Here is a 57,671-nt window from a genome sequence, read left to right on the forward strand (position 1 = left end):
CGCACGCCTCGATGCGCACCAGCAGCTCGTCCGGCCCGACGGTCGGTTTCTCGACCTCGCACACGGCGAGGCCGCCCACTCGCTCCAACCGAACTGCCTTCATGGCCGCCGGGCCTTCCTCAGTTGAAACTCGGTGGTTGCGACAAATCGATTGCCGGCGCCGCCGGCTTCGCGGGCGGTTTTTCGTCGAAGCTCGGCGGCTGCGACAAATCCGGTGTGGAAGGTGAGGCCGGGGCAGTGCCGCCGTTGGCCGGCGGCGCGCCGAGCGGCGACAAGCCGATGCCAGGCGTCTCCGGCACCTGATAGTTGATGGTGCCCGGATCGACGACGGTGCCTTTGTAGTGCATCACCATCTGCGGGAAGGCGATGGTCAGGCCGATCATGATCACCTGGATACAGACGAAGGGCACCGCGCCCCAATAGATCTGCCCTGTGGTGACCGGCGCGATCTGCTTGCCGCTGAGCCGGTCGAGATAGGGCACGCGCGCGGCGACCGAGCGCAGATAAAACAGCGCGAAGCCGAAGGGCGGATGCATGAAGGAGGTCTGCATGTTGACGCCTAAAAGCACGCCGAACCAGATCAGGTCGATGCCGAGCTTATCGGCCGCCGGTGCCAAAAGCGGCACGATGATGAAGGCAAGCTCGAAAAAGTCGAGGAAGAAGGCGAGCACGAAGACGAGGATGTTGACGCCAATCAGGAAACCGACTTCACCGCCCGGCAGCGACGTCAACAGGTGCTCGACCCAGATGTGGCCATTGACCCCGTAGAAGGTCAGCGAGAACACCCGCGCGCCGATCAGGATGAACAGGACGAAGGACGACAGCCTGGTCGTCGAGGCCAGCGCCTGCTTGACCACGTCGAGCGACAGCCGCCCCTTCATCGCCGCCATTGCGAGCGCGCCGACGGCGCCCATGGCGCCGCCTTCGGTCGGCGTGGCGATGCCGAGGAAGATGGTGCCCAGCACCAGGAAGATCAGCGCCAGCGGCGGGATCAGCACGATGATCACCTGCTGTGCCAGTCTGGACATCAGGTTGATCTTCAGGCGCTGGTCGACGATCGCCACGACATAGATGAAGATGACGCCAATACTGGCGCCGAGAATATCGGCGTTGCCGCCATGGTTCGGCGCAAGATAGCGATACGCCGCATAGGAAACCACCACCGCCGCCAGCAGCGCCGCCAGCAGCGACAGCACGCCGTGACCCAGCGTGCGGGCCTCAAGCGGCAGGGCCGGCATCGACTTCGGCCGGAAGATCGACATGAGGAGAATGTAGAGCATGTAGATGCCGGTCAAAATGAGCCCGGGGATCAGCGCCCCCTTGTACATATCGCCGACCGAGCGGCCGAGCTGGTCGGCCAGCACGATCAGCACCAGCGACGGCGGGATGATCTGCGCGAGCGTCCCGGACGCGGCAATGACGCCGGATGCCAGCCGGCGGTCGTAGCCGTAGCGCAGCATGATCGGCAGCGAAATCAGACCCATGGCGATGACGGAAGCTGCCACCACGCCGGTCGTCGCGGCAAGCAGCGCGCCGACGAAAATCACGGCGTAGGCCAAGCCACCACGGACGGGTCCGAACAACTGGCCGATCGTGTCGAGCAGGTCTTCGGCCATGCCGGATCGTTCGAGCACGATGCCCATGAAGGTGAAGAACGGGATCGCCAGCAGCGTATCGTTCGACATCACCCGGCTGCCATAGAAATTATCCGGCAACGCGTGCAGCAACGGCCAGGCGAGATTGATCGAGCCGCCCGAATAGGGCGACAGAAGCACGCCGATGAAGAAGAACATCAGACCGTTGGCGGCGAGCGAGAAGGCGACGGGGTAGCCGATCAGCAGAAAGACGATCAGCGAGGCGAACATGATCGGCGCCATGTTCTGGGCGATGAACTCGATCACGAGCGCACCTCTTCGACGAGCGCCTTGGCTTCGAGTTCGGCCTGCTCATGCACCGATATGAACGGAGTGGGATCGTCCATCCGACCGCGCATGATGGCGATCTTCTTGATGATCTCGGAAATGCCCTGCAGCGCGAGCAGGAAAAAGCCGACCAGCAGGATCGCCTTCGCCGGCCAGATGATCAGCCCGCCGGAATTGTTCGACATCTCCCCGCTGCGATACGACAGCGACACATAGGGAACGAAATAGACCACCATCAACGTCACGAACGGCATCAGGAAGAAGACGTGACCGAAAAGGTCGATCCAGTGCTGCACGCGGCGCGAGAACATGCCGTAGACGATATCGATGCGGATATGGTCGTTCTGCTTCAGAGTGTAGGCGGCGGCCAGCATGAAGGCGGCGCCGAACAGATACCATTGCAATTCCAGCCAGGCGTTCGAGGACATGTCGAACACCTTGCGGATGACGGCGTTGGCGGCGCTTACCAGGATTGCCAGCAGGATCAGCCACGATACCCATTTGCCGATGAATTCGTTCAAACGGTCAATGGCTCTGGAAAGAGCGAGAAGCCCTGCCATGCATTCCTCCCTTGTGTCAGAGCACGCCGGTTCCCTGTCCGTCGCGTCGCTGTGGACCAACGGTATGCAGTGCGTGGTTCGGCGGGTCAACATGGGACAGCCCGCATAAACACGGTTGTGAGGTGACGCCCGGCAAAAATGCTACCGCGTCGTTTGCATGTCCAAGGACATGCGGCTCGTTCATCCAACCAAAGTCGGATGCGGCTCAGGCGATCTTCTGTTGGTCGCGGCCGGAGCCGATCAGCACAAGCATGGCGACGAGGAACAGGTACATCCAGCCGTCCCGCCATTCGAGCGGGAAATAGCCGGCCCATAGCGATTCGGCCATGCCGAAGGCGGCTGCGCCCAGTGCCGCCCGCAAAGGCGAGAGATAGCCGCCCACTGCGGTCACGAACAGGATTTTCAACCCGTAGACCAAACCTGTGCCGAAGCTGATGTTGCCGTAGTAGAAGGCGGCGAGCACGCCAGCCAGTGCTGCGCAAAGGCCGCCGAAAAGCACCGCACGCCGAAACACCGCGCGGACATCGACACCGCACATCGCAGCGGCCTTGGGATCGTCGGATACGGCACGCCAGCTTCGGCCGAAGCTGGAATGTGTGAACCCCCACGCAGCCAGCGCAATAGCCGCCAGCACGGCGGCGCAATCGAGCAACTGGATCAGCGTCAACGTCGCCTTGAAGCTGGCATTCTGCGCGAAGACGATGGTCTGGGCCAGCATTGGCGGCAACCATAGGTCATGGGTATCGGCGGCGATGCGGCTGGCTTCCGACAAGACCAGCAATATGCCGAGCGTCGTCACCACGATGGCGTTGGGCGAGCGGTCGGCCAGCGGTTCGAAGATGCTTCGCGACAGGACATGGCTGAGCAGCGCCGCATAAAGGAATGCCGCAGCTACGCCGAGCGCGACCGATGCAAACAGCGTCAGCCACAGCGCCTGATAGCCGAACGCCGCGGTGAGGATCATCGTATGCCCGCAAAAGGCGAACAGCGCGCCATAGGCAAGATTGGTACGGTGCAGGATGCCGTTGGTCAGCACGTAGCCGAAGGCAAGCAATGCGTAGAGCGCGCCCGAATGCAGCCCGTTCAGAACCTGCTGGAAGAAATAGAGCATGCAAGACCCTCGATGCATGCCCCGCAATCGGGGCGGGGGTTTGGGGCGAACGACATTCTCAATACGGCGATCGCCTCACTGACGAGCGTTGCACCCGGAATCTAACTTGTCAAACGCGATTTATCGGTTAGATTCTCCATATGATAGTATCCTGGACTCCGCATCGCTTCACCGGTGGCATGCTGGCGCTCGACACGGCGAACACCGTCGTTTTGCGGAACGATCCAAAGGAAACCTTCGACCGTTTCGACGATCCGGCCGAGATCGCCCGCTTTGCCGAAGCCGCGAGCGGCTTTCGCGCCGCCGAGCTCGGCGGCAGGCGGCTCGTAGCGCCGGCGCCTGAAAAGATCGCACCGGTGGTGCTGTCGATTCGCGAGACGACCGATCGGCTGTTTCGCGGCGCGGTATCGAAAGGTGCGATCGACACCGCCGACATGCCTGAATTCCTGCAAGCCTGCGCCGATGGCCTCGCCCATGGCCACACCGAAATCGGCACGCCCGGGAAACCGTTCGGCGACCCGGCAAATCCGATCGCCTTCGAGGCGGCGCTTGCGGTCTCGGCGCTGTCTCTGCTGCGCAGCGACACCATCGCCAGGCTGAGGATATGTCCGAACTGCAGCTGGCTGTTTGTCGACCGAAGCCGCAATTCCAGCCGCCTCTGGTGCGACATGGCGGTGTGCGGCAACCGCCAGAAGGCAAACCGATACTATCGCCGCCGGACCGCGGCCAGGGAGGTCACCAATGTCTAAGAAATGTTCGCGCGCGATGATTGTCGTCGCGGCGTTGTTTGCGGCGGCCGCGCTCGGCGCCTGCCGTGATTCCGGCAAGGACCAGCTGTTCGCCATTTCCGGGAAGCTGTTCGAGTTCAACTACCGGCTGGGTATCGCCACCTATGTCATCACCCTCAATCCGCTGCGGCCGGTGGGTGAGGGACAGGTCGCCGTGGTCTCCTTCCAGAACCCGGCCGGTGGTGATCCGATCATCGTCACCCAGAAAATATGGCCGAAGCTGCCGCATGTGACGCTCACCAGCCCGCCGCTCACCTGCGTTGTCAAGGACAAGCCCTATGCGGTGTCGATCCGCATCGAGGATTCCGGCGGCAAGTTGCTGCAGAGTTTCGAGACCACTCTGACGTCCTCGCTCGACCAGTCGGTCCTGCCCGACCGGCCTCTGGTGGTCGGGCCAGTCTACGAGCTCAACAAGGACTTGGCCGGCCATGTCGACGGCAAGCTGCCCGGTGAACCGAAGCCCAGTTGCCCAAAGGCTGCATGATGCGTCACCAGCGGCACCGACCGCCGCCGGAGTTTTCGTGCTCGGCCATCCTCCCCGACAGGCGTTTCGTGGCGCCACACGGCCGCGGACGGATCGTTTGTTGCGGACCGCCTGGCACCTTCGATTTTGTTTGACCTCCCCGGCAAGGGAAGAAAGACTGTGGGCACTCGACTCCGACGTTGGCCGCGCACCTCCAGACGCGACCTCCGCACAGGAAATGCCTGATGACGCTGCACAATGTCGCGCTCGACGACAAGTTCGACCTGGCAAAGGAGCGCATCTTCCTGTCGGGTGCCCAGGCAGTCATCCGCATGCTTCTGATGCAGCGCGAGCGCGACCGCCGGGCTGGCTTGAACACCGCCGGTTTCGTCTCCGGCTATCGCGGCTCGCCGCTCGGCGGCCTCGACATGCAGCTGTGGAAGGCCAGGAACCAGCTCGCTCAGTCGGACATCGTCTTCCAGCCCGGTCTCAACGAAGAGCTCGCCGCCACCGCCTGCTGGGGCTCGCAGCAGGCCGAATTGCTGGGCGAGGGTACCCATGACGGCGTTTTTTCAGTCTGGTACGGCAAGGGTCCGGGCGTCGACCGCTCCGGCGACGTGTTCCGCCACGCCAATCTCGCCGGGTCGTCAAAACATGGCGGCGTGCTGGCCCTGATGGGTGACGACCACATGGCCGAATCCTCGACCAACGCGCATGCCACCGAGTTCCTGTTCGTCGACACCATGGTGCCGATCCTTAATCCGGCCGGCGTCCAGGAGATCATCGACTACGGCCTCTGCGGCTTTGCCATGTCGCGTTTTGCCGGCACCTGGGCGGCGATCAAATGCGTCAAGGACAACATCGAATCGACGGCCTCGGTCGATGCCGCGCTCGACCGGCTAGATATCGTCATCCCGGACTTCGACATGCCGCCCGGCGGCCTCAACATCCGTAACGAGATCGACATGCTCGGCCAGGAGGAGCGGTTGCATGAATACAAGCGCGCCGCCGCTTCGGCCTTCATCCACGCCAATGGGCTGAACCGGATCGTCTATTCGGGCGGCAGCAGCGCCAAGCTTGGCATCGTCACCATCGGCAAGAGTTATCTCGACGTTCGCCAGGCGCTGGAGGATATCGGCGTCGACGAAGCGGCCGCCAGTCGTATCGGTATCAGGCTGTTCAAGGTCGGCTGCCCGTGGCCGCTCGACCTGCAGCACATCGCCGACTTTGCTCGCGGCCTCGATACCATCGTCGTCGTCGAGGAGAAACGCTCGCTGATCGAGGTGCAACTGCGCGAGAACCTTTACGGCACAGCGACGCAGCCGGTCATCGTCGGCAAGAAGGACGAGCGCGGCGACTGGCTGTTCCCGGCCAAGGGCGCGCTCGACCCCAACGACATTGCCATTGCGCTCGGCGAGAGGATTTTGCGAACGATCGGCCCGTCGGAAGAAATCGCTGCGCGGGTGGCGAAGTTGCGCCAGTTCCAGGCGATGCTGGCCGACACGTCAGACATCGCCTCGCGCACGCCCTTCTTCTGCTCCGGCTGCCCGCATAATTCCTCGACCAAAGTGCCGGACGGCTCGCTCGCCGCCGCCGGAATCGGCTGCCATTTCATGGCGTTATGGATGGACCGCAACACCGTCGGCTTCACCGCCATGGGCGGCGAGGGCGCGCAGTGGGTCGGCCAGGCGCCGTTCTCGAAGCGCGAGCACATCTTCCAGAATCTGGGCGATGGCACCTACAACCATTCGGGTGTGCTGGCGATCCGCTTTGCGCTCTCGACCGACGCCAACATCACCTACAAGATCCTCTACAATGACGCCGTCGCGATGACCGGCGGGCAGCCGCACGAGGGCGGCCTGACGGTGGACATGATCGCAAGGCAGGTGCGCGCCGAGGGCGTCGAGCGCATCGCTATCGTCACCGACGAACCGGACAAATATACCGGCAAGGTGGAATTTCCCGGCGGCGCCACCATCCATCACCGCGACGACCTCGATCTCGTCCAGCGCGAGTTGCGTTCGGTCAAAGGCGTCTCGGTGCTGCTCTACGACCAGACCTGCGCCGCCGAGAAGCGTCGCCGCCGCAAGCGCGGCACCTTCCCCGATCCCGACAAGCGTATCTTCATCAACGAGCTGGTCTGCGAAGGCTGCGGCGATTGCGGCGTGCAGTCGAATTGCGTCTCGATCCAGCCGGTCGAGACCGAATTCGGCCGCAAGCGCAAGATCGACCAGTCGAGTTGCAACAAGGACTTCTCTTGCGTCAACGGTTTCTGCCCGTCCTTCGTCACAGTTCACGGCGCCAAAATCAGGAAAGCCGAAGGCATTGCCGGCGCGGCCGACCCGCTCGCGGGGGTGCCGGCGCCGGCGCAATTTGCGCTCGGTGAACAAGGCTGGGCGGCGATCATCGACGGTGTCGGCGGCACCGGCGTCGTCACCATAGGCGCGGTGCTCGGCATGGCCGCGCACCTGGAAGGCAAGGGCTGCGGCATGATCGACATGGCCGGCCTCGCCCAGAAGGGCGGCTCTGTGTTCACCCATGTCCGCATCGCCCGCACGCCGGACGACATCCACGCCATTCGGGTATCGGCCGGCAAGGCCGATCTCGTGCTCGGCTGCGATCTCGTCGTTTCGGGTGCCAAGAAGGTGTTGGCCGCGGTGCGCGAAGGCCATACCATCTTCCTCGCCAACACCGCCGAGATCATGCCGGGCGAGTTCGCCCGTTCGGCCGATTTCTCGCTGCCCGTCGAGCGGCTGAAGAAAGCGATAAGAACTGCCGCGGGCGACGACAGGACGCATTTCTTCGACGCTACCCGCACCGCCACCGCGCTGTTCGGCAGCTCGCTTGGCGCCAACATGTTCATGCTCGGCTTCGCCTTCCAGCACGGCGGCTTGCCGCTGTCGGCGGAGGCGGTCGAGAAGGCGATCGAGCTCAACGGCGAGGCGGTAGCGATGAATATCGCGGCATTTCGCTGGGGCCGCCGCGCCGCCCACCAGCCGGATTTCGTCCGCAGCCTTCTCGCCCAGCCGGGCAAGGCCACGCAGCCTGCCGCAATTGCCGAGACGCTGGACGATATGATTGCTCGCCGCGTCGCCTTCCTGACCGCCTATCAGAACGCCGCCTATGGCAAGCGCTATGCCGACAGACTGGCGGCGCTGCGCAAGGCCGAAACCAATGCTGTGCCTGGTTCGACCGTGGTGACCGAGGCTGCCGCAAAGAACCTGTTCAAGCTGATGGCGATCAAGGACGAATACGAGGTGGCGCGGCTTTATACGGACGGCTCCTTTGCCGCAGAGCTCGCAAAGCAGTTCCAGAGCTACGACAAGCTCGAATTCCATCTCGCACCGCCGATCATGGGCAGGCGCGGCAGTGACGGCAAGCCGAAGAAATCGAGCTTTGGCCCGTGGATGATGAACGGGTTCCGCCTGCTGGCGGCGATGAAGGGCCTGCGCGGCACCGCTTTCGACCTGTTCGGCTACAGCGCCGAGAGGCGTATGGAGCGGCAGCTTCTTGCCCTCTATGAAGCCGACCTGGAGCTTGTCGCCGGCGCGCTGGCACCGGGCAAGATCGAGGCTGCTGCCGCGCTTGTTTCCGTACCGGCGCTCATCCGCGGCTTTGGCCACGTCAAGCAGGCCAGTGCCGAAAAAGCCGCCGGCGAACGCCAGCGTCTGCTCGACCGACTCTCGACGGCGCTGCGGCCGCAACTTCAAGCCGCCGAATAATTCAGCGCTGTGATACGCCTTGTTTACCTGAACTGTAGTTTCCCTGTTTCCGCTGCGTCACCAATGAGTGCCAATAGAGCCCGAACCGCTGCTCTAAACCTTTCTTAAGGCCAATGTGACACTGCTGGGTTCCCCAGGGTTGGGATCCAGGCGTGAATCTGAGACGAAAAAACGAGATTCCGGTCGACGTTTACATTCCGTTCGTGGAAACGCTGTTTCGCGACGGGTTCACGCTGTCGATCGGCCTTGTTGCGCAGACACTCCTCGTCATCCTGGTCTATTGGAAGACCATGGACCTGGCATATCTTCTAGTTGCCGCTGGGCTCATCATTGTCGGTACTCTGCGCCTTCGCAACATCCGGAAATACGGGCGACTTCCTTCCCCCACGACGTGGGAAGAAGCCCATGATCGTGAAAACGATTACATAATTTTCGGTTCGATGCATGGTTTCATGCTTGGCGCATTCTGTTTCGTCAGTATCTATCTGGCAAATGACAGCCACGACAACTATGCCGAAATAGCCTCTGTCTGCGTCACGTTGGCATCGGTCACGTCGATTGCCGGCCGCAATTATGGGTCGCCGCGCATGGTCATGATTTTTATCATAACCACGACATGGCCCATATCGCTTGGCTTTATCCTGCGCGGCGATATCTATCACATCATCCTGGGGCTGATGTCGGCCCCTTTTCTGTTTGCGATCAAGCGGTTTGCCGACATCGTCCGCGAAGTGCTGTTTACCGCCCTGTCGGAGGAAAAGAAGGCGAACCGCATCGCGCAGCGTTTCAACCGCGCGCTCAACACCATGTCGCATGGCCTTGTCATGCTTGGACCCGACGGCCGGGTGGCGGTGGCCAATGCTGAAGCCGCGCACCTGATGTCGCTCAAATCGGCCGATGCGCTGCTAGGCCGCTCGATTCACGGTCTGCTGATGCGCGGCGCTGCAGGCGGCATGCTGGCGCCGAAGGATTGCCGTTACATCGAAGCCCAGCTGACGCGTGCGTTGCGCGAGGGCCGCGACCGTAAGGTCCTGGTTTCGCTTACTAACGGCCAGCACTATGAATTTTCGGCGCGCGAAGGCAGCCAGGAACTGGGCGTCGTCACTTTCGAGGATGTGACCGCTCGGGTCGAGGCGGAAGACAAGATCCGCTTCATGGCGCGCTACGACAGTCTCACCGGCCTGCCCAACCGCGCCTACTTCCACGAGTTGGTGGTGGAAGCCATGGCCTCGGGGGATCCCGAGCGTCTCTGCGGGCTGGTGGTGCTCGATCTCGACGATTTCAAGAGCGTCAACGACACGCTCGGCCATCCGGTCGGCGACGGATTGATCTACGCCGTTGCCGAGCGGCTGGCGGCAGTCGCTGGGCCAGGCATCACCGTCAGCCGCTTCGGCGGCGACGAGTTCATGATCTTCTTCGAGCGCGTCGAGGATGAAAGCCACCTGACCGGCCAGATCGACGAGATCTTCGTCGACCTGCAGGGCGAGGTCGATGTTGCCGGCCATGGATTGCGCATCCAGGCCAGCGGCGGCGCGGTGCTGTCGCGGGTCAAGGATACCGACGTTGACGCCATGATCGTCAAAGCCGACCTTGCACTCTACAAGGCCAAGGAGCTTGGCAAGAACGGTTGGCGGCTGTTCGAGGCCTCCATGGATGCTGCCTTCCGCAGCCGTCAGCTGATGAAGGCGGACCTGCGCAGCGCCGTGGAAAACAACGAATTGCGGGTGGTCTATCAGCCGATCGTGGCGATGAGCACGATGCGTATCGCCAGTTGCGAAGCGCTGTGCCGCTGGGATCATCCCGATCTCGGGCCGATTTCCCCCGGTATCTTCATTCCGCTGGCGGAGGAAATGGGGATTATCTCCGACATCAGCACCTTCGTCCTGCATGCGGCCTGCACGGAATGCGCCAAATGGCCGGCCCAGACCAGCGTGTCGGTCAATCTCTCGGCCAAAGATTTCCGCAACCGTGATGTCATCCAGAAGGTTCGCGACGCGCTGGCTGAATCCGGTCTCTCCGCCGGACGTCTGGAGATCGAGGTCACCGAGACGGCGCTGCTCGACGACAAGTCGCTGACACGCCAATATATCGAGGAGTTGAAGCGGCTCGGCGTGCGCATTGCGCTCGACGATTTCGGTACCGGGTATTCGAGCCTCAGCTATCTCCACAAACTGCCGCTCGACAAAATCAAGATCGATCGATCGTTCCTGATCGATGTCACTCAGAACAGCCGGTCGCTCGAATTGCTCAAGGGCATCGTCAACCTGTCACGGCCGCTGGGACTTTCGGTTACCGTCGAAGGTGTCGAGACCTTCGAACAGCTCAAGATCCTGGCATTGCAGGTCAAGCCGGACCTGGTCCAGGGCTTTCTGTTCGGGTCGGCACTCAGCGCGTCCGGCATCGAGACGATGTCGAGCACCGTCTGGCCCTTCGCCAAGGACATCCAGACGGCAAGGAAGGCGCCGCGGCGCTGACTTCGCGCTGAAAAACCGCGTATTTTGGTATAATTTTATTAATTGTTAACCTTAACGGGCGGTAAACGAGCTCCTACTTATTTTCATCTTTACATCTCATGACCCGTCCGTAGTGTCGGCTGGTGGCGGTAATCGCGGGGAATAAGAGTTCATGTGTGCCCAGTTGAGTTCGCTCGGCCATGCGGCGGGCGCTGGTGGGAAAGACGCGTCCGAGACCATGTCCAGCTTCGCGCAGCATGTTTATGCGCTGCTTGACCGGACGGAGTACCGACGCTGTGAAAGCGGCGAGGACTTCGAAAGTATTTACAGGCTGCGCTACAATTCCTATCGGATGAACGATCTGGTGCCCGAGAATGCGTCCCGTCAGGTCCATGACGAGTTTGACGAACTGCCCAATTGCCATACGTTCGGAATCTACATCGAGGGGCGGCTGGTCAGCACAATGCGCCTGCATAACGTGTCTGCTGATAATGCGACATCACCAGCGCTTAGCGTCTACAAGGACTTGTTGATGCCGCGTCTGGCGGCCGGCGAAGTCTTTATCGACCCGAGCCGTTTTGCCGTGGACGCCGAATGGTCACGGCTTTACCCGCAGATCCCCTATGTGACGCTGCGCCTTGCGGGCATGGCTTGCTTCCATTTCGGCGCGCCTTACTGCATATCCATGATCCGCGAGGACCATGCGGCTTTCTACAAGCGCATCTATCGGGCGCGACCGATTGGCGATGCGCGGCCCTATGCCGGCGTGATCAACTGTTTCGCGCTGCTTTATCAAGCTGATGTCCTGGCGATCAAGAATGAAACCTACGCTCGCTTTCCGTTCTTCCGTTCGACGCCAATGGAGCAGCGCATGTTGTTCGATACGCCCGGTGCCGGCGAACTCGCCCCGCTGACCATCCTGCCTACCGCCAAGTATTTTCGCGAAGCCGCCTGAACGAGCCCATGGAGCCTTCCGGTCGCTTCGGCGTTCTGGGCAAGGGTGCTGGTGGTAGGTTGGCATGGCCGACATCCGCCAAGCATCGCTTCGATAGCGATCCGATCAAAGGAACCAATATGACCATTTCGACACTCGCCCTTACCCCGCTTATCTCGCTGATTGCAGGCGTGCTGATCCTGGTGATGCCGCGGCTGCTCAATTATATCGTCGCCCTTTATCTGATCGTTGTCGGCCTGCTCGGTCTGTTCCCACATCTCGCCGGCTAACGCCATCGGCAATAGCGGACCTGCCATCCATTGGGATTGGTATCGCCGTGCTTCGCGCAGCGATTTCAAGTTTTGCTTGAGATTGTTGGCTGCGGCGATGCGGCAATAGCGCCATTGCCCTTAACGCGGCTTTTCGCTATGTGCCTGAAAGATGTCTTCGAAGGGGTATTCCAATGGCTGAACACACGCCGACCGGTCCTGTCGAACTGGGCGCGAAGATGGACTATGCCGAGCATGATCGGACCTATGCGGGCTTCCTCAGGCTCGCGAAATACGGATCGCTGTTTTGCCTCGCCGTGCTTCTGGCAATGGCTTTCGGCTTCTTCGCAGGCGGCTTCTTCTCGGGGTTTATCCTGTTCGTTCTGATCCTCGCCGTCGGCGCCTTCGTTCTCCGGTAAATTCTTCAAAACCCTTGCCCGTGACATCGCCGGAAGTCCGGCCGGCGTCCTGCGCAGACAGGTTCCAGCCGAAAGGATCATGCGGTGGGACAGACGGTTTTCATCCCTCGTGAGCTCGATGCGAACGAGCCGCGCGTTGCTGCCTCGCCGGATACGGTGAAGCGGCTGGCGGGGCTGGGGTTCGACCTAATCGTCGAAAGCGGGGCCGGCACTGCCTCGCGCATTCCCGACGAGGAGTTTGCCAAGGCGGGCGCTGCGATCGGTAAGGCCGGCGATGTCGCCAAGGCCGATGTGGTGCTGAAGGTGCGCCGGCCTGATGAAGCGGAGCTGAAGGCCTATCGCCGGGGCACTGCGGTCATCGCCATCATGGATCCCTACGGCAACGATGCCGGTGTCGCCGCTCTGGCAAGGGCCGGCGTCACCGCCTTCTCGATGGAGTTCATGCCGCGCATCACCCGCGCCCAATCCATGGATGTCCTGTCCAGCCAGGCGAACCTCGCCGGCTATCAGGCAGTGATCGACGCGGCTGCCGAATATGACCGGGCGCTGCCGATGATGATGACGGCCGCCGGCACCGTGCCGGCGGCGAAAGCCTTCATAATGGGCGTCGGCGTCGCCGGCCTGCAGGCCATTGCGACGGCAAGACGGCTTGGCGCCGTCGTCACCGCCACCGACGTGCGTCCCGCCGCCAAGGAACAGGTCGCCTCGCTGGGCGCAAAGTTCCTGGCGGTCGAGGATGAGGAGTTCAAGGCGGCCGAGACCGCTGGCGGCTACGCCAAGGAAATGTCGAAGGAGTATCAGGCCAAGCAGGCGGCACTGACCGCCGAGCACATCGCCAAGCAGGACATCGTCATCACCACGGCGCTGATTCCCGGCCGTCCGGCGCCGAAACTGGTTTCGGCCGCGATGGTCGCCTCGATGAAACCCGGCTCTGTGATCGTCGACCTCGCGGTCGAGCGCGGCGGCAATGTCGAGGGCGCCGTGCCGGGGCAGGTGGTGACCACCGCCAACGGGGTAAAGATCGTCGGCCATCTCAACGTTCCTGGTCGCGTCGCCGCCTCGGCCTCGCTTCTCTATGCCAGGAACCTCTATGCCTTCCTCGAGACGCTGGTCGACAAGGCGACGAAGACACTTGCTATCAACCGCGACGACGAGCTGGTCAAGGCAACCATGCTGACCGATGCTGGCAAGGTCGTGCATCCCGCCTTCGTCTGGGCTGAGCAGGAGCCGCCAAAGGGCCAACATGTCGAACCGCCGGCCATTCCGGCCAGGACAATGGTTGCCGAGGCTTCGGCGAAGCCGGCTGCGAAGAAAACGGTCGCTTCGAGGAAGCCCAAGACCACCGGAGGGATCGCGTGATGGATCAGACCCTGCAGAAAGCCCTCGACCAGCTCGACCAGGCCACAGCTGCCGTGCGGCTCGCCGTGCAGAACGTTGCCGTCGCTCCCGGCACTGAGGCGGCCGGCGACGCCGCGCACGCGCTGTCCGGCGGCGCGATCGATCCTTTCGTCTTCCGCTTCGCCATTTTTGTGCTGGCGATCTTCGTCGGCTACTACGTCGTCTGGTCGGTGACGCCGGCACTGCACACGCCATTAATGGCGGTCACCAACGCCATTTCCTCCGTCATCGTCGTCGGCGCGTTGCTGGCCGTCGGCATCTCGGCCTCCGGCATCGCCACCGGCTTCGGCTTCGTTGCGCTGATGCTGGTATCGGTCAACATCTTCGGCGGCTTCCTCGTCACCCAGCGCATGCTGGCCATGTACAAGAAGAAGGAAAAGTAGGCCGCTATGAACGCCAACTTCGCCTCCTTCCTCTACCTGGTCTCCGGCATCCTGTTCATCCTGGCATTGCGCGGCCTGTCGCACCCGACCAGCAGCCGCCAGGGCAATACGTACGGCATGATCGGCATGGGCATTGCCATCGCCACGACGCTGGCGCTGGCCACCCCTTCCGCCGGACGCTTCGCGCTGATCGTGCTCGGGCTAGCCATCGGCGGCTCGGTCGGTGCGGTCACGGCACGGCGCATTGCCATGACCTCGATGCCGCAGCTGGTCGCCGCCTTCCACTCGCTGGTCGGTCTTGCCGCGGTCATGGTGGCGGCCGCCGCCATCTATGCACCGGAAAGCTTCGGCATCGGCACCGTCGCCGATATCCATGCCCAGGCGCTGATCGAGATGAGCCTCGGCGTTGCCATCGGCGCCATCACCTTCACCGGCTCGGTCATCGCCTTCTTGAAGCTCGACGGCCGCATGTCGGGCAAGCCGATCATGATCGGTGGCCGCCACTTCATCAACGCGGCCCTGGGCATTGCGCTGATCGTGCTGATCGTGCTGCTCGTCACCACCGAGTCCAAGCTGGTCTTCTGGCTGATCGTTGCCGCCTCGCTGGTGCTGGGTGTGCTTCTCATCATCCCGATCGGTGGCGCCGACATGCCGGTGGTCGTGTCGATGCTGAATTCCTATTCGGGCTGGGCCGCCGCCGCACTAGGCTTCACGCTCGGCAATCTGGCGCTGATCATCACCGGCGCGCTGGTCGGTTCGTCCGGCGCCATCCTGTCCTACATCATGTGCAAGGGGATGAACCGGTCGTTCATCTCGGTCATCCTCGGCGGCTTCGGCGGCGAGACATCAGCCATTGCCAACGACGGCATCGAGCGCACGGTCAAGCAGGGCTCGGCCGAGGATGCCGCCTATCTGATGATGAATGCGCAAAAGGTCATCATCGTGCCGGGCTACGGCATGGCCGTCGCCCAGGCACAGCACGCGCTGCGCGAGATGGCCGACAAGCTCAAGGCCAACGGCGTCGATGTCAAATACGCCATCCACCCCGTCGCCGGCCGCATGCCCGGCCACATGAACGTGCTCCTGGCCGAAGCCAATGTGCCTTATGACGAAGTGTTCGAGCTGGAGGACATCAACTCTGAGTTCGCGCAGGCCGACGTCGCCTATGTCATCGGTGCCAACGACGTCACCAATCCCTCGGCTCGTGACGACAAGTCCTCACCGATCTACGGCATGCCGATCCTCGACGTCGACAAGGCCCGCACCTGCCTGTTCGTCAAGCGCTCGCTCGGCTCCGGCTATGCCGGCATCGACAACACGCTGTTCTACAAGGACGGCACCATGATGCTGCTCGGTGACGCCAAGAAGATGACCGAGGAGATCGTCAAGGCGATGGATCACTGAACGGCGTCGTTGCCAACTCACTGCCGATCGTCGAATGCAGCCCGGCTCCGCGCCGGGCTTTTTCTTGGCTGTTACCGGTTCTGAAGCTACGATGCCGACCCGTCGTCTTGCTAACGGCGTCATCGTGGAGGTGCTGGTGCCCGACCCTGGTTCTGCTGCATCGCCGGCCGCCGATCTGACCGCAGCAGAGAAGGCGCCACGCAAGCGCAGCCAGGCGGTGGTGGTCGTGCACGGAATGGGCGAACAGCGGCCCATGGACACGTTGAGGGGATTTGTCCAGGCCGTATGGAGCCACGATCCGGCCCGTGCTCCGTTCTATGCCCATGTCGCCGATCCGGCCGACCCGATGGGCGCGAAAATCAACCAGAGCTGGATCACGCCCGACAGCCGGACCAATTCGCACGAGCTTCGCCGGATCACCACGCCCTATGATGTCGATGGCCGCCGCACCGATTTCTACGAGCTTTACTGGGCCGACATCACCCAGGGCACGACCCGGAGCCGCCTTGCTGCCTGGGTGACCACCCTGCTCTGGCGCAAGCCCGCCGATATTCCGCACGATGTGCGCAGACTCTACGCCGTCACGCTTTTGGCAACCATCGTCGTCCTCGGCGCGGCGCTGGCGCTCGCAACGTCGGCCTGGCAAGGCTACATCTCCTGGACGACCGGCGTGGTTGTCACCGTCGTTGCGTCATTCGTTGTCTGGTCGGTGGACCAGTTTGGCCTACCTTATTTCGGCGATGTCGCCGCCTATGTGCGGGCCGAAGCGGCAACGGTCGAGAAGCGGGCGCTGGTCCGCGAGCGTGGCCTCAAGCTGCTGAAGCGTCTTATGACGGACGACGCCTATGACCGCATCGTGCTGGTCTCGCACAGCCTTGGGTCGATCATCGCCTATGATCTGTTGCAGATATTGTGGGCCGATTTCAGGCCTCGAAGGCTGGAAGCCATTCGTGACAGAGCGCGGCTGAAGGCGATCCACGCCGTCGACAAGGCGACGCTGGCCGCCGATGCCGCCGCCTGGCCCGACAGCCTCGACGACCTCCCCGCATTCCGGCGCAGCCAATGGGAGCTCTACCGGCAGCTTCGCGTCGGCGACGCCGATCATCCGCTGTCGTGGAAGATCAGCGATTTCGTCACGCTCGGCAGTCCGCTGACCCACAGCGAGTTTCTGGTGACCTACAACCTCGCCGAATTCAGGCGCGGCATCGCCGAGCGGCTGTTCTCGGCATGCCCGCCGATCGCCGACAGGGCGGCGGGCGCGACCATGCTCTACCAGGAAGGGCGCAGCCATTCCGGCAAGCCGCAGCGGGCGGTGCATCATGGCGCGGTGTTTGCAGCGACGCGCTGGACCAACATTTTCGACAGGGGCAATGGCTGGCTGACCGGCGACCCGATTTCCGGGCCGATGACGGAAAATTTCGGTCCCGGCGTGGAAAACATCCAGGTCGAGCTGCGCGGCTCGCGCGGCCGCGTCTTCACGCACAGGCTCTACTGGTCGCTGACGGCGAGCGGCGTCGAGGTCAACGCGCCGGCCGGCGCACAGCCGCGCTCGCACCTTGCCGTGCTGCGCGATGCGGTCGATCTTGGCCGCAAGCTGGAGGACTGAGCTATCGGTCGGGCGATGCAGCGCACGACAATGCCGCGCCGGCAGTTGAAAGCAAGGTCCGCTTCGAGGGTAATCTTCCCGAAGCGGACCGAGTTCGCTTAGTCACCGATCAACGATTGGTCAGGAAAATCGCTTCCTCTTCGTCGCGCTGCCTGCCGCCAAGTGCTGCAGCCGCGCTGGCGATAAAAGCCCCGACGACCAGCGACAGCGCGCCAATCAGTGAGATGGTGGCGCCTGCCTTTCTGGCGGTGTCGGCCGCCTGCTGGGCCTTAACCTTGGCCTCCTGCGCTTTGGCGATTACCGCATCGACACGAGCGGTGGCATCGGCTTCGGACAGACCTGTGCGGGCGGCCACCAGCCGCGACAGATAGGTCTTGTCTTCGGCCGATATTTCGCCTGCTGCGGCACTCGCGATCAGAATGCGCGATGCCTGCGCCGTTGCCGCGGCGTCGCTCTCCGGGTTGGCGGCAGCGAGCCTTGCCGGATCGGCCGCGCGGAACAGCGTATCGACGAAATACGATGTGGCGTTGTCGGTCGAGGCGCCACCAGCGTTTGCAGCGGCACCTGCCGAAGCGCCCATTGCCGCGCCGGATGCCACAGTCGAAGCAGCCTGCACACCGGTGCCTATCGCGGCCGAAAGAGCCGTGCCGAGCACCCCGGCGACGAGCAGCGTCGCCAGCGCCCAGGCCAGGAAGCCGTGAGCGGTATCGCGGAAGAAGACTTCATCGGTGTGGATGCCGACCCATTTGGTGCGCAGCCGCCCGGCAAGGTAGCCGCCGACGCCCGACGACAGCCATTGCACGACGATCAGCCAAACGGCGGTGGAAACGGCGAAAGTGGTGACTGACGCACCCGAGCCGGACCATGGCGACACCATGCTCAGCCCAAGCCCGGAGCCGAGCAGCATCAGAATGAACGTAAGTGTCGAGGCAGCAAAGGCCCCGGCGACGATTGGCCCCCAGCTGACGGCGGGGGAAGAGGATTCCGTCGGTGCGGAAACGTCGACAGTCGTTAGGGTTGACGGCATCGAAGTCCCCTACCTTGCGAACAGCATGATCAGAATAATGATCGGAATCGGGACTCCGAGAAGCCAGAGCAAAATGCCACGTCCCATGGATGCCTCCTGCGGCGATTGTGATCGACTACAATGCCTTGAAAGCCTTTCCGTTCCGGCGGTCCTGGTGATCTTTGTTGCGTTGCAGCAGTTGGTATTGGTGCGCCAAGGCGCACCAATGCACTTCATGCCTGCTGGCTGGGTATCTCGGCCTTGGCTCAGATATCCAGATTGGCAACCGACAGCGCGTTTTCCTGGATGAATTCGCGCCTTGGCTCGACCTCGTCGCCCATCAGCCGTGAAAACAATGAGTCCGCATCGGTCGCGTCATTGACCTTGACCTGTAAGAGCGAGCGCACATTCGGGTCAAGCGTCGTTTCCCAGAGCTGCTCGGCGTTCATTTCGCCAAGGCCCTTGTAGCGCTGCATGGTCAGACCCTTGCGGCCGGTGGCAAACACGGCATTAAGCAGTGCCAGCGGCCCCGAGATGGTTTCTGAGACATCCTTGCGGCGCAGCACCGGCGGCTCGCCGTAAACTTCTGCCAGGCGTGGCGCATAGCGGTCGAGCTGGCGTGCGTCGGCGGAATTGATCAGCGCCAGGTCGAGATGTGCGAACTCCTTGACGCTGCGCACTGTTCGCTCGAAGACATAGCCGCCGATGCCCTCGTTCGAGGTCGACATGCGGCCGATCCAGCCGCGTTCGGTATCCTCGGCGATAATATCCAGACGGCGCGCAACACGCTCGGCCGTCTCGTTGGCGCGGCCGAGGTCGGTGAAGATCTCCGGGTTGAGCGCGCCGGCGATCGCTGCCTGCTCGACCACGCCTCTGTTATAGCGCGTATGCAATCCGTTGATGAGCTGGCGGACAGCCAAGGCGTCGTCGATGGCGCTGCGCAGGTCCTGCCCGGCCCGCACCTCGCCCGCGCTGAGCGCAAGCGACGCTTCTTCCAGCCCGGAGCCGATCAGGAATTCCTCGAAGGCGGCTTCGTCCTTGATGTATTGCGAGCTCTTCCCGCGCGTCACCTTATACAGCGGCGGCTGCGCGATGTAGAGATGGCCGCGTTCGATCAGTTCCGGCATCTGGCGGAAGAAGAAGGTCAGCAGCAAGGTGCGGATGTGGGCACCGTCGACATCGGCGTCGGTCATCAGGATGATCTTGTGGTAGCGCAGCTTGTCGGCATTGAACTCGTCCTTGCCGATCGAGGTGCCGAGCGCGGTGATCAGCGTGCCGATCATGTCGGAGCCGAGCATGCGGTCGAAGCGGGCGCGCTCGACATTGAGGATCTTGCCGCGCAGCGGAAGAATGGCCTGGTTCTGGCGCGAACGGCCGCCCTTGGCCGAGCCGCCGGCGCTGTCGCCCTCGACGATGAAGATCTCGGATTTCGCCGGATCGCGCTCCTGGCAATCGGCCAGCTTGCCGGGCAACGAGGTGACGCCGAGCGAACTCTTGCGGGTGATGTCGCGTGCCTTGCGCGCGGCTTCGCGCGCGGCAGCGGCCTGGATGACCTTCTCGATGACCGCCTTGCCCTCGGTCGGGTGCTCCTCGAGCCAGGTGCCGAGCGCTTCGTTGACAAGCCCTTCGACCACCGGGCGAACCTCGGACGACACCAGCTTGTCCTTGGTCTGCGAGGAGAATTTCGGGTCGGGAACCTTGACCGACAGCACCGCGGTCAGCCCTTCGCGGCAATCATCGCCGATTAGCGCCACTTTTTCCTTCTTGGTCAGGCCCGAGGAGTCGCCATAGCCGGTTATCTGGCGCGTCAGCGCACCGCGGAAGCCTGCCAGATGCGTACCGCCGTCGCGTTGCGGGATGTTGTTGGTGAAGGCCAGCACGTTTTCATGGTAGCTGTCGTTCCACCACATGGCGACTTCGACGGTGATGCCGTCGCGCTCGGCGCGGATCGATATCGGCTTGTCGAGCAACGGCTTCTTCGTCCGGTCGAGATATCGGACGAACTCTTCCAGCCCGCCATCGTAGTGCAATTCATGGCGCACGATGTCGGCATGGCGGGCATCGGTCAAAACGATGCGCACGCCGGAGTTCAGGAAGGCGAGTTCGCGCAGCCGGTGCTCCAGCGTACCGTAGTCGAATTCGACCATGGTGAAGGTCTCGGACGACGGCAAAAACGTGATTTCGCTGCCGCTGCGGCCTTCATAGGTGCCGGGGACCTTGTCCTGTTCATAACTGCCGGTGATGCGCAACGGCGCGTCGGCATTGCCATGCGTGAAGCTCATCTCGTAGATTTGGCCGTTACGGCGGATCTTCAGCTTCAGCCAGGCCGACAAGGCGTTGACGACCGACACGCCGACGCCGTGCAGGCCGCCCGACACCTTGTAGGAGTTCTGGTCGAACTTGCCGCCGGCATGCAGCTGCGTCATGATCACTTCGGCCGCCGAAATGCCTTCGCCGGTGTGGATATCGGTCGGAATGCCGCGGCCATTGTCGATGACCGTCACCGATCCGTCCGGATTGAGCGTCACCGTCACCAGGTCGGCATGGCCGGCCAGTGCTTCGTCGATGGCGTTGTCGACGACCTCATAGACCATGTGGTGCAGGCCCGAGCCGTCGTCGGTGTCGCCGATATACATGCCCGGCCGCTTGCGAACGGCATCCAAGCCCTTCAAAACCTTGATGGAATCGGCGCCGTATTCGGCTTCAACGCCGTTGGCGATGTCGGTCTGGTCGCTCATGAAAACCTGTCTGATTGATGCCGTGTGCAGAGCGCGAAAAATCGGCGTCGAATCGCGCATTTCTAATGTCGTAGATATAGGCGCAAAAGGCGGTTTTTCCAAGGTTTGCAGGCATTTCCGAACGGAATGACCGTCGCGTCGGCCGGCTACTGGCGCTTGGCTTCGATCCTGGCCAGCCGCTCACGCAGGAACTGGACCATGAACTTGTATCGCGGCGCCAGCCGACCGGTCCGGTCGAGCTCGAGCGTCATGTCGAGCGCCTTGGAAAGCACGGCCTTCGGGTCCTTTGCGACTTGGGCGTAGTCGATATAGGCGACCACCAGGTCGCGCTGCCAGGTGGCGTTGTCCGGATCGGACCGGGCAAGTTTCTCACGAATGGCCAGGCTGTCCTGAAGGGCTTGCCGCGCCCCCCTGACGTCGCGCTGCCTGAGGCGCAGCGTGGCGATCTCGGACAGCGTTATCGACAAGTCCCGCTGCCAGTCGGAATTGGCGGGATCGAGCTTCGCCAGCCGCTGCGCAATCGCGTAGCTGTCCAGATAGGCTTTCAGCGAGCCTTTGTGGTCGCCCTGTATAGCCAGGACGCCGGCGACTTTCTCGATGCATACGGACAGGTCGCGCTGCCATTCGGTGTTGTTCGGGTCGCCGGCGGCGAGCGCGCTGGCCTGCGAAAGTGCTTCACGATAAGCCGAAAGTGCCGCCTGCCAATTCTGCCGGTCGCTCAGCGCGTTGCCGATCTTGGCATTGCCGACCGACAGGTCGCGTTTCAGCTCGGTGTCGTCCGGATCGCGTTTCGCCAGTTGCTTGACGATCGCCAGGCCCTCCTTGTAGGCAGCTAGCGCCCGCACGGCGTCGCCGCGTTCGCGCAGCAGGTCGCCTATCGTATCGTGGCTGACCGAGACGTCACGCTGCCGGTCGGCGTCTCCCGGTTTGTCCGCGGCCAGCGCCAGCCGCACCTTCAGGCTCTCTTCATAGGCCGCCTGTGCGTTGTCCAGTTGGCCTGCGACATGGGCAAGGTGACCGATCTCATCGTAGGTGATGGTCAGGTCGCGCTGCAGTTCGGCACGGTCGGGCTCTCCGGCGGCGAGCTGTTTCTTGATCGACAGGCTTTCCTGGTAAACCTCGGCGGCGCCGGCCAGATCGCCTTGCGTCGCCAATACGTTGCCGATCTTGTCGTCGGCCATGGCGAGGTCGCCGAACCAGTCCAGATTATCCGGTTCTGCCTCGGTCAGGCCCTGCAGAATGGTTTTGGCCGTCTCATAGTTTTGCAGCGCTGTCGGCAGATTGCCTTGGGCCATCCGCACATTGCCGAGCTTGACGTGGCTGACGGCGAAGTCGCGCTTCACGCTGGGATCGGTTTCATGATGCGACCGCCGCTCGAGATCGGCTTGCAGCGCCTCGAAGGCACGGCCAGCCGCATCGATATTGCCGACCGTGGTATAGAGCTTGCCGAGCTCGTCCAGCGTGCGGATCAAGCGGTCGGCGTCGTCGAGCGACAGCACCACCTGTCCGGCTTCGCCATAAAGCGCGAGCACGGACTCATAGTCCTTGATGGCTGTGGCGTAGTCGAGGTCGGCGCGCGCCGCCCCGCCGGACAGATAGCGCGTCGCGGCCTCGGAGAGCGTGCGGCTGACGAAATTGGCCTTCAAAGCGTTGCGAGAGACACTGTCGATCTCGGCTGCCTCGGCGAGCTTTTTCCGAGCGGCATCGAACGCTCCCAGCGAAAGCTGCTCTTCGGCCTGCCGGCGCAACGCCGACACTCTGAGATCGTCGGATCCGAGCGTCTGCATTTCGCTCCGCACCTTGACGAAGGCGTCGGCTGCCTCACGCAGCCTGGCGTTCAGACTGTCCGCAGAGAGGTGGCCGGCATCGGAACTGATCAACGCGCCATAGAGCGGTGCCAGCGGCATGTCGGCGTCGCTGGCGATCTTCTCCACCTCGCCGCGCATCTCGGGCGTCACCTCGGCCATGGCCAGCAACAAGCGTTCGCGTTCCGGCAATTTCTCCTTGGCCGAGGCGGCAAAGAACAGCTGCGGCAGGCCGCTCTCGACATAGGGCAATTGCCTGCCGCGCGAGAGGTCGTAGACCTCCTGCTGCACGAGCGTCAGCACGGAGCGGATCTCGAGACCTTCGGTGCCGAGGTATTTCGTCAGCGCCGCGGTAAACGGCGAATTCTGGCCCGTCCCATCCGCGGCGGTCTCGCCGGGCGCCGCCGAGAAGGCAAACAGGATGTTTTCTGCCCGCCCGATGCGGCCAAGACCCGGCCGGACCTTGTCGCTGACCTCTTTTACCAGCGCCGTTGCGCCGCGACCTTCGCCGCCCGTAGCCGCGAATGGATCGCTGCGGCACGCATCGAGCACGATCAGTCCGACCTTGCTGGTGGCGGCGACGGTCGCGCGGATCTCCTCCAGCGGCAGGCTGGTCCTTTCCAGCGTAGCGAGCGACGACGCGTCTGCATCGACCGGCAGGAGCCGGTTCTCGCCGGCTATCTCGACGCCGTGGCCGGAGAAGAACACCAGTGCCACGTCGGCGCCTTTGGCATCCTCGCGGAAATCGTCGAGCGCCCGGCGCATGCGCCGCAGGTCGCGGTTGGTTTCGAGGAAGACCTCGAAACCGAGCTTCCTCAGCACCGTTTCCATGACCTCGCCGTCATTGACGGGATTGGCGAGCGGCCGGATCAGCCGGTAGTCGTTCTCGGCGATGACCAGCGCAGCCCGCCGCTCCGCTACGGCGGCAGCGGAGGCCGTCGAGAGGATCAGCAGCAAGGCAAACAGAAAACGCAAATCGAACCGCCCCGGCCCGGTCATTTGACGGAGCATTCCATCTCTTTATGGCATGAGCAAGTTACGGAATCGGCCAGCCGGGTCGTTCGCGTTGTCAGCCGACCCGCATCGGCTTCAGCGCTTCGCTCCAGCGGAACAGCTCGTCCAGCATGGTCCTGGCCCCGCCGAGCACCTGCTCGCTGGGCAGGAAGGCGCCGGTCTCGTCGAGCAGCTTCTGGTACATCGGCAGCGCCACGCCTTCCGGAATCGGCATGACGCCGACGGCGGTCAGCAACGGTTTGACCGCCTGCGCCGCTCGCAAGCCGCCGGAGACACCACCGTAGCTGAGGATGGCGGCCGGCTTGTATCGCCATTCCCTGAGCAGGTAGTCGACCGCGTTGACGATCGCGGGGGCTGCGAAATAGTTGTATTCCGGCGCCACGAAGACGAATGCGTCGGCGGCGTCGATTGCTTTCGACCAGGCTTTCGTGTGGCTGTTTTCGTATTTGGCGAGTCTCGGATGATGCGGCTCGTCCAGCACCGGCAGGTTGAAGGCGGCGATGTCGGTGAGAACCGGCTCGAATTTCCCGTGTTCGCGCGCAAAGCTCTCCAGCCACTTTGCGAAAACGGGTCCGGCGCGGCCCGGCCGCGTGCTGCCGATGATGACGTTCAACTGGTGCTTCAAGGCAGGCTCCCGCCGGTTAGTGGCATCTATGGTGCTGCCACCTAAGATACGCAGCCCGACACAGCAAGCAGGCACTTTCCGGTGCCCCGGTCAAATTCCAGCGAGCGGATGCTTCGCCTTGTCGTCCGGTTACATGGACGCCTGCCTTGCCCGCCACTACATTGAGGTGTCAGCGGAGCAAGCCATGGACAGTCAGCCCGTCCCCTTTGTCCCGCCAGCGCCGAAGCCGCGCACCGCGCCGCCCTCGACGCTGGAGATGATCCGCATCGTCTATCGCAATCCCCTCGAACTGTGGGGCGAGCCGACCTACAACGAGCCCTGGATTTCGGTGACCGGCGTCGGTGGGCCGCTGGTCATCGCCAACGATCCGGGCCTCATCCGGCATGTGCTTGTCGATAATGCCAAGAACTACAAGATGGCGACGGTGCGTCAGAAGATATTGCGGCCAATTCTGCGCGATGGCCTGCTGACCGCCGAAGGCGAGGTGTGGAGGCGTTCGCGCAAGGCGATGGCGCCGGTGTTCACGCCGCGCCACATCTTCGGCTTCGCGGAGCCGATGCTGAAACGCACACTCGAATTCGTCACCCGTTACGAGCAAGGTGGCACCTCGGACATCGCCCACGACATGACGCTGCTCACTTTCGACATCCTGGCCGAGACGCTGTTTTCGGGCGAGATATCGGGCGAGCCCGGCAGCTTCGCCGAGGAGATCGACCGCCTGTTCGAGACGATGGGCCGGGTCGATCCGCTCGACCTTTTGCGTGCGCCCGATTGGCTGCCTCGCCTGACCCGCATCCGCGGCCGCAAGACCATGGCCTACTTCCGCAAGATCGTCACCGACACGGTGCAGATGCGCGAGGCGCGGCTGAGGCGCGCTCCGGACACGGTGCCGCAGGATTTTCTCACGCTGCTGTTGAAGGCGGAGGGACCGGGCGGGCTGACCCGAGCCGAGGTCGAGGACAACATCATCACCTTCATCGGCGCCGGCCATGAGACTACGGCCAGGGCGCTCGGCTGGACGCTCTACTGCCTTGCCGAAGCGCCGTGGGAGCGCGAAAAGATCGAGCACGAGATCGATGCGGTGCTGGCGCGTGAACCCGACCCGACGAAATGGCTCGACGCCATGCCGCTCACCCGGGCCGCCTTCGACGAGGCGCTCAGGCTCTATCCGCCAGCGCCGTCGATCAACCGCGAACCGATCGAGCCCGAAACCTGGAACGGCCTCTACATACCCCGACGTGCCGCGGTGCTGGTGATGCCGTGGGTCGTCCACCGCCATCGGAAATTGTGGGACCGGCCGAACGCTTTCATGCCGGAACGCTTCCATCCGGGAAACCGCGAAAAGATCGATCGTTTCCAGTATTTGCCGTTCGGCGCCGGACCTCGCGTTTGCATCGGCGCCAGCTTCGCCATGCAGGAAGCGATCATCGCGTTGGCGATCATGCTGTCGCGCTACCGTTTTGATACCACTGCTCAAACCCGCCCCTGGCCGGTGCAGAAGCTGACGACGCAGCCGCAAGGCGGCCTGCCGATGCAGGTCACCCGGCGCGCCTCGTAGGCAACCGCACGTCCGTTCGTGTTATGCGGCGGACTTGCGTTGGAACTGGCCGGCGGCGCGGTAGCGCCAGAGATAGCTGGGCAGGATGGTTCCGATCGACCGCGGCTGGATCCCGAGGCCGGCGAGCGTCCTGTTGTCCTTGACGGCGGCTTCCGACACGACATTGTGCTGGCGCAACAGCAGGACTTGGTCCTTGGTCAACAACGGATTGGGCAGCAGCCCGAGAATTGATGCCTGGAGGTTCGCCAGCCACCATGGCACGGGCAGCAAAAGCCGCTTGCGTTCGATGATGACAAGCAGCTCTTGCATACATTCCTTGAAGGTAAGCGCTTGCGGCCCACCGAGTTCATAGATCCGGCCGCCCTGGACCTTGCCGTCGACCGAATGCGCCACCGCCTCGGCGACGTCGCCGACATAGACCGGCTGGAATTTCGTCTGCCCGCCGCCGATCAGCGGCAGCACTGGGGAAAAGCGGGCCATGTTGGCAAAGCGGTTGAAGAAACCGTCCTCCGGCCCGAAATTGATCGATGGCCGCAAGATCACGGCGTCCGGGACCGTCTCCAGAACGGCCTTTTCGCCGAGCGCCTTGGTACGCGCATAGTCCGATTGCGCGTCGAGATCCGCTCCCAGAGCCGAGATGTGGGTGAGGCCGGCGCCGACGGCGCGCGCCGCTTCAGCGACAGCGCGCGCGCCGAACTCGTGGACGGCAGTGAATTTCTGCCGGCCGGCCTCATGCGCGATTGCCACCAGATTGACGACATGGTCTGCGCCCTGCACGGCGCGGTCGACCGACCAGCGCACCCGGACATTGGCCTGCACCGGCTGGATCTGCCCGACATTGCCGAGCGGCTGCAGGTGGCCGGCGAGATCGGGCCGACGGCAGGCGACCCGGATGCGGTAGCCGCGCTTGGCCAGCGCCCGCACGACATGACGACCGACAAAGCCGGAGCCGCCGAACACGACGACGAGCTTTGGGGTCTGCAGGATTTCGGTCATGGCTGGCTCCGGCGGGCTATCCAGATGGCTTGATTGAAGCCGTTTCATAGTCGGTTTCGCGCCAAAGGCAAAGGGCGACCATCGGTCGGCCGGCATTGTTGAAGCATGATTTCCGGTATCCGTTCGAAATGGCAGAAAACGCCGCCGACGTAACTCCATTCGGGACAGGAACCTTTGTTCCGGCCGGCGATTTTAGATGTATGGTTTGATTCCGAATGGAGGATATTGCCGATGACGACAAAACGCGTTGCGATCTTCGCTGTGGCTTTCGCAACAGGCTGCAGCATTGGTGCCTCGGCATTCGCGGCAAACCGGCATCACCACCAAGCTCAACCTGAACGCTACGTTCCGGCCAACGGCGACATCATCGACATTCTGTTCGGCGGCCCGCGCTACTATGACAACCACCTGTTCACGACGGCCGCCGAACCCTGCTCCTACAACAGGGTAGGACCGGACGCGAATGCGGCGAACGTCATCAACGATCATTATTGCGGGAAGTAGGCTCGCCCTGCCGGATAGGCCGGCCTCCTCAACCGCTTACCGGACAAACGAATTTCTTCAGGACGAATAGCGCGCGGCGAATTCGGAAATGCGTTGCACAACGGCTTTCGGCGCGCTTATGCCGCGCGCCGCCGCCTTCTCCGCGGCCTCGGCCCGGGCACGCCCCGGCACATGCACGCCATAGCGCCGCCGCAGCCGGTCGAGCTGATCCTTCATCCGCTTTTCGAAGTCCGGATCGAGCAGCTTTGGCTCGACGGCGAGCACGAACAGGCCGGTCCCCGGACTGTCCGGCCCGCCGCTGAACCACGGCGCATCGAGCGACCAATTGGCACCAGATAGGCCTGCAGCCAGCACCTCGACCATCAGCGCGATGTTGGCGCCGCGCTGGCCGCCGAAGGCAAGCATGGCGCCTTTCATGGCGGCTGCCGGGTCCGTGGTCGGATTGCCGCTGGCATCCAGTGCCCAGCCTTCGGGTATCTTCTTGCCGTCCTCGGCCGCCTTGCGGATGTTGACGAAGGCGGTGGCGCTCGAAGACTGGTCGATGACCAGCGCCGCCCCGTCCGCGGCGGGTGCCGCAAAGGACATCGGGTTGGTGCAGTAGACCGGCTTGACCGAACCCGAGCCGGCAAGCACGGCCGGGCCGTTGGTGGCGGCGAACGACACCAATCCCTGCGCGGCCAGCCGTCCGGTGAAATAGCCGAGCGCGCCGCACGTATAGGCATTCTTCTGCGAAAAGATAGCGACGCCGAACAGCCGCGCCGCCTTGGCGAGGTCATCGATCGTGCGGTCGAAACCGGTATGCGCTAAGCCGCCGCGCGCATCGGAGAGATAGACCGCGAGCGCCGGCCTGGTGATCACCGGATCGGCGTTGCCGTCGATACGGCCGGCCTCCAGCGCTTCGAGATAATCGATGAAGTGCGACAGCCCGACGGTCGACAGTCCTTCCGCCTCGGCCGCGACGATCGAGGCAGCCAGCGACTGCGCCGCCTCTTCGTTGGCGCCAGCGCCAAGTGCGGCCATCCGGCACAGCCCTGTCGCCTGGTCGAGACTGAGTTGCATTGTGCTTGCCATGATATCTGAGGGAATGGTGAGTGGGACTTAGCCGGCACCACTACGGGCTACTCACCACTGACTATTCACCATTCACTATTCACCATTCACCTAACCAATCTTGTTCGGAATCCGCGCCTCGATCTTGCCCAGGGTGAAGACGAGGATGCCGGTGATCGCCATATAGATCAACGCCAGGAGCAGCAAGGGTTCATAGGTGAGGTAGGTATCCTGACGCACCTTTGAAGAGACGGCGAATATGTCGATCACGCTGATGGTCGCCACCAGCGGCGTCGATTTCAGCTGCAGCACGGTTTCGCCCGTCAGTGTCGGCAGTGCACGGTAGAAGGCCTGTGGCAGCCAGATTCGCTGGAAAATCCTCCAGCGGCTCATGCCGAAGGCGCGGGCGGCTTCCAACTGGCCCTTCGGCACGCCGGCAAAAGCGCCTCGCATCACCTCGCCCTCATAACCGGCGAAGGACAGCGTCAGCCCGAAGACGCCATAGGGCCATGCTTGCCTCAGATAGGGCCACATCCAGGACTCGCGAATCCATGGATATTGTGGAAACAGCGAGCCCAGCCCGTAATAGAGCAACCAGAGCTGCAGCAGCAGCGGCGTCCCTCTGATGACGGTGCAGAAGACCTTGGCCGGTGCCGCGAACCAGAACGAGCCCGCGGCCTGCGCCAGCCCGAGCGGCACGGCGAGCAGGAAGCCAAGCGCGCAGGTGACGGCAAGAATCCACAGCGCGCGCCAGATGCCGAGCAATCCCATCCCGTAATATTTCGGCAGCCAGTCCCAGCGCATGAAGACAGCCGCCGCCAAAACCAGTCCCAGCGCGATCAGGATCAGCACGATACGATGCGGCTTCAGCCACAGCGAAGCGCGTGCGGCTATCTCGATGGCCGCCGCTTCGCCAGTCATCGCCGGGTCAGCCATCACCGGGCCTCCTTGAGCGACGGCATGCCGCGGCGGGCCCATGTCTCGATACGGCCGATGATCAGATTCGAAACCAGCGTCAACAGAAGGTAGATCGCGCCGGCGGCGATAAAGAATGTCAGATAGGCTTTGGTTACGCCGGCCGCCTGCCGTGTCGCCAATGTCAGCTCGAAAAAGCCGACGACCGCCAGCAGGGCGGTGTCCTTGGTGGCGATCAGCCAGAGATTGGCAAGGCCGGGTATGGCGAACGGCAGCATCGCCGGCAACGTGATGCGCCGCAGCAGCAGGCCGGGAGACATGCCATAGGCGCGCGCGGCTTCGATCTGGCCCTGCGGAATGGCGAGGATCGCGCCGCGGATCACCTCGGTCGAATAGGCGCCCTGGACGAAGCCGAGCACGGCAATGCCGGCCGCCAGCCCGCTAATGTCCATGCGCTGATAGCCCATTGCCGTCAGCATCTGATTGATCAGGTCGGTGCCGGCGTAATAGAGCAGAAGGATCAGCACCAGCTCCGGCACGGCGCGCACGACTGTCGTATAGACTGCCAGGAGATCGCGCACCACCGGACCACCATACAGCTTGCCGGAGGCGCCGCCGATGCCGATCAAAAGGCCGAGACAGGTGGCGCCGACCGCGATCTCGATCGTATGGAGCAGCCCGACGATGAGCGTTCCACCCCAGCCCGGCGGCACGGGCGAGAGAAGCGCGATGGCAGAGGCGGCCCAAGCCGGAACAAATGCGTCGATCAGCGTCGCCCTCGAATTGCTGGCGCTAAAACCGCCGGCGATTTCCGCCCGCGGCAGCTCGCGTCGATGGATTTCGACCAACCACGCGGGTCTATCGGGGCCGCGTGGTTAATCGCTCATGGATGAGGCCGTCAGTTCGACTGCGTGTCGGAGCCGTAAATATCAAAGTCGAAGTACTTCTTCGAAATCTCGTCATATTTGCCGTTGGCGCGGATGGCCTTGATTCCGGCGTTGATCTTTTCCTTCAACTCGGTGTCTTCCTTGCGGACGCCGGCGCCGACGCCGGGCCCGAGAATCGCCAGATCCGGCGCTACCATGCCTTTCAGATCGCAGCATTGCTTGCCCTGGTCCGATTTCAGGAAGGCATCGAGGGCGATGGAATCGGCCTGCACCGCGTCGACCCGGCCGGCGGCAAGATCCTGGTTGGCCTCGTCCTGGGTCTGGTATTCCTTGATTTCCGCCGCGTCGGCGAAGTGCTTCTTGGCGTAGTCGGCGTGTACGGTCGAGACCTGGACGCCGATGATCTTGCCCTTGAGGTCCTCCGGTGTCGAGCCGAACTTCTGGTCCTTCGGCCCGATGATCGCGGTCGGGGTGTTGTAATATTTGTCGGAGAAGTCGATCGTCTTCTTGCGTTCGTCGGTGATCGACATCGAGCTGGCGATGACGTCGATCTTCTTGGTCGTCAACGCCGGGATGATGCCGTCCCAGGCGACCGGCGTGATGACGCAGTCGAGCTTCTCCTCGGCGCAGACAGCGTCGATGAATTCGATTTCCCAACCGACCCATTTGCCGGACGCATCCGGCGATGTGAACGGCGGGTAGGGCTCGGCAGCGACACCGATCTTGACCGGATCGGCCTTGGCCACGCCCATGGCGGCAACGCCAAGCAGCAGCGCTGCGGCAAAGGTCTCGAGAATAATCTTCATCGTCATGACTCCCAGTTTTGTTGTTGTTCCCGGTTTTCGTCCGCCCACACATTAACCGATGTTGCGGATGAACTGCTTCAGCCTTTCGGATTTTGGTGCGCCGAAGATCTGTTCCGGCGGCCCTTCTTCCTCGACCAGCCCGTTATGGAGGTAGACGACATGCGTCGCGACCTCGCGGGCAAACTTCATCTCATGGGTGACCAGCACCATGGTGCGGCCTTCGCGCGCCAGGTCGCCGATCACCTTCAGCACCTCGCCGACCAGCTCCGGGTCGAGCGCCGAGGTCGGCTCATCGAACAGCATGACGCGCGGATTGATGGCCAGCGCCCTGGCAATCGCGGCGCGCTGCTGTTGGCCGCCCGACAGATAGGCGGGATAGACGTCGCGTTTTTCGGCCAGGCCGACGCGGGCGAGCAATTTCTCCGCCTCGCCGACCGCCACATCGCGCTTGACGCCGAGCACATGCACGGGAACCTCGATGACGTTCTCGATCAACGTCATGTGACTCCACAGATTGAAGTTCTGGAAGACCATGCCGAGTTTGGAGCGGATGCGTTCGATCTGCTTGCGGTCGGCGGGGACGGTGTGGCCGTAGCTGTCGGCCTTCAGCTTTATCTCTTCGCCATTGACCCGGATGATGCCGCTGGTCGGGTTCTCCAGGCAGTTGATGCAGCGCAGCAGCGTCGATTTGCCCGAGCCGCTGCCGCCGATGATGGCGATCACCTCGCCATCGCGCGCCGACAGCGAAACGCCCTTCAATACATGCAGCTTGCCGAAATTCTTGTGCAGGTTCTCGACGTGGATGGCTTCGGCAGCGCCGTTCTGCGCCATATGCTTCAGGGCGGTGGCCGGCGCTGTCATCGTCGCGGCGCCCCGCGGAGCAGCCGAGGCAGTCCTTGCTGGAATTTTTTACCCATTACCCGTCACTGGACAGCGTTCCGATTCTCAAGATGGACCGTTCCGCTTGCCTCCGTCAACCGCAGTTTTTGGACCATTGATCACCGCCTGCCGAGTGGCTATTGGCAGGAGGGACGCGTTTCAGGAGAATTTAGTGGGCAAAGCATACGGGTCGCAGTCGATGGCCGGGACGCTGCAGCGCGTGCTGATGCGCTCCGCCGCCAGCGCCATGCGTCGGGCCGAAGCGCTGGAGTGGCACTATGGCCCCGGCTTCGATCCGCAAAAAGCGGCGGCCCAGCATGAAGCGCTGGCCAGGCTGATTTCCGCATCAGGCGCCGAAATCGAATGGCTGAGCGACGCCGATGACGGGCTTGCCGATTCGGTCTTTACCCACGATCCCTCGCTGATGACCGACCACGGCGCGGTCATCCTTGCCATGGGCAAGGCGCTGCGCCGGCCCGAGCCCGGCCTGCACGAGGCAGCCTATGGGCGCATGGGCATCCCCGTCCTCGACCGAATCGAGGCTCCCGGCCAGGTCGAGGGCGGCGACTGCGTGTGGGTGGATGCAAACACGCTGGCCGTCGGCCGCGGCGTGCGCACCAATCAGCACGGCATCCAGCAGCTCTCCAACCTGCTTTCACCCAAGGGCATCCAGGTCTACGGCTTCGACCTGCCGCTCTGGCAGGGCGAGGAGGCCTGCCTGCACCTGATGTCGGTGATCAGCCCGCTCGCCGACGATCTGGCGCTGATCCATGCGCCGCTCCTGCCGGTCGCCTTCCACCAGATGCTGCGCGAACGCGGCATTCGGCTGGTCGAGGGCGATGCCGACGAATTCTTCGCCTCGAATGGGCTCAGTCTGAACGTGCTGCCGACCGCGCCGCGCCAGGTTATCGCCGTTGCCGGTTTTCCGAAGACGGCGGCTGCCATGCAGGCCGCTGGCTGTACGGTCTCGACATTCGAGGCCGATGCACTGTGCATTGCCTGCGAGGGCGGCCCGACCTGCCTCACACGCCCGGTGTTAAGACAATGACGACCATCGGCGAAGCGCTCATCACCTTGCTCGAAGCGCACGGCGTCGACATCGTCTTCGGCATTCCCGGCGTACATACGGTCGAGCTCTATCGCGGGCTGGCGCGATCGAAGATCCGTCACGTCACGCCGCGCCACGAGCAGGGCGCCGGCTTCATGGCTGACGGCTATGCGCGCGCCAGCGGCAGGCCGGGCGTCGCCTTCGTCATCACCGGGCCGGGGCTGACCAACACCATCACCGCCATGGGCCAGGCGCGCGCCGATTCGGTGCCGATGCTGGTAATCTCGGGCGTCAACGCCACACCGACGCTGGGCAAAGGCCTTGGCCATCTGCATGAACTGCCGGACCAGCGCGGCATGATGGAGAAGGTGGCGCTGTTTTCGCACCGTGTCACCGAGGCCGGCGAACTGCCCGGCGTGCTCGCCCGCGCCTTTGCGCTGTTTTCATCCTCGCGTCCGGGTCCGGTGCATATCGAGATCCCGACCGATGTCATGACCATGCCGGCCAACGGCATCGTGCCGCTGCTGCGGAATTCAGCGCCGCCCGGGCCGGATGTGGCGGCGATTGCAGAGGCGGCAAGGCTGTGCGCGTCTGCCAGCCGGCCGCTTATCCTCGCCGGTGGCGGCGCCAAAGCCGCCGAAGCGCCGTTGCAGCGGCTGGCCGAGAGGCTGGGAGCGCCGGTCGTCCAGACGGCCAATGCGCGCGGCCTGCTCTATCGTCATCCGCTTGGCGTGCCGGCCAGCCCCGGCCTGAAGGCGGTGCGTGCGCTGATCGCCGATGCCGATCTGGTGATCGCAGCCGGCACCGAATTCGGTCCGACCGACTATGACGGCTATGGCGACGGCGGTTTTGTCCTGCCCGCCAATCTGATCCGCATCGACATCGGCGCCGACCAGCTCGCCCGCCGGCCTGCGCGGATTTCGATCCAGGCCGATTGCGGTGCAGCGCTCGAAGCGCTGCATGCCGAACTCGGCACGGGCCAGGCGCAATCAGGCGACGGCGCCGCTCGCGCCGCCGCGACGCGGCAAGCGGCCTTTGCCGAGATCGGCCCGGCTATGCAGGCGCAATTGCGCGCCGTCGAGACGATCCGTGATGCGCTGCCTGGCGCGATCATCGTCGGCGATTCGACCCAGCCGGTCTACGCCGCCAACCTCTACTACGATCACGACCGGCCGGGCGGCTGGTTCAACGCCGCCACCGGCTTCGGCGCGCTCGGCTATGGCCCGCCGGCGGCGATCGGTGCCGCCCTTGCCAGGCCTGAGGCGCCAGTCGTTTGCCTCACCGGCGACGGCGGCTTCCAGTTCACCCTGCCGGAACTGGGCGCCGCGCTCGACGCGGCGGCGCCGGTGATCTTCACCGTGTGGAACAATCGCGGCTACCGTGAGATCGAAACCTCGATGCTCGACGTCGGCGTCGAGCCGGTCGGCGTCTCGCCGGCACCGCCGGATTTCTGCAAATTGGCCGAAGCCTACGGCATTGCCGCCGAGCGGATTTCCGGCACCGGCGGCTTGGCGGACGCGCTACGGCGCGCGCGGGCGACTGGACGACCTTACGTCATCGAGATTTCGGTTGAGTGATCGCGCGAAAGGCGCGACCTTCCGCATCGGCGGCGCGCAATGACGGAGCGGTCGAATATGACGGAAACACTGGACGGCAGACATATCGTGGTGACCGGCGGCACCGGTGCCCTTGGCGGCGCGGTCGTAGGAAAACTGCTGGAGCAGGGCGCCATCTGCCATGTGCCCAACGCCCACGCTGCCGCGCCTGCGCATTTCCCCTTCCCGGCGCATGACCGCGTCAGGCTGGCGCATAATGTCGACCTCGCCGACCCTGCCAAGGTCGACGCCTTCTATGCCAGCGTTCCAGATTTATGGGCATCGGTGCATCTTGCCGGCGGCTTCACCGCCGCGCCGGTCGAGAAGATCGAGCCCGCCTCCTTCGCCGAGATGATGGACACCAACGCCCGCACCACCTTCCTGTGCTGCCGCGCGGCGATACGCTCGATGCTGGAATCTTCCGTGCCGGGCCGCATCGTCAATGTCACCGCGCGAGCCGGGCTCGATCCGCGGCGCGGCTCCGGCAAGGTGGCCTACGCTGCCGCCAAGGCGGCGGTCGCCGCGATGACCGTGGCGATCGCCGAAGAGCTGAAGGGCAACGGCATCCTGGTCAACGCCGTGGCGCCCTCGACGCTCGACACGCCGGCCAACCGGGCTGACATGCCGAACGCAGATTTCAGCAGATGGGTCAGCCTTGAAGCGGCGGCCGAGGCCATTGCCTACCTTGCCTCGCCGGCCAACATGGCCATCAGCGGCACGCTGGTGCCACTTTACGGCCGGGCCTGAGCCTGCGGTCCGTCACAAGCAAAAAGTCACAAGCAAAAGCCCCGCCGGATCGTTCCGGCGGGGCTTTTTGTTTCGTTTATAACCCGCGCGAGGCGCGGTGTCGGCTTAGCTGCCCTGCTTCTTCAGCGCGGCACCCAAAATATCGCCCAGCGAAGCGCCGGAGTCGGTCGAACCGTATTGGGCGACCGCTTCTTTCTCTTCGGCGATTTCCAGCGCCTTGATCGAGACCTGCAGCTTGCGGGTCTTCTTGTCGAAGGCGATGACGCGGGCGTCGACCTTCTGGCCGACGGTGAAGCGCTCCGGGCGCTGCTCGTCGCGGTCACGGCTGAGGTCGGAGCGCTTGATGAAGGTCTCGATGCCGCTGTCGACCAGCCGCACTTCAAGACCGCCATCCTTCACGCCGATAACCTCGCAGGTGACGACTGCGTTCTTGCGCAGTTCGCCTGACGTCGCGGCTTCGCCGACCGTGTCCTTTGCCAGCTGCTTGATGCCGAGCGAGATGCGCTCCTTGTCGATGTCGACGTCGAGCACCTGCGCCTTGACCATGTCGCCGCGATTGTACTCCTCGATCACCTGCTCGCCCGGACGGGTCCAGTCGAGGTCGGAAAGATGGACCATGCCGTCGACGTCGCCCTCGAGGCCGATGAACAGGCCGAACTCGGTCTTGTTCTTGACCTCGCCCTCGACCTGGCTGCCGACCGGATGGCTGCGCGCGAAGGCCTCCCACGGGTTCTCCAGCGTCTGCTTGAGGCCGAGCGAGATACGGCGCTTGGCCGGATCGACTTCGAGCACCACGACGTCGACTTCCTGCGTTGTCGACAGGATCTTGCCAGGATGCACGTTCTTCTTGGTCCACGACATTTCCGAAACGTGGATGAGGCCTTCGATGCCCGGCTCCAGCTCGACGAATGCGCCGTAGTCGGTGATGTTGGTGACGGTACCCTTGATCTTCTTGCCGATCGGGAACTTGGTGCCGATCTCGGACCACGGATCGCTCTCGAGCTGCTTCATGCCGAGCGAGATGCGGTGGGTTTCCTGGTTGATGCGGATGATCTGCACCTTGACCGTCTGGCCGATATTGAGGATTTCGGTCGGATGGTTGACGCGGCGCCATGCCATGTCGGTGACGTGCAGCAGGCCGTCGATGCCGCCGAGGTCGACGAACGCACCATAGTCGGTGATGTTCTTGACGACGCCTTCGACCACCTGGCCTTCTTCGAGGTTCTGCACGATTTCCGAACGCTGTTCGGCGCGGCTTTCCTCGAGCACGGTGCGGCGCGACACCACGATGTTGCCGCGGCGGCGATCCATCTTGAGGATCTCGAAGGGCTGTGGGTTGTGCATCAGCGGCGAGACGTCGCGGATCGGGCGGATATCGACCTGGCTGCGCGGCAGGAAAGCCACGGCACCGTCGAGGTCGACGGTGAAGCCGCCCTTGACCTGGTTGAAGATGACGCCTTCGACGCGTTCGCCCTTGGTGAACTTCTCTTCGAGGCGGACCCAGCTCTCTTCGCGGCGGGCCTTCTCGCGCGACAGCATGGCTTCGCCAAGCGCGTTCTCGATACGCTCGACATAGACCTCGACCGTGTCGCCGACCTTGAGCGTCGTGTCCTTGCCCTTGACGCCGAATTCCTTCAGCGGCACGCGGCCTTCGACCTTGAGGCCGACGTCGATGATGGCCATGTCCTTCTCAATGGCGGTGATGATGCCCTTGACGACCTGGCCTTCGCCGGAATGGCCGGCGGAAAATGATTCTTCGAGCAGGCTCGCGAAATCATCGCGAGTGGGATTTGCAACTGACATAGTTTCTCCTGGAATGCCCCGCAATCTGTCGCGGGGCGGGCGCCGTGGGTTAGCGTTGCGTTGGCCTGCCGGCGTTCCGGGCAAAAAGCCCTTGGCCGCCCTCGAGCGGCAATTCCGGCGCATGAAGAATGCTGGCAGGCTGGTTCACGCCCAATATGGGAATTCTTTTGTCGCCGGCAATCGGCGGCGGCAGGAAAACCCGGCTCAGGCTTCGTTTCTCTTGGCCAGGACATCGTCGATGATCGCCTGAGCTGCCAGAAACGCGGCTTCTATAGCCATTTCCGACGTGTCGAGCAAGTGCGCATCGGCGGCCGGCTTCAAGGGCGAGTCCATGCGGCCCATGTCGCGCTCGTCGCGGCGCACGATATCGGCAAGGATTTCATCGAAATTGGCAGTGCCGCCGATGCTCTCGATTTCATCCAGTCGCCGCTTTGCACGCACCTCGGCGCTGGCCGTGACATAGAGTTTTACGTCGGCATCGGGACACACAACAGTGCCGATGTCGCGGCCGTCGAGCACCGCACCCGGCGGGGTTTTTGCAAAGTCGCGCTGCTTTTCCACCAGGATGCGCCGCACGGTTGGGAACACAGCGACTTTCGAGGCCGCCTCGCCGACCGCGTGTGCCGAAAGCACGGCGCGGTCGAGCTTTGCCAGATCGACCTGGCGAGCCGCCGTTTCAGCGGCCGAGACATTGTCGAGTGGCAGGCCGAGCCGGAGCAGCGCATGCGCCACCGCGCGATAGGTAAGGCCGGTGTCGAGCAGGTTCAGCCGGTAGTGATCGGCCAGCCGCCGGGCAAGAGTGCCTTTGCCAGCACCGGCAGGTCCGTCGATGGCGATGGTGAAGGTTGAGGTCATTGGCCGCCCACCGGAATCGAAAAGCGCAATGATCCAGATAGGCGTGGCGATCCTTCGCGCCCCCCTCTGTCCTGCCGGACATCTCCCCCACTTGGGGGGAGATCGGCGGCCATCGCGGCTTTCGCCAATTGTCTACGTCGCAGGATTGAGCGGAGCGCCGAAGCTGCCAATCTCCCTCCTTGTGGGGGAGATGTCCGGCAGGACAGAAGGCGGCGCTGTCCCGCCGACGTTCCAGTTTGGCCCCAGCCCCCAAGGCTATTGATTGCCATCAAGCTACTCGATCTCTGCACCGAGCCCCTTCATCAGCCCCATGAATTCCGGAAAACTTGTCGCGATCATCGCTTGATCATCGATGGTCACGGGCTTTTCCGTCGCCAGCCCCATAACCAGAAAACTCATGGCTATGCGGTGGTCGAGATGGGTCTGGACGATGGTGCCCTGTCCGTTGGGATGCTGGCCGAGGCCCTTGCCGCCCGGCTTTCCGTGCACCACAAGCGAGGCTTCGCCTTCGCTGCAGTCCACGCCGTTGAGCTTCAGCCCTTCGGCCACCGCCGACAGCCGGTCGGATTCCTTCACGCGCAGCTCTTCCAGGCCAAGCATCAGCGTTTCGCCCTCGGCGAAGCTGGCCGCCACGGCAAGCACCGGATATTCGTCGATCATCGTCGGCGCCCGTTCCGGCGGTACGGTGACGCCTTGCAGTTCCGAATAGCGCACGCGCAGGTCGGCAACATCCTCGCCACCTTCATTGCGGCGGTCGAGAATGTCGATCCGGGCGCCCATTTCCTGCAGCGTCAAAAGAAGGCCTGTGCGGGTCGGGTTCATCAGCACGTTTTCGATGGTGATGTCCGAGCCCGGCACGATCAGTGCCGCCACCAGCGGAAAGCCGGCCGAGGAGGGGTCGCCAGGCACCGCGATGGTCTGGCCGGTGAGCTTGCCCTGGCCTTCGATGAAAATGTGGCGCACGCCGCGCTCGTCGGTCTCGACCGACAGATTGGCGCCGAACCCCTTGAGCATCTTTTCGGTGTGGTCGCGCGTCATCACCGGCTCGATGACGGTGGTGATGCCCGGCGTGTTCAGCCCGGCCAGCAGCACCGCCGATTTGACCTGCGCCGAGGCCATCGGCACGCGGTAGGTGATCGGTGCGGCGTGCTTGGGTCCGTGCAGCGTGATCGGCATGCGGTCGCCGGGCGTCGCCCTCAGCACCTGCACGCCCATCTGGCGGAGCGGTTCGAGCACGCGGCCCATCGGCCGGCCGGACAGCGAGGCGTCGCCGATGAAGGTGGTTTCCATGTCATAGGTACCGACCAGGCCCATGGTGAGGCGTGAGCCCGTGCCGGCATTGCCGAAATCGAGCGGGCCTTCCGGCTGCAGCAGCGCGCCGTTGCCGGTACCGCGGATCACCCACTCAGCGCCATGCTTCTCGATATGAGCGCCCATGGCCTTCATGGCAGCGCCCGTACGCATTACGTCCTCGCCTTCCAGCAGCCCGGTGATGCGGGTTTCGCCGGAGGCCAGGCCACCGAACATGAACGAGCGGTGCGAGATCGACTTGTCGCCCGGCACCCGTGCCGCGCCTGAAAGGCCAGATGATTTGCGGGCGGTGGCCTGCTTCGGGGCGGCAGTGTGCGACATGGTTCTTTCCTGGGAAACGCCGGCGGCCGGCCATTTTCGTCTGGTTTGCGCGGTCTCCTATCATGGCGGACCGAAATGGTCATCCCCTTGGTACGAAGGCCTTCGAATTCAAGCTTTTTGAGACGCCGGCTTTTCGCTTTGACAGCGCCGTAAACTCTGGTTAAGGGGACCAAACTTTCATCGACGAGGCTTGCTGTGGCAAAACCCGAACTTGGCACCAAACGTATCGACCCGGAGACCGGTCGAAAATTCTATGACTTGAACAAAGACCCGATCGTCTCGCCTTATACGGGCAAGAGCTATCCGCGCTCCTATTTCGAGGAAGGCAAGATCGCCGCCCTCGAGGAGGAAGAGGAAGTTGCCGAGAAGGAAGTGGACACCGAGGAGGAAGAGGGTGTCGAGGTCGTCTCGCTCGAAGAGGCGGACGAGGACGCGAAGGCCGACGAACTTCCCGATCTCGGCGACGATGAGGACGACGTTGACCTTGGCGATGATGAGGATGACACATTCCTCGCCGACGAGGAGGAAGAAGACGACGACGTTGCCGACATGATCGGCGTCGGCGAAGACGACGACGAAGTCTGAGCGAACCGCATTCGCCGGCTTTCGCCGCGCCGCCTAGAAAAAGCGGTTCTTGAAGGCTTGATATTGACTGAAGGCGGGGTTAGAAGCCGCCTGCACTAACGGCGCGGTCTAGACCCGCGCCGGATCTCTTCGCCGGAAACGGCGCCGGCGAACTGCCGGAGTGGGGCCATAGCTCAGTTGGGAGAGCGCTTGAATGGCATTCAAGAGGTCGTCGGTTCGATTCCGATTGGCTCCACCAGTTCTCTCCGCGAAAATCGCAGAACGGCCGCCCGTACCGGGCTGGCCGCCGCCTATCGCGGAACTTAGCTGAGACATAAACAAGTATGATTGGCCGCCCGGCTTGGGCTCGCCGCTCCATTCAAAAGTAGTGAGCCCGCGCCCGGTCAGTGCATTTTTCCGGCCGCAGTTTGAACCGTGAGCACCGGGTCTGGACCAGGCAGCGGGCTGAAATGACCGCTGAGCAAAACTCCGTTACTTGTTGCAGTTCTGCATATCCGACGTCATAGCCCCGCTGGGGGTGTTGTTGTCGGCATCGTTGCCCGCCGTATCCTTGCAGCGGTCCTCCATGCCGTTTGCCTGCGGCGTGGCGTTCGTTGCGTTCGGATCGATCGTGTTCGGGGTAGTTGCGGTGTTGCCGCCGGAAGTGCCTGTGTTGACGCCGGTATTGCCATCGGTGCCACCGGTCCCGGAACCCATCGATTGTGCCATGGCAGATGTGGCCAGGCCGATAGCAAGTATGGATGCAGAGAGAATTTTCATCATCTTGGTGTCTCCATTGAGTTGCATCGCTCTATCGCGATCTATACCAACGACAGTTTTTTCGAGATGTTCCGTTGGGTAGAAATATTGATCGATACAATCACTATGGATCTTTGTTGCTCGTCGTTTCATGAATGCGGCTGCGAAATTCCTGCCGCATAGCGGCAATTTTCGTCTGGAACCAAATCGAGCATGCCGCGTTGTTGCGCTTGCGGGGAGTTGTGTCGGCCGCCGGGGACAGTTTCACCAGGACATTCAGGAAATCCGTGAGCTGGGAGGGGCGCTGTGAGCGTGCTTGCATCCACAAGACAATTGGATCATCGTCAAATACTGAACGCGCTGAAGGCTTTTCGGAGCGGTGATTTCTCCGTTCGCATCGACAATGTCTATGCCGGCCTCGATTCCGAGATCGCCGATACCTTCAACGAAATCGTAGAACTCAACGACCAGGTCACGCGCGAGTTCGAACGCCTCAGCAAGGTCGTCGGCAAGGATGGCCGGATCGGCGAACGCGGCCGTGTCCGCAACGCCACCGGCAGCTGGGAATCGAGCGTCCGTTCCGTCAACGATCTGATTGAGGACATGGTTCAGCCGACGGCCGAAGTGGCGCGCGTCATCGGCGCGGTCGCCAAGGGCGACCTGTCGCAGACGATGATGGTCGAAATCGATGGCCGGCCGTTGCGCGGCGAATTCCTGCGCATCGGCAAGATCGTCAACACCATGGTCGGGCAACTGGCCTCCTTCGCCTCGGAAGTGACGCGCGTGGCGCGCGAGGTCGGTACCGAAGGCAAGCTCGGCGGCCAGGCCCGCGTGAAAGGTGTGGCCGGGACCTGGAAGGACCTGACCGACAACGTCAACGCCATGGCGACGAACCTGACCGGGCAGGTGCGCAACATCGCCGAGGTGACGACCGCCGTCGCCTCCGGCGACCTGTCGAAGAAGATCACCGTCGATGTGAAGGGCGAAATCCTCGAGCTCAAGAACACCATCAACACGATGGTCGACCAGCTCAATTCCTTCGCCTCCGAGGTGACACGCGTCGCGCGCGAGGTCGGTACAGAAGGCAAGCTCGGCGGCCAGGCGCGCGTCGAAGGTGTCGGCGGCACCTGGAAGGACCTGACCGACAACGTCAACCTGATGGCCGAAAACTTGACCGGCCAGGTGCGCAACATCGCCGAGGTGACCACGGCTGTGGCGCTTGGCGACCTGTCGAAAAAAATCACGGTCGACGTCAAGGGCGAGATCCTCGAGCTGAAGTCGACCATCAACACCATGGTCGACCAGCTGAACTCATTTGCCGGCGAAGTGACGCGCGTCGCCCGCGAAGTCGGCACTGAGGGCAAGCTCGGCGGCCAGGCTCAGGTGCGCGGCGTTGCCGGCACCTGGAAGGACTTGACCGACAACGTCAATTCGATGGCCGAGAACCTGACCGGCCAGGTCCGCAACATCGCCGAGGTGACGACCGCCGTCGCTTCGGGCGACTTGTCGAAGAAGATCACCGTCGCCGTGCAAGGCGAAATCCTCGAGCTCAAGGACACCATCAACACGATGGTCGACCAGCTCAATTCCTTCGCTTCGGAAGTGACGCGCGTTGCGCGCGAGGTCGGCACCGAGGGCAAGCTCGGCGGCCAGGCCGAGGTGAAGGGCGTCGGCGGCACCTGGAAGGACCTGACCGACAACGTCAACCTGATGGCCGCCAACCTGACCGGCCAGGTCCGCAACATCGCCGAGGTGACGACCGCCGTTGCCCGCGGCGACCTGTCCAAGAAGATCACCGTCGACGTCAAGGGCGAAATTCTGGAGCTCAAGGATACCGTCAACACGATGGTCGACCAGCTCAATTCCTTCGCCTCGGAAGTGACGCGTGTGGCGCGCGAAGTGGGGTCGGAAGGCAAGCTCGGCGGCCAGGCGCATGTCGAGGGCGTCGGCGGCACCTGGAAGGACCTGACCGACAACGTCAACGCCATGGCCGGCAATCTGACCGTGCAATTGCGCGACGTCTCCAAGGTGGCGACGGCAATTGCGACCGGCGACCTGACCCAGAAGATCACCGTCGATGCATTGGGCGAGATCCTGCAGATCAAGGACGTCATCAACACGATGGTCGACCAGCTCAATTCCTTCGCCTCCGAGGTGACGCGCGTGGCGCGCGAGGTCGGTTCGGACGGCAAGCTCGGCGGCCAGGCACAGGTGCGCGGCGTTGCCGGCACCTGGAAGGACCTGACCGACAACGTCAATGCGATGGCCGCCAACCTGACCGGCCAGGTCCGCAACATCGCCGAGGTGACGACGGCAGTGGCGCTGGGCGACCTGTCGAAGAAGATCACCGTCGATGTGCGCGGCGAGATTCTCGAGCTCAAGGACACCATCAATACGATGGTCGACCAGCTCAATTCCTTTGCCTCGGAGGTGACGCGTGTGGCCCGCGAGGTCGGCACCGAAGGCAAGCTTGGCGGTCAGGCGCAGGTGCGCGGCGTTGCCGGCACCTGGAAGGATCTGACCGACAATGTGAATTCAATGGCCGAGAACCTGACCGGCCAGGTCCGCAACATCGCCGAGGTGACGACGGCTGTGGCGCGCGGCGACCTGTCGAAGAAGATCACCGTCGACGTCAAGGGCGAGATCCTGGAGCTGAAATCGACCATCAACACCATGGTCGACCAGCTGAACTCCTTTGCCGGCGAAGTGACGCGTGTCGCCCGTGAGGTCGGCACCGAGGGCAAGCTCGGCGGTCAGGCGCGAGTTGAGGGCGTTGCCGGCACCTGGAAGGACCTGACCGACAACGTCAACCTGATGGCGACGAACCTGACCAACCAGGTGCGCGGCATCGCCGAGGTCGTGACCGCGGTCGCGCAAGGCAATCTCAAGCGCAAGCTGACGGTCGATGCCAAGGGCGAGATCGCCTCGCTCGCCGACACCATCAACGGCATGATCGAAACGCTGGCGACCTTCGCCGACCAGGTGACCAACGTCGCCCGCGAAGTGGGCATCGAAGGCAAGCTCGGCGGTCAGGCCCGCGTGCCCGGCGCTGCCGGCCTTTGGCGCGACCTGACCGACAACGTCAATCAGCTCGCCGCCAACCTGACTACCCAGGTGCGCGCCATCGCCGAGGTGTCGACGGCGGTGACCAAGGGCGATCTGACCCGCTCGATCAGCGTCCAGGCCTCCGGCGAGGTGGCGGCGCTGAAAGACAACATCAACGAGATGATCCGCAATCTGAAGGACCAGACGCTGAAGAATGCCGAGCAGGACTGGCTGAAGACCAATCTCGCCCGCTTCTCGCGCATGCTGCAGGGCGAGCGCGACCTGGCCACGGTTTCGCGTCTGATCATGTCCGAACTCGCCCCGCTGGTGAATGCGCAATATGGCGTGTTCTACGTGACCAACCGCGACGAGGATGAATTCTATCTGGAGCTTGCCGCCTCCTATGGCGCCGAAAGCAAGGCGGAGATCAAGCAACGCCTCGATCTGCGCGAAGGCCTTGTCGGGCAAAGTGCCGCCGACAAGCGCGCCATCATGCTGGACAATGTGCCGCCGAATTTCCTGCGCGTCACCTCCGGCCTTGGCAATGCCGCGCCGGCCAACGTGATCATTCTTCCGGCTCTGTTCGAGGACGAGGTGAAGGCCGTCATCGAACTCGCCTCGTTCAGCGAATTCCGCGACACGCACCAGTCGTTCCTCAACCAGCTGATGGAATCCGTCGGCATCGTTCTCAACACCATCGCCGCCACCATGCGCACCGAAGGCCTGCTCAAGCAGTCACAGCTGCTGACCTCGGAGCTGCAGGCGCGTCAGACCGAGCTGACCAAGAAGCAGGAGGAGCTGCACGCCACCAATGAGGAGCTGCAGGAAAAAGCACAGCTGCTCGAGAACGAAAAGAAGCAGGTGGAGAACAAGAACCTCGAAATCGAGATGGCGCGCCGGGCGCTGGAGGAGAAGGCCGAGCAGCTGGCGCTTACCTCGAAATACAAGTCGGAATTCCTCGCCAATATGAGCCACGAACTGCGCACGCCGCTGAACTCGCTGCTCATCCTTTCAAACCTGCTCGCAACCAACCAGCAGGGCAATCTCAACGACAAGCAGGTCGAGTTCGCGCGCACCATCAATTCGGCGGGCACCGACCTTTTGAGCCTCATCAACGACATCCTCGACCTGTCGAAGATCGAATCGGGCACCGTCTCGATCGACATCAACGACATGCCGGTGGTGCATCTTCGCCAGCATATGGAGCGAACCTTCCGGCAACTGGCGACCGACAAGGGACTTGGCTTCACCATCAATGTCGACCCCGAGCTTCCGGAGACCGTCCGCACCGATGAGAAGCGATTGCAGCAAATCGTGCTCAACCTTTTGTCGAACGCGTTCAAATTCACCTCGCAAGGCGAGGTCCGCTTGAATTTCCGGGCCGAAAAGACGGGCCGTCACAACGGTTCGGCGCAACCGATGGAGGCGCTTGCGATCGTGGTCACCGATACCGGCATCGGTATTCCGCAGGACAAGCAGAAGCTGATCTTCGAGGCCTTCCAGCAGGCCGACGGCACCACTAGCCGCAAATATGGCGGCACCGGGCTTGGGCTCTCGATCAGCCGGGAGATTGCCCGGCTGCTCGGCGGCGAATTGCGGGTCGAGAGCACGCCGGGCAAGGGTTCGACGTTCACGCTGGTCATTCCATTCGACGGACCCCGGATGGCCTTGGCCCCGCAAGCGGCGTTGCTGCCGGCGATGGAAGTGGCCGCCACGACATCGCAGCCGAGCCCGCCGTCTTCCGAATTGCTCGATGACCGCGACACGATCTCGCCGGAAGATCGGGTTGTGCTGATCGTCGAGGACGACCCGACCTTCGGCGGTTTGCTGCTCGGCCTCGCGCGTTCGGCCGGGCTGAAAGGCGTCCTGTCGACCGCCGGCTCCGGCACGCTGGCTTTGGCCCGCAAGCTGGTTCCCGACGCGATCACGCTCGATCTCGGACTGTCGGATATCGACGGCTGGGTGTTGTTCGATCTGCTTCGCCATGACCCGAAAACCAAGGACATTCCCGTCCATGTCATCTCGGGCGCCGAAGACATCGAGGTGCTTGCCCGCAAGGGTGCCTCCAGCATTTCAACCAAGCCCGTGTCGTCGGACGAACTGATGAAGGTCTTCCAGGACATTCACTCCAGAAAGCTCCGCGTCCAGAGCCGCGTTCTGGTTGCCGATCCCGATCCCGAGCGCCGCCTTTCGCTGATCGACGCGATCCGCGACGGCGTCACCTCGGTTACGGCGATCGGCCGCGTCGCCGCGAATGCGGACGACATCGGCATCGCAAACTATGATGCCGTTGTGCTCGGCTTTGGCCGCTCGGCCAGGGACAACGCCCAGATGCTGGACGAGATTGCCGTCCTGTTCGGACAATCGGTGTCGCGGCTGCTGTTCTTTGCGCCTCATCCGGAAGCGCTGCAACAGTCGCTCGCCTTGCATCCGGCATTGGCGGATGTTCCGCGGGCGGAGAATTTCGCGCAGCTGGCCCTCCTGATGTCCGCGACACTCCCCGGGCGAGGCCACGAAAACGATGGTGCGGCAGCCGAACAGCCGGACAAGTTCGACCTGGCCGGCGCAAAGGTCCTCATCGTCGACGACGACATCCGCAACATCTATTCGCTTACCAGCGTTCTCGAGACCTATGACATCCAGGTGCTGCATGCGGAGCGCGGCCGGGAAGGTATCGCGCTTCTGGAGCAGAGCCCAGACATCGATGCCGCACTGATCGACATCATGATGCCGGAGATGGATGGCTACGAGACGATGCGGCAGATCCGCGGCATGCCGACGATCGCCCATATCCCGTTGATCTCGGTCACCGCCAAGGCAATGAAGGGCGACCGGCAGAAGTGCCTCGATGCCGGCGCCTCCGACTACATCGCCAAGCCTGTCGACCTCGATCTGCTGCTGGCATTGCTGCGTGTCTGGATCGGCCGCTCGCGATCCCGTGTCCATGGTCCGGAAAAGACGCTGATGGCAGTGAACTGACGGCCGCTCGATGCAGAAACTGTCGAGAAACGGAGCAAGGAAGCTGGAGGTCATGGCGCCGGCAGCGGGGCCGGCAAAGGCGCGCATCCTGGCGGTGGATGACGACGAGCGCAATCTGCTGGCGATCGGTGAGGTTCTGGCCCCGATCGGTGAAGTCGTCTGCGTGCAGTCGGGCGAAGAGGCGTTGCGCGCACTGCTGAAGGAGGATTTCGCCGTCATCCTGCTGGATGTGCTGATGCCGCGGCTGGACGGCTACGAGACCGCGGGATTGATCCGCCAGCGCGAGCAATCCAGGCGAACGCCGATAATTTTTCTCACCGCCATCAACAAGGAAGACGCCCACATGCTGCGCGGCTATGACGCCGGCGCGGTGGATTACGTGTTCAAGCCCTTCGACCCGGCCATGCTGCGCTCCAAGGTCGCCGTGTTCGTCGAGCTTCATGAGAAGACGCTCGAAATCCAGCAAAAGGCGGCTGCCGAGCAACGGCTGCTGGCCCAGGCACTGCAGGCGCAGCAGGAAAAGCTCGAGGCCGAGCGAGCGCTGCGCAGCGCCCAGGAGCGGCAGCATGCCATTTTGAGCTCTCTTCCGGTCTGCTTCCACGCAAGGGCGGCGGAGCCGCCGTTCGGCGCCAGCTTTGTCACCGAAGGGGTCGAACGCCTGACCGGCTTTCCTGCCGAACGACTGACCGCCGATCCAGACTTCGGCCTGAGCCGGGTTCATCCCGACGATCTGCCGAGGGTGAGGCAAGCCCTGCTCAACGCCAAGGCCGCCGGCTCCTACACCTGCGAATTCCGCTGGCAATGCGCCGACGGCAACTACCGGATTTTCCTCGACCAGGGCGTCCTGTCGAACGGCTCCGACGGCCAAAAGCCCGAGATCCTCGGCACGTTGCTGGATATTACCGAGCGGCGCGAGCTTGAGAACCAACTGCTGCAGTCGCAGCGCCTCGACGCGATCGGCAAGCTTACCGGCGGCCTGGCACATGATTTCAACAATCTGCTTGCCGCAATTCTCAGCGGATTGGGATTGCTCGAGCGCCACGCCGAGTTCGATGGACAGACCAGGCAGGTTCTGGAACTGACACGCCGGTCGGCAAAACAGGGCGCCGAGCTCGTCAACCGCATGCTTGCGTTCTCGCGTCGCCAGACACTGAGGCCGGAGGCCGTGCGCCTCGCCGCGCTCGGCGATACCATGAACGGATTGGTAGCCCCGGTCCTGGGCGGCCTGATCCGTTTCGATTGGCGTGTCGACGACACCGTGTGGCCGGCGCATGTCGATGCCAGCCAGCTGGAGCTGGCGCTGATGAACCTGGTCTTCAACGCGCGCGATGCTATGCCGTCCGGCGGCACCATAATCGTGGAGGCGCAAAATCGAACGCTGGGCAGTGCAGCCGAGGATATTTCGGCGGGCGACTATGTCGTGGTCACCGTCAAGGACACGGGGTCGGGCATACCGGCTGACATTCTCGCCAAGGTCGTCGAACCGTTCTTCACCACAAAACCGGTCGGCAAAGGCACTGGCCTCGGTCTGAGCACGGTGCATGGTTTCGTCAAGCAATCGGGCGGCACGCTTCGCATTGAAAGCACCGTCGGCAGTGGAACATCCGTCCAGCTCTGGCTGCCGCGTTCAATCGAGCGCCCGGTCGAAATCGCCGACAAATCCGATGCCGACGACAGCGTCGTGAATGCCGGCGAGGACTATCCATCGGTCCTGCTGATCGACGACAGTAATGTACTGCGGGAACTGACGGCGCAATCGCTTCGCCAACACGGCTTTGCGGTGACCTGTGCCGGGGGCGGTGCGGAGGCGCTGGCGATGATCGAGCGGGCGCCATACGATTTCGATGTCATTGTCACCGATTTTGCCATGCCGCTCGTCTCGGGCCTCGAGGTCATTCGGTTCGCCCGCAATCTGCGGGCCGATTGGCCGGCGGTGATGATAACGGGATATGCTGATGCCGACGCCATAGCCGACCGGCCCCCCGACGTGCCGCTGCTCGGCAAACCGCTGCGCGAAAAGGACCTGATGGAGAGCATTCTTGCAGCCGCCCCGCGCGCCGGCTCGCAGAGGGCCAAGCAGGCCCAGCCGGTGACGAAGCGGACCATTGGAACCTGACGTACAGGTTGTCGTTGGATAGGTCGTTAGCTGCGTTAGGATCGGAGGAAAGACTGATGGCGACAGCGGACTGGCCTCTTCCTGAACGCTTCACCTTTCAAGGGAACTCGATCGCCTGGGGCGCGATGGGCGAGGGCTCACCCGCGGTATTGCTGCATGGCACGCCTTTCTCATCGTCGGCATGGCGTAGAATTGCGCCTTTGCTCGGCCAACAGAGGCGAATCTATTCCTTTGACATGCTCGGCTATGGTCGATCCGACAAACCCGACAGCGACGTGTCCCGTGGCATGCAGAACGAACTTTTCGCGGCCCTTTACGATCATTGGGGCCTGCGTAACCCCGATATCGTTGCGCATGATCTCGGCGGCTCAACAGCGTTGCGCGGTCATTTGCTCAACGGGCTCGACTACCGGTCGCTGGTTCTGATCGATCCGGTCGCAATCAGCCCGCAAGGCTCACCACTTGTTCAGGCCGCCAAGAAACACGAGACGGTCTTTTCCGGCCTCCCGCACTACATTCACGAAGCGATCCTGCGCGCCTACATCGGCGGCGCCGTAGCGAATGCGCTACGCGAGGAAGAGATGGCGCTTTACCTCGCGCCGTGGCTGGGAGCCGAAGGCCAAAAAGCCTTCTGGCGCCAGGTCGCTCAGATGGATGACAAATACTCGCAAGAGGTCGAGTGGCGATACGGTGAGATTCGTTGCCCCGTTGCCATCCTGTGGGGCGAGGACGACCAGTGGATTTCCATCGCCGACGGTCGCGAGCTCGCGCGCCGCATTTCGAGCGCTTCCTTCCACGTCGTGCCGAACGCGAAGCATCTTATGCAGGAGGACGCGCCGGAAGCGATCATGGCGACAGTGCTTGGCTTCTGGCGAGACCTGGAGGAGCGGGCAAATGCCCACAAAAAATCGGCTTCGGCCGCTCGATCTCCACCGCGTCAATGACCGCGTCGGGCGCCTCTATCCGGTAGCCGATGCGAAGGACAGGAATCCACTCCTTAGTGGCAGTCTTGAATCGAAACGGTACGTTTCGTATCGTTGACCTGGCAGCATCCAGCCTGTGCGCAACACCGAGCGCCGGCCATGGCGCGCTCGACTGGCTGTGATGCGGTTGATAAGCCTCTCCGCAAGGAGAGTCGAAGACATGACCGTTGCGATCGAGATGGGCCAGACGAGCGCAGGCGCCCCGGCGGCGCTGGATCTTGAGGAGCTGCTGGCGACGCGCCTTCTGGTGCAGGGCAATTCCGGCTCCGGCAAATCCCATCTGCTGCGCCGGCTCCTGGAGCAGAGTGCGCCCTGGGTGCAGCAAACCATCATCGACCCCGAAGGCGACTTCGTAACGCTGGGCGACCGGTTTGGCCATCTGGTTATCGATGCCGAGGAGCATACCGAGCGCGGCCTGCAGAGCGCCGGCGAGCGGGCGCGCATCCACCGCGTCTCCACGGTGCTCAATCTCGAGGGGCTCGACGCCGAGAACCAGATGCGCCGCGCCGCCGCCTTCCTCGGCGGGCTGTTCGAGGTCGCCCGCGACCACTGGTACCCGATGCTGGTGGTGGTCGACGAGGCGCAGCTGTTCGCGCCGGCAGTGGCCGGCGAGGTTTCGGACGAGGCGCGCAAGCTCTCGCTCGGCGCCATGACCAATTTGATGTGCCGTGGCCGCAAGCGCGGGCTGGCCGGCATCATCGCCACCCAGCGGCTGGCCAAGCTCGCCAAGAACGTCGCCGCCGAGGCTTCCAATTTCCTCATGGGCCGGACCTTTCTCGATATCGACATGGCGCGCGCTGCCGACCTTCTCGGCATGGAGCGGCGCCAGGCGGAGGCCTTTCGCGACCTCGAACGCGGACAGTTCATGGCGCTCGGCCCGGCGCTGTCGCGCCGTCCGCTCGGCTTGCGCATCGGCCCGACCGATACAAGTCCGCGCAATGCGACCCCGCGCCTGATGCCGCTGCCGGAAGCGGCGTTGGAGGATGCCCGCGCGATCATCCTGGCGGCCCCGCCGCCGGAAACTGTCCGGCCGCAGCGCCGGTCGTCACCGGACCTGCTCGATCAGCTGATGGCGGCAAAATCGGCGGCGCTGGAAATTCGCCCTGAACCGGTGGAGCCGCCGATCAGCGCCGAGGATCTGGCGGAGCGGCGCGAGCGCGTCGACCGGGTGCTGCGCGCCGTGCTGGCGCAGCCCGATGCCGGCTTCCGCGTCATCGGCGTGCTCTATCAGGAGTTCGTGGTCCGCTGCCGTATCGAGGGCCTCGCCTCGGTCGTGCCGGACTTGGCCGAATTCCGCCGCATGCTGACGCGCGCCCGCGCCGGCCTCGGCTCCGACATGGCAGGCGACGCCGCCTGGCAGGACGTCTCGGCGCGCGCCTCGCTGCTGCCCGAGGATATGCAAGGCGTCTTCATGATGATCGCCCGCGCCGCCAAGGAGGGCTGGCCCTGCCCGAGCGACGCGGCGATCGCCCGTGCCTACGGCTCGCACTCGCTACGCCGCGCCCGGCGCCTGCTGACCTACATCGAGGAGCAGGGGCTGATCGTGTGCCAGCTCGACGGCGTTGGACGGCGGACTGTGACGCTGGTGGAACTGGCCTGGGCGACCGCCCCGGGCGATCCTAATGCGGGAGAGGTGGATCAGGGGAGTGCGGTGGGGTGAGGCGGCGGCCGAGCGCGGTCTTCATCATACGACGGCGATTGGCGCGACGCAGAGCCGCTATTGTAAGTTGTTCGACGCTACAGCACTCCCTCCTGCCGACGGCGCTTTACATATCTTCTAAACTACCAGCGGGTCGGTTTGCCAATGAAGAGATCAGCCTCAATCAACTGACGAAGACAAGAAATACGGCAGGACTGTAGCGCAAATATCCTCCGAACCTACGCTACCTCCGCCGATTACCCCTTCGGTTCATTCTGTTGACATCTCCTGCTTCTGGAGAGATGGTAAGATACTACGCGGCGGCCCTTTCCGAAGAGTTTATTCTGCAGCTTTATCAAAGGATTTTGGCAATGCGTTTGTCTCGATCGCGCCGACTTCTGGCCATCGCTTTGACGGCAATCGCAGCCGTTCCCTCTTATGGACATGCCGAGGACAAGCTGCTGACGGAAGCGGTGCAGTTCAACGGTACGATCCTGTATCTCTCCACCAAGGTGCCTGGCCTGATCTTCGGCGCCGTACGCAACGGCGAGACGGCCTTGGCCGGTTTCGGCAAGATTGCCGACGGGAGTGAAAAGGTGCCCGACGGCGACACAATGTTCCGCATCGCGTCCGTGAGCAAAGTGTTCTGCGGCAGTGTGCTTTCCTCGCTGGCGATCGACGGCAAGGTACAGCTCACCGACCGGCTGCAGGATCGCCTTGGCTGGGACCTCACGCTCCCGGAGAAAGATGGCCGCGCCCTCCGCCTGATCGATCTCGTCACGCAAGCTTCCGGCCTTCCGCGGGAGGTGCCAGTGGCCGAGGCGCCCCCCTCCGACCCCTTCTCTACGAACACCAAAGAGGCGCAGATTGCCGCGCTCAAGGACAATCCGCTGCTGTTCGCGCCGGGCACCGCCGTTCTCTATTCGAACTTCGGATACGACCTCCTCGGAGCGGCGCTCGCGAATGTCTCTGGAAAGCCGTATGCCGAGGTCCTTCGGGAGCGTGTCCTCGAACCCCTCGGCATGAAAGACACGGTTTTCAGCCCAAGACCGGAGGACGAGCCGCGCCTGATGCAGGGCCATGACTTCGACGGCAGCCCCATGCCAATCGTGCCGACGAGCACAGCCATGGAGTGCGCCGGTGGATTGTACTCGACGGCGGCCGACCTGCTGCGCTGGATGAACTGGCATGTCGACAACAAGCCTTCCGCGGCCGACGCCGAGTTGCGCCTTTTGAACCACGCGGCTTTTTTGTACCGGGACGGGCTCGCGTCGGTGGTGGGGCTGGATGACGGCGGCCCGATGGACGCCATGGGTCTCGGATGGGTCATCATGCTCCCCAACGAGCATCGCCCGCTCATCCTCCAGAAGAGCGGCGGCCTGCAAGGGATGTTTCTCTATGTTGCGATTGCACCGACACGCGGCGTCGGCGCTTTCTTCGTCATGAACGAATTCAATGCCGCCGGCTTCATGGCTGGGGTCAAGACGACGAACGATCTCGTCGCAGAGATCGCTCCACGCTGATTTTCGCGCTGATCGGGAGGACGTGCGCGATGATTGACGCTGTGAAGGGGCCTGACGGACGGCATGTTTCGCGGCAAGGCAAGCGCGACATCGGCTATTTCCGGCCGACCGCTTAGCCTCCCGAGGACGACCTTTGCCGGCGCCGACCGCTTCATCGCTGCTCACGGCCTGCTCAAACGGCGGCCAAGGTTCTGCCTCTCGCCTCTTGGCATCCCGCTTTCGTAGCCGACCGCGAATGCCGCGCTGCTCGCAGTCCCGACACCATCAGCCGCCTCTTGGCGCAGCCCGATGCCGGCTTCCGGTCATCGGCGTGCTCTATCAGGAGTTCGTGGTCCGCTGCCGCATCGAGGGCTTGGCCTCGGTCGTGCCGGAGTTCCGCCGCATGCTGACGCGCGCCCGCGCCGGCTTGGGCTCCGACATGGCCGGCGACGACGCCTGGCAGGACGCCTCGGCGCGCGCTTCGCTGCTGCCCGAGGATATGCAAGGCGTGTTCATGATGATCGCCCGCGCCGCCAAGGAGGGCTGGCCCTGCCCGAGCGACGCCGCGATCGCCCGCGCCTACGGCTCGCACTCGCTGCGCCGCGCCCGGCGCCTGTTGACCTACATCGAGGAGCAGGGGCTGATCGTGTGCCAGCTCGACGGCGTTGGACGGCGGACGGTGACGCTGGTGGAACTGGCCTGGGCGACGGCGCCGGGGGATTCGAATGCGGCGGAGGTGGAGCAGGGGAGCTTGGTGGGGTGAAGGCTGATGCGTTTTGGGCGAAAGCTGACATTGCTCAACATTAGCAAAGCACCAGAGCGGTCATCGCCAAACCATTACTCATACGTCGCGTTTGGGCCGTGAGCCGACTGTCAGCTTCTAGGCTGAAGTCATCAGCAAATGGACGTTCCGCTGGCGACCTCATTGCGGACCTAAACAGAACAAACAATCTCTATTGGCGGATGGTTCAAAGCCTAGCAGTCTGGCATCGCGTTGCTCGCCAACAGTGACGATCCGACCTCTCCGTCGAGCGCAAAACGCTGGCAGCGCTCGCCGTGGGACTCATCGATTAAGCTCTCGATATGTTTGAAGCCGAGCTTCGCCAATATTCGCAGCGACGCGAAATTGCGCGCCGCCGCCTCGGCCGTCACCTGTTCAAGCGCCAGAGTTTCAAAGGCGTAGCGGAGGACTTCGCGCGCCGCCTCGCTGCCCAGTCCGTGCCCCCAATGCGCACGCGCCAGCACAAATCCCAATGCGGCTGCCTTGGCGTCGGTTGCGCCGAAGGACAGGGTTATCGTCCCGATCGCGTCCGATACTCCTGCTTGGTCTACGGACCACTGGATCGCCTTGCCGTCAGCGAACCGCTGACGCGAACGGGCGAACCACCGTTCGCCTGCCCTTATGTCGTCACGAACGGGATCGCCGGCAAGGGACGCGGATTCGACATCCATCGCGCGCGCAAACCATGCTGGGATATCCCGTTCGCTCGGCGCCCGAAGCACGAGCCTTGGTGTCGTGAGCTTGGGAAATCGGACTGCTTCCATGGGGCATTTTCGACCTGAGGCGGCGCCAACGCAACGGCCCTGGCAGGCCGCTCCGCTAATCACCAATGACAGCCCCTTGGTAGTGTGCCGTCTTCAGGTCGCAGCCCAATCGCTGAGACCTATCTATCGACCAGCCGGGCATACTGCCGTGTGCTCATCGGCGCCTCGGAGAGCCTTGCGTCCGAAACCAACCATCCAACCACGATCAGCCCGTGAGGCGCGCACGAAACAAGGTGCAGCCGTCCGCCAGGCGCGACCTGGAGATATCCCGGAATCCAGCCTCGGTCATCCACGCTCGATACTGACCTTCAGTGTACGATTCGCCGTGGCCATAGAGGTTCAAGAAGGTGATATTCAGAAAGACACCCTCAGGCGGGCCGAGGCGGTCGTCATCGACGACACCCCACCCCGCAATTGCGATCTCGCCTCCCGGTGTGAGGCAACGCGCCGCGTTCAGGATCGAACTGCGCGCCTGGTCAGGCGGAAGGACCTGGACGACGGCCTTCAGGATCGCCAGATCGTGCCGACCGATCGATGGCGCGACAGTTATGTCCCCCTCTTCGACAACCACGTCGTCGGCACCGTATTCTGACAGGATATCTGGCGCGACCGCCGCGACCGCTGGCAGTTCCATCAATGTCGCCGCAATCTGCGGCTGCCGCTCGCGAAGTCCGACGAGAATGGTCCCGGAGCCCCCGCCGATGTCGATCACGGAACCGATCGCCGAGAGGTCTATCTCCCGGGCCAGATGTCGGCCGAAGATCACCCCGCCCGGTGCGAGCATGCGGCTGAAGGCCGCCGCCGCTGCGGGCCCTGCTTCAGAAAAGTCGTGCAGCGCAGCCGGCCGGTTCTGTCGCAGCGACTCTGCGGTCAGCAAGTCGGCTCCCCAGAGCTCGCGCAGGAGCGCATGATCGCCGCCGCGATAGGTCGGCTTGGACGCGTCGAGGAAGGCCGCCGCTTCGGCTCCGTTGCGAAATTGACCATCCTTGACTTCGAGGAGACCGATGCTGGCGAGCGCGTAGAGGAGCCGCGACAGACGATCGGGCTCGACTTTGAGCGCGGCCCCCAGGCTGTCAGCAGTCACCGCGCTGCCACCGAGCCGGGTGAAGATGCCCAGGTCCAGCCCGGCTCGAAGCGCTAAGGCGGGGGGCACCGCTGCGATCAGCTTGTCGATCCGAGCAGAATCCACCATGTCGCCCCCCTTCCGCGACCGAATTTGAAGCAGCTCCCATAGATTAGAACTTCCGTTCTCCGGAAAGTGAAGACAAAATCATTATTTCGAGCGACCGACACGATGACGTAACGGATACTCCTGGCAAAGCTGAACGTCAGCTTCTGAGAATGTCTATCGCCGCCTCGAACGGCCGACATCGGCGCAAAGCTGTCATGCGCGGCTCCGCTTTGGGTCAAAAGCAGCCGTCGCCTCAGCCCTTCCCCTATCTCTCCTCCACAATCCGCAATACGCCGACGTCACGAACAGCACGATCAGCCCAAACAATATCCTTCTCGCCCCCTCCGGCAAGCACGATGGTCAGCAGCGTCGTCAGCACGGTGAGGATCACGCCGGACAGCCGCCCGCGACTCTGGCCCGTCGCTCCCAATGCCTCGGGCGGCGCGCCGGCTTTGTTTCCGTGAATCTCGCCATGCCGCATTGCACAATCGCCTCGCCTGCGCAAAATGCGGCATGATCCGCAAATCCCTCACTGTCCTGGTGATCGATGAAAACCACATCCGCGCTTCCATCATCGAAGCAGGGTTGCGGGAGGCCGGGCATCAGCAGGTCACGGTCATCCACGATGTCGCCGGCATAGCGCGGCGGATCGCCGAGATCGAACCCGATGTGATCGTCATCGATCTCGAAAATCCCAACCGCGACATGCTCGAAAACATGTTCCAGCTGTCGCGCGTGGTGAAGCGGCCGATTGCCATGTTCGTCGACCGCTCGGACCAGGCGTCGATCGAAGCTGCGGTGGAAGCCGGGGTGTCGGCCTATGTCGTCGACGGCTTGCGCCAGGAGCGCGTCAAGCCGATCCTCGACATGGCGATCAGCCGCTTCAACGCGTTTTCGCGCATGGCGCGCGAACTGGAAGAAGCCCGCAGCGAATTGGAAAGCCGCAAGGTGATCGATCGCGCCAAGGGCATATTGATGAAGTCGCGCGGCCTGTCGGAGGACGCGGCCTATACGCTGCTGCGCAAGACCGCCATGAACCAGAACCGCAAGATCGCCGAAATCGCCCAGAGCCTGGTGACGGCGGCAGGCCTGCTGGATCCCGAGGAGAGTTGAGAATGGCGGCCGAGCACCGGATCAATGCTGGCTTCATGCCGCTCTTCGACAGCGCTGTCCTTGTCGCGGCGAAAGAAATTGGCTTCGCCCTGCGCGAAGGCGTCGACCTGACGCTCAACCGGGAAACGTCGTGGGCCAACATCCGCGACCGCATCGCCATCGGCCATTTCGATCTGGCGCACATGCTGGGGCCGATGCCGATCGCCTGCAATCTGGGGCTGACGCCGCTCGCCTCCGACACGGTCGTGCCGTTCTCGCTCGGCCTCGGCGGCAATTGCGTCACCGTTTCGAACGCCGTCTGGGCGGGCATGGCCGCGCACGGCGCCTTACCCGACCTCGATCCGGCGCGGGCCGGCAAGG

The 57,671-nt window shown here is 63.3% G+C and carries 44 protein-coding genes, 1 tRNA gene and 2 pseudogenes (2 of these 47 running past the window's edge); 26 read left to right on the forward strand and 21 right to left on the reverse strand.

Features of this window, described 5'->3' with window-relative positions; genetic code table 11:
- The 4 genes from NKH21_RS17840 to NKH21_RS17855 form a co-directional block, all read right to left on the reverse strand.
- Window positions 1-103 carry the 5' portion of a zinc-dependent alcohol dehydrogenase family protein gene (locus tag NKH21_RS17840; RefSeq protein WP_352866543.1) on the reverse strand. It extends 920 nt beyond the left edge of the window, so 103 of the gene's 1,023 nt are visible here — the first part of the coding sequence; it begins with the start codon at window positions 101-103; the stop codon falls past the left edge of the window.
- Between the two features lie 16 nt (window positions 104-119).
- Window positions 120-1,898, reverse strand: a complete 1,779-nt coding sequence (locus NKH21_RS17845; protein WP_352866675.1) for a TRAP transporter large permease — start codon at window positions 1,896-1,898, stop codon at window positions 120-122.
- Window positions 1,898-2,482 carry a TRAP transporter small permease subunit gene (locus NKH21_RS17850; protein ID WP_352667510.1) on the reverse strand — a complete coding sequence of 195 codons (585 nt, stop codon included), beginning with the start codon at window positions 2,480-2,482 and terminating at the stop codon, window positions 1,898-1,900. The genes NKH21_RS17845 and NKH21_RS17850 overlap by 1 nt, the downstream gene beginning before the upstream one ends.
- Window positions 2,483-2,687: 205 nt before the next feature.
- Complete coding sequence (locus NKH21_RS17855) at window positions 2,688-3,593, reverse strand: branched-chain amino acid ABC transporter permease (RefSeq protein ID WP_292658326.1); 906 nt, start codon at window positions 3,591-3,593, stop codon at window positions 2,688-2,690.
- Between the two features lie 140 nt (window positions 3,594-3,733).
- Here NKH21_RS17855 and NKH21_RS17860 point away from each other — a divergent pair, with 140 nt between their 5' ends.
- The 11 genes from NKH21_RS17860 (at window position 3,734) to NKH21_RS17910 (ending at window position 17,432) form a co-directional block, all read left to right on the forward strand.
- On the forward strand, window positions 3,734-4,342 hold the full coding sequence (locus tag NKH21_RS17860; protein ID WP_352866546.1) for a CGNR zinc finger domain-containing protein: 609 nt from the start codon (window positions 3,734-3,736) through the stop codon (window positions 4,340-4,342).
- Window positions 4,335-4,865 (forward strand): hypothetical protein, encoded by a 531-nt coding sequence (locus tag NKH21_RS17865; protein ID WP_352866549.1) that lies wholly within the window; start codon window positions 4,335-4,337, stop codon window positions 4,863-4,865. Before NKH21_RS17860 ends, NKH21_RS17865 begins: the two co-directional genes overlap by 8 nt.
- Before the next feature lie 224 nt (window positions 4,866-5,089).
- Entirely contained in the window at window positions 5,090-8,566 is a 3,477-nt protein-coding gene (locus NKH21_RS17870) for an indolepyruvate ferredoxin oxidoreductase family protein (protein WP_352866552.1), read from the forward strand.
- Window positions 8,567-8,718: 152 nt separating this feature from the next.
- Window positions 8,719-11,040, forward strand: coding sequence for a putative bifunctional diguanylate cyclase/phosphodiesterase (locus NKH21_RS17875; RefSeq protein ID WP_352866554.1), 2,322 nt, complete (start codon window positions 8,719-8,721; stop codon window positions 11,038-11,040).
- 151 nt (window positions 11,041-11,191) lie between these two features.
- Complete coding sequence (locus NKH21_RS17880; protein ID WP_023676258.1) at window positions 11,192-11,974, forward strand: N-acyl amino acid synthase FeeM domain-containing protein; 783 nt, start codon at window positions 11,192-11,194, stop codon at window positions 11,972-11,974.
- Window positions 11,975-12,093: 119 nt separating this feature from the next.
- Entirely contained in the window at window positions 12,094-12,243 is a 150-nt protein-coding gene (locus NKH21_RS17885; RefSeq protein ID WP_013528205.1) for a DUF3096 domain-containing protein, read from the forward strand.
- A 173-nt stretch (window positions 12,244-12,416) separates the two neighbouring features.
- Window positions 12,417-12,641 (forward strand): aa3-type cytochrome c oxidase subunit IV, encoded by a 225-nt coding sequence (locus NKH21_RS17890; RefSeq protein ID WP_352866557.1) that lies wholly within the window; start codon window positions 12,417-12,419, stop codon window positions 12,639-12,641.
- 84 nt (window positions 12,642-12,725) lie between these two features.
- Window positions 12,726-14,000 carry a Re/Si-specific NAD(P)(+) transhydrogenase subunit alpha gene (locus NKH21_RS17895; RefSeq protein ID WP_352866560.1) on the forward strand — a complete coding sequence of 425 codons (1,275 nt, stop codon included), beginning with the start codon at window positions 12,726-12,728 and terminating at the stop codon, window positions 13,998-14,000.
- A complete protein-coding gene (locus NKH21_RS17900; protein WP_352866677.1) occupies window positions 14,000-14,422 on the forward strand; it encodes an NAD(P) transhydrogenase subunit alpha part 2 in 423 nt (140 codons plus the stop codon). The genes NKH21_RS17895 and NKH21_RS17900 overlap by 1 nt, the downstream gene beginning before the upstream one ends.
- A 6-nt stretch (window positions 14,423-14,428) precedes the next feature.
- Window positions 14,429-15,826 (forward strand): NAD(P)(+) transhydrogenase (Re/Si-specific) subunit beta, encoded by a 1,398-nt coding sequence (locus NKH21_RS17905; RefSeq protein WP_352866563.1) that lies wholly within the window; start codon window positions 14,429-14,431, stop codon window positions 15,824-15,826.
- Window positions 15,827-15,917: 91 nt separating this feature from the next.
- The gene (locus NKH21_RS17910) at window positions 15,918-17,432 is read left to right on the forward strand and encodes a hypothetical protein (RefSeq protein WP_352866566.1); all 1,515 of its coding nucleotides are present in this window, start codon (window positions 15,918-15,920) and stop codon (window positions 17,430-17,432) included.
- Window positions 17,433-17,541: 109 nt separating this feature from the next.
- On the opposite strand, the gene NKH21_RS17915 is transcribed toward NKH21_RS17910, so the two are convergent.
- The 4 genes from NKH21_RS17915 to NKH21_RS17930 form a co-directional block, all read right to left on the reverse strand.
- On the reverse strand, window positions 17,542-18,459 hold the full coding sequence (locus tag NKH21_RS17915; protein WP_352866568.1) for a hypothetical protein: 918 nt from the start codon (window positions 18,457-18,459) through the stop codon (window positions 17,542-17,544).
- 245 nt (window positions 18,460-18,704) lie between these two features.
- Entirely contained in the window at window positions 18,705-21,176 is a 2,472-nt protein-coding gene (gene gyrB / locus NKH21_RS17920; RefSeq protein WP_352667539.1) for a DNA topoisomerase (ATP-hydrolyzing) subunit B, read from the reverse strand.
- A 146-nt stretch (window positions 21,177-21,322) separates the two neighbouring features.
- A complete protein-coding gene (locus tag NKH21_RS17925; protein ID WP_352866571.1) occupies window positions 21,323-23,992 on the reverse strand; it encodes a caspase family protein in 2,670 nt (889 codons plus the stop codon).
- Between the two features lie 58 nt (window positions 23,993-24,050).
- Window positions 24,051-24,620 (reverse strand): NADPH-dependent FMN reductase, encoded by a 570-nt coding sequence (locus NKH21_RS17930; protein ID WP_352866574.1) that lies wholly within the window; start codon window positions 24,618-24,620, stop codon window positions 24,051-24,053.
- Between the two features lie 184 nt (window positions 24,621-24,804).
- Here NKH21_RS17930 and NKH21_RS17935 point away from each other — a divergent pair, with 184 nt between their 5' ends.
- Entirely contained in the window at window positions 24,805-26,178 is a 1,374-nt protein-coding gene (locus NKH21_RS17935; RefSeq protein ID WP_352866576.1) for a cytochrome P450, read from the forward strand.
- A gap of 21 nt (window positions 26,179-26,199) precedes the next feature.
- Here the strand turns inward: NKH21_RS17935 and NKH21_RS17940 are convergent, their stop codons facing one another.
- On the reverse strand, window positions 26,200-27,174 hold the full coding sequence (locus NKH21_RS17940) for a complex I NDUFA9 subunit family protein (protein WP_352866579.1): 975 nt from the start codon (window positions 27,172-27,174) through the stop codon (window positions 26,200-26,202).
- Window positions 27,175-27,348: 174 nt separating this feature from the next.
- Between NKH21_RS17940 and NKH21_RS17945 the strand changes: the two genes are divergently transcribed.
- On the forward strand, window positions 27,349-27,678 hold the full coding sequence (locus NKH21_RS17945; RefSeq protein ID WP_352866582.1) for a hypothetical protein: 330 nt from the start codon (window positions 27,349-27,351) through the stop codon (window positions 27,676-27,678).
- 57 nt (window positions 27,679-27,735) lie between these two features.
- On the opposite strand, the gene NKH21_RS17950 is transcribed toward NKH21_RS17945, so the two are convergent.
- The 5 genes from NKH21_RS17950 to NKH21_RS17970 all read right to left on the reverse strand — a co-directional run bounded on the left by NKH21_RS17950 (window position 27,736) and on the right by NKH21_RS17970 (window position 32,197).
- Window positions 27,736-28,737 carry an Ldh family oxidoreductase gene (locus NKH21_RS17950; protein ID WP_023676270.1) on the reverse strand — a complete coding sequence of 334 codons (1,002 nt, stop codon included), beginning with the start codon at window positions 28,735-28,737 and terminating at the stop codon, window positions 27,736-27,738.
- Between the two features lie 102 nt (window positions 28,738-28,839).
- Window positions 28,840-29,664 carry an ABC transporter permease gene (locus NKH21_RS17955; protein WP_502903430.1) on the reverse strand — a complete coding sequence of 275 codons (825 nt, stop codon included), beginning with the start codon at window positions 29,662-29,664 and terminating at the stop codon, window positions 28,840-28,842.
- Window positions 29,664-30,329: an ABC transporter permease gene (locus tag NKH21_RS17960; protein WP_352667594.1), complete on the reverse strand. Its 666-nt coding sequence runs from the start codon at window positions 30,327-30,329 to the stop codon at window positions 29,664-29,666. The genes NKH21_RS17955 and NKH21_RS17960 overlap by 1 nt, the downstream gene beginning before the upstream one ends.
- Window positions 30,330-30,541: 212 nt before the next feature.
- Window positions 30,542-31,336 carry a transporter substrate-binding domain-containing protein gene (locus NKH21_RS17965; RefSeq protein ID WP_352667553.1) on the reverse strand — a complete coding sequence of 265 codons (795 nt, stop codon included), beginning with the start codon at window positions 31,334-31,336 and terminating at the stop codon, window positions 30,542-30,544.
- A 51-nt stretch (window positions 31,337-31,387) separates the two neighbouring features.
- The gene (locus tag NKH21_RS17970; protein ID WP_352866586.1) at window positions 31,388-32,197 is read right to left on the reverse strand and encodes an ABC transporter ATP-binding protein; all 810 of its coding nucleotides are present in this window, start codon (window positions 32,195-32,197) and stop codon (window positions 31,388-31,390) included.
- Window positions 32,198-32,414: 217 nt separating this feature from the next.
- On the opposite strand from NKH21_RS17970, the gene NKH21_RS17975 reads away from it, so the two are divergent.
- From NKH21_RS17975 to NKH21_RS17985, 3 genes are read left to right on the forward strand one after another with little or no spacing between them, the layout of a single operon-like run.
- Window positions 32,415-33,263 (forward strand): dimethylarginine dimethylaminohydrolase family protein, encoded by an 849-nt coding sequence (locus tag NKH21_RS17975; protein WP_352866680.1) that lies wholly within the window; start codon window positions 32,415-32,417, stop codon window positions 33,261-33,263.
- Complete coding sequence (locus NKH21_RS17980; RefSeq protein WP_352866588.1) at window positions 33,260-34,840, forward strand: 5-guanidino-2-oxopentanoate decarboxylase; 1,581 nt, start codon at window positions 33,260-33,262, stop codon at window positions 34,838-34,840. Before NKH21_RS17975 ends, NKH21_RS17980 begins: the two co-directional genes overlap by 4 nt.
- 57 nt (window positions 34,841-34,897) lie before the next feature.
- The gene (locus tag NKH21_RS17985) at window positions 34,898-35,605 is read left to right on the forward strand and encodes an SDR family NAD(P)-dependent oxidoreductase (protein WP_352667561.1); all 708 of its coding nucleotides are present in this window, start codon (window positions 34,898-34,900) and stop codon (window positions 35,603-35,605) included.
- 105 nt (window positions 35,606-35,710) lie between these two features.
- On the opposite strand, the gene rpsA is transcribed toward NKH21_RS17985, so the two are convergent.
- From rpsA to aroA, 3 genes are all read right to left on the reverse strand, one after another.
- Complete coding sequence (gene rpsA, locus NKH21_RS17990) at window positions 35,711-37,408, reverse strand: 30S ribosomal protein S1 (RefSeq protein ID WP_023676278.1); 1,698 nt, start codon at window positions 37,406-37,408, stop codon at window positions 35,711-35,713.
- Window positions 37,409-37,612: 204 nt separating this feature from the next.
- Window positions 37,613-38,263, reverse strand: coding sequence for a (d)CMP kinase (gene cmk, locus NKH21_RS17995; protein ID WP_352866591.1), 651 nt, complete (start codon window positions 38,261-38,263; stop codon window positions 37,613-37,615).
- Window positions 38,264-38,536: 273 nt separating this feature from the next.
- Window positions 38,537-39,895, reverse strand: coding sequence for a 3-phosphoshikimate 1-carboxyvinyltransferase (gene aroA, locus NKH21_RS18000; protein ID WP_352866593.1), 1,359 nt, complete (start codon window positions 39,893-39,895; stop codon window positions 38,537-38,539).
- A 195-nt stretch (window positions 39,896-40,090) separates the two neighbouring features.
- Between aroA and NKH21_RS18005 the strand changes: the two genes are divergently transcribed.
- Together NKH21_RS18005 and NKH21_RS18010 are read left to right on the forward strand one after the other, a co-directional pair.
- On the forward strand, window positions 40,091-40,480 hold the full coding sequence (locus NKH21_RS18005; RefSeq protein ID WP_352721538.1) for a TIGR02300 family protein: 390 nt from the start codon (window positions 40,091-40,093) through the stop codon (window positions 40,478-40,480).
- Between the two features lie 162 nt (window positions 40,481-40,642).
- Window positions 40,643-40,718, forward strand: a tRNA-Ala gene (locus NKH21_RS18010).
- 233 nt (window positions 40,719-40,951) lie between these two features.
- Here the strand turns inward: NKH21_RS18010 and NKH21_RS18015 are convergent.
- Window positions 40,952-41,371, reverse strand: a complete 420-nt coding sequence (locus NKH21_RS18015; RefSeq protein ID WP_352866596.1) for a hypothetical protein — start codon at window positions 41,369-41,371, stop codon at window positions 40,952-40,954.
- A gap of 159 nt (window positions 41,372-41,530) precedes the next feature.
- Between NKH21_RS18015 and NKH21_RS18020 the strand changes: the two genes are divergently transcribed.
- The 6 genes and pseudogenes from NKH21_RS18020 to NKH21_RS18045 all read left to right on the forward strand — a co-directional run.
- A complete protein-coding gene (locus NKH21_RS18020) occupies window positions 41,531-47,242 on the forward strand; it encodes a HAMP domain-containing protein (RefSeq protein ID WP_352866683.1) in 5,712 nt (1,903 codons plus the stop codon).
- Window positions 47,243-47,294: 52 nt separating this feature from the next.
- On the forward strand, window positions 47,295-49,358 hold the full coding sequence (locus NKH21_RS18025) for a PAS domain-containing hybrid sensor histidine kinase/response regulator (RefSeq protein WP_352866598.1): 2,064 nt from the start codon (window positions 47,295-47,297) through the stop codon (window positions 49,356-49,358).
- A gap of 56 nt (window positions 49,359-49,414) precedes the next feature.
- Window positions 49,415-50,302, forward strand: coding sequence for an alpha/beta fold hydrolase (locus NKH21_RS18030; RefSeq protein WP_352866601.1), 888 nt, complete (start codon window positions 49,415-49,417; stop codon window positions 50,300-50,302).
- Between the two features lie 199 nt (window positions 50,303-50,501).
- Window positions 50,502-52,001: a helicase HerA domain-containing protein gene (locus tag NKH21_RS18035; protein WP_352866602.1), complete on the forward strand. Its 1,500-nt coding sequence runs from the start codon at window positions 50,502-50,504 to the stop codon at window positions 51,999-52,001.
- Between the two features lie 281 nt (window positions 52,002-52,282).
- The gene (gene ampH, locus NKH21_RS18040) at window positions 52,283-53,503 is read left to right on the forward strand and encodes a D-alanyl-D-alanine-carboxypeptidase/endopeptidase AmpH (protein WP_352866605.1); all 1,221 of its coding nucleotides are present in this window, start codon (window positions 52,283-52,285) and stop codon (window positions 53,501-53,503) included.
- 275 nt (window positions 53,504-53,778) lie between these two features.
- Window positions 53,779-54,245 (forward strand): annotated as a pseudogene (locus tag NKH21_RS18045) (ATP-binding protein); the annotation flags it as partial.
- Window positions 54,246-54,457: 212 nt separating this feature from the next.
- Here NKH21_RS18045 and NKH21_RS18050 read toward each other — a convergent pair.
- The 3 genes and pseudogenes from NKH21_RS18050 to NKH21_RS18060 form a co-directional block, all read right to left on the reverse strand.
- Window positions 54,458-55,027 carry a GNAT family N-acetyltransferase gene (locus NKH21_RS18050; RefSeq protein WP_352866608.1) on the reverse strand — a complete coding sequence of 190 codons (570 nt, stop codon included), beginning with the start codon at window positions 55,025-55,027 and terminating at the stop codon, window positions 54,458-54,460.
- Between the two features lie 205 nt (window positions 55,028-55,232).
- Complete coding sequence (locus NKH21_RS18055; protein WP_352866611.1) at window positions 55,233-56,219, reverse strand: methyltransferase; 987 nt, start codon at window positions 56,217-56,219, stop codon at window positions 55,233-55,235.
- A gap of 244 nt (window positions 56,220-56,463) precedes the next feature.
- Window positions 56,464-56,592 (reverse strand): annotated as a pseudogene (locus tag NKH21_RS18060) (ABC transporter permease); the annotation flags it as partial.
- Between the two features lie 119 nt (window positions 56,593-56,711).
- Here NKH21_RS18060 and NKH21_RS18065 point away from each other — a divergent pair.
- Both NKH21_RS18065 and NKH21_RS18070 read left to right on the forward strand, forming a co-directional pair.
- Complete coding sequence (locus NKH21_RS18065; protein ID WP_023676288.1) at window positions 56,712-57,311, forward strand: ANTAR domain-containing response regulator; 600 nt, start codon at window positions 56,712-56,714, stop codon at window positions 57,309-57,311.
- Between the two features lie 2 nt (window positions 57,312-57,313).
- A protein-coding gene (locus NKH21_RS18070; RefSeq protein WP_352866613.1) for a CmpA/NrtA family ABC transporter substrate-binding protein crosses the window boundary here: on the forward strand, window positions 57,314-57,671 show its 5' end (the start). Its footprint extends 881 nt past the window's final position; the window shows 358 of its 1,239 coding nt (coding positions 1-358); it begins with the start codon at window positions 57,314-57,316; its stop codon lies beyond the right edge, outside the window.

Source organism: Mesorhizobium sp. M1329 (assembly GCF_040318035.1).
In the GTDB taxonomy this organism is placed as follows: Bacteria; Pseudomonadota; Alphaproteobacteria; order Rhizobiales; family Rhizobiaceae; genus Mesorhizobium.

What these genes read in the sequence shown, in the direction of transcription:
- NKH21_RS17980 (WP_352866588.1), top strand. Translation starts at nt 33,260, where the DNA reads ATGACGACCATCGGCGAAGCGCTCATCACCTTGCTCGAAGCGCACGGC.
- gyrB (WP_352667539.1), bottom strand. Translation starts at nt 21,176, where the DNA reads ATGAGCGACCAGACCGACATCGCCAACGGCGTTGAAGCCGAATACGGC.
- NKH21_RS17855 (WP_292658326.1), bottom strand. Translation starts at nt 3,593, where the DNA reads ATGCTCTATTTCTTCCAGCAGGTTCTGAACGGGCTGCATTCGGGCGCG.
- NKH21_RS18015 (WP_352866596.1), bottom strand. Translation starts at nt 41,371, where the DNA reads ATGAAACGACGAGCAACAAAGATCCATAGTGATTGTATCGATCAATAT.
- NKH21_RS17970 (WP_352866586.1), bottom strand. Translation starts at nt 32,197, where the DNA reads ATGACAGCGCCGGCCACCGCCCTGAAGCATATGGCGCAGAACGGCGCT.
- NKH21_RS17905 (WP_352866563.1), top strand. Translation starts at nt 14,429, where the DNA reads ATGAACGCCAACTTCGCCTCCTTCCTCTACCTGGTCTCCGGCATCCTG.
- cmk (WP_352866591.1), bottom strand. Translation starts at nt 38,263, where the DNA reads ATGACCTCAACCTTCACCATCGCCATCGACGGACCTGCCGGTGCTGGC.
- NKH21_RS17950 (WP_023676270.1), bottom strand. Translation starts at nt 28,737, where the DNA reads ATGCAACTCAGTCTCGACCAGGCGACAGGGCTGTGCCGGATGGCCGCA.
- NKH21_RS17880 (WP_023676258.1), top strand. Translation starts at nt 11,192, where the DNA reads ATGTGTGCCCAGTTGAGTTCGCTCGGCCATGCGGCGGGCGCTGGTGGG.
- NKH21_RS17885 (WP_013528205.1), top strand. Translation starts at nt 12,094, where the DNA reads ATGACCATTTCGACACTCGCCCTTACCCCGCTTATCTCGCTGATTGCA.
- NKH21_RS17900 (WP_352866677.1), top strand. Translation starts at nt 14,000, where the DNA reads ATGGATCAGACCCTGCAGAAAGCCCTCGACCAGCTCGACCAGGCCACA.
- NKH21_RS17910 (WP_352866566.1), top strand. Translation starts at nt 15,918, where the DNA reads ATGCCGACCCGTCGTCTTGCTAACGGCGTCATCGTGGAGGTGCTGGTG.
- NKH21_RS17860 (WP_352866546.1), top strand. Translation starts at nt 3,734, where the DNA reads ATGATAGTATCCTGGACTCCGCATCGCTTCACCGGTGGCATGCTGGCG.
- NKH21_RS17915 (WP_352866568.1), bottom strand. Translation starts at nt 18,459, where the DNA reads ATGCCGTCAACCCTAACGACTGTCGACGTTTCCGCACCGACGGAATCC.
- NKH21_RS17850 (WP_352667510.1), bottom strand. Translation starts at nt 2,482, where the DNA reads ATGGCAGGGCTTCTCGCTCTTTCCAGAGCCATTGACCGTTTGAACGAA.
- NKH21_RS18055 (WP_352866611.1), bottom strand. Translation starts at nt 56,219, where the DNA reads ATGGTGGATTCTGCTCGGATCGACAAGCTGATCGCAGCGGTGCCCCCC.
- NKH21_RS17925 (WP_352866571.1), bottom strand. Translation starts at nt 23,992, where the DNA reads ATGCTCCGTCAAATGACCGGGCCGGGGCGGTTCGATTTGCGTTTTCTG.
- NKH21_RS17975 (WP_352866680.1), top strand. Translation starts at nt 32,415, where the DNA reads ATGGCCGGGACGCTGCAGCGCGTGCTGATGCGCTCCGCCGCCAGCGCC.
- NKH21_RS18035 (WP_352866602.1), top strand. Translation starts at nt 50,502, where the DNA reads ATGACCGTTGCGATCGAGATGGGCCAGACGAGCGCAGGCGCCCCGGCG.
- rpsA (WP_023676278.1), bottom strand. Translation starts at nt 37,408, where the DNA reads ATGTCAGTTGCAAATCCCACTCGCGATGATTTCGCGAGCCTGCTCGAA.
- aroA (WP_352866593.1), bottom strand. Translation starts at nt 39,895, where the DNA reads ATGTCGCACACTGCCGCCCCGAAGCAGGCCACCGCCCGCAAATCATCT.
- NKH21_RS18030 (WP_352866601.1), top strand. Translation starts at nt 49,415, where the DNA reads ATGGCGACAGCGGACTGGCCTCTTCCTGAACGCTTCACCTTTCAAGGG.
- NKH21_RS17870 (WP_352866552.1), top strand. Translation starts at nt 5,090, where the DNA reads ATGACGCTGCACAATGTCGCGCTCGACGACAAGTTCGACCTGGCAAAG.
- NKH21_RS17965 (WP_352667553.1), bottom strand. Translation starts at nt 31,336, where the DNA reads ATGAAGATTATTCTCGAGACCTTTGCCGCAGCGCTGCTGCTTGGCGTT.
- NKH21_RS17940 (WP_352866579.1), bottom strand. Translation starts at nt 27,174, where the DNA reads ATGACCGAAATCCTGCAGACCCCAAAGCTCGTCGTCGTGTTCGGCGGC.
- NKH21_RS18050 (WP_352866608.1), bottom strand. Translation starts at nt 55,027, where the DNA reads ATGGAAGCAGTCCGATTTCCCAAGCTCACGACACCAAGGCTCGTGCTT.
- NKH21_RS17955 (WP_502903430.1), bottom strand. Translation starts at nt 29,664, where the DNA reads ATGGCTGACCCGGCGATGACTGGCGAAGCGGCGGCCATCGAGATAGCC.
- NKH21_RS17865 (WP_352866549.1), top strand. Translation starts at nt 4,335, where the DNA reads ATGTCTAAGAAATGTTCGCGCGCGATGATTGTCGTCGCGGCGTTGTTT.
- NKH21_RS18065 (WP_023676288.1), top strand. Translation starts at nt 56,712, where the DNA reads ATGATCCGCAAATCCCTCACTGTCCTGGTGATCGATGAAAACCACATC.
- ampH (WP_352866605.1), top strand. Translation starts at nt 52,283, where the DNA reads ATGGTAAGATACTACGCGGCGGCCCTTTCCGAAGAGTTTATTCTGCAG.
- NKH21_RS17890 (WP_352866557.1), top strand. Translation starts at nt 12,417, where the DNA reads ATGGCTGAACACACGCCGACCGGTCCTGTCGAACTGGGCGCGAAGATG.
- NKH21_RS17935 (WP_352866576.1), top strand. Translation starts at nt 24,805, where the DNA reads ATGGACAGTCAGCCCGTCCCCTTTGTCCCGCCAGCGCCGAAGCCGCGC.
- NKH21_RS18025 (WP_352866598.1), top strand. Translation starts at nt 47,295, where the DNA reads ATGGCGCCGGCAGCGGGGCCGGCAAAGGCGCGCATCCTGGCGGTGGAT.
- NKH21_RS17985 (WP_352667561.1), top strand. Translation starts at nt 34,898, where the DNA reads ATGACGGAAACACTGGACGGCAGACATATCGTGGTGACCGGCGGCACC.